The 54,867-nt window shown below is 60.6% G+C and carries 57 protein-coding genes, 1 tRNA gene and 2 pseudogenes (2 of these 60 only partly in view); 22 read left to right on the top strand and 38 right to left on the bottom strand.

Translation table 11 applies throughout. From position 1 onward, the window contains the following. The 10 genes from ffh to leuC form a co-directional block, all read left to right on the top strand. Positions 1–1,208 carry the 3' portion of a signal recognition particle protein gene (ffh, locus tag AB8B29_RS15335; RefSeq protein ID WP_113118717.1) on the top strand. 361 nt of this gene lie to the left of the window's left edge, so the window shows 1,208 of its 1,569 coding nt (coding positions 362–1,569); its start codon lies off the left edge, out of view; it ends in the stop codon at positions 1,206–1,208. Between the two features lie 18 nt (positions 1,209–1,226). Next, the gene (locus AB8B29_RS15340; RefSeq protein ID WP_034509068.1) at positions 1,227–1,529 is read left to right on the top strand and encodes a chorismate mutase; all 303 of its coding nucleotides are present in this window, start codon (positions 1,227–1,229) and stop codon (positions 1,527–1,529) included. A gap of 116 nt (positions 1,530–1,645) precedes the next feature. Continuing rightward, positions 1,646–2,002 (top strand): 30S ribosomal protein S16, encoded by a 357-nt coding sequence (gene rpsP / locus AB8B29_RS15345; protein ID WP_037196883.1) that lies wholly within the window; start codon positions 1,646–1,648, stop codon positions 2,000–2,002. A gap of 222 nt (positions 2,003–2,224) precedes the next feature. After that, on the top strand, positions 2,225–2,806 hold the full coding sequence (gene rimM / locus AB8B29_RS15350) for a ribosome maturation factor RimM (RefSeq protein ID WP_092573172.1): 582 nt from the start codon (positions 2,225–2,227) through the stop codon (positions 2,804–2,806). A 24-nt stretch (positions 2,807–2,830) separates the two neighbouring features. Further along, a complete protein-coding gene (trmD, locus tag AB8B29_RS15355; protein ID WP_113118718.1) occupies positions 2,831–3,523 on the top strand; it encodes a tRNA (guanosine(37)-N1)-methyltransferase TrmD in 693 nt (230 codons plus the stop codon). A 285-nt stretch (positions 3,524–3,808) separates the two neighbouring features. Then, positions 3,809–4,228, top strand: coding sequence for a DUF1801 domain-containing protein (locus AB8B29_RS15360; protein ID WP_037196886.1), 420 nt, complete (start codon positions 3,809–3,811; stop codon positions 4,226–4,228). 265 nt (positions 4,229–4,493) lie between these two features. After that, the gene (gene rplS / locus AB8B29_RS15365) at positions 4,494–5,051 is read left to right on the top strand and encodes a 50S ribosomal protein L19 (RefSeq protein WP_047637772.1); all 558 of its coding nucleotides are present in this window, start codon (positions 4,494–4,496) and stop codon (positions 5,049–5,051) included. Positions 5,052–5,262: 211 nt separating this feature from the next. Continuing rightward, positions 5,263–6,060, top strand: a complete 798-nt coding sequence (locus AB8B29_RS15370; protein WP_047637951.1) for a basic amino acid ABC transporter substrate-binding protein — start codon at positions 5,263–5,265, stop codon at positions 6,058–6,060. Positions 6,061–6,094: 34 nt separating this feature from the next. Then, positions 6,095–6,973, top strand: coding sequence for an amino acid ABC transporter permease (locus AB8B29_RS15375; protein ID WP_047637770.1), 879 nt, complete (start codon positions 6,095–6,097; stop codon positions 6,971–6,973). 272 nt (positions 6,974–7,245) lie between these two features. Beyond that, complete coding sequence (gene leuC / locus AB8B29_RS15380; RefSeq protein ID WP_037196890.1) at positions 7,246–8,655, top strand: 3-isopropylmalate dehydratase large subunit; 1,410 nt, start codon at positions 7,246–7,248, stop codon at positions 8,653–8,655. Positions 8,656–8,847: 192 nt separating this feature from the next. On the opposite strand, the gene AB8B29_RS15385 is transcribed toward leuC, so the two are convergent. Further along, the gene (locus tag AB8B29_RS15385; RefSeq protein WP_037196891.1) at positions 8,848–9,750 is read right to left on the bottom strand and encodes an EamA family transporter; all 903 of its coding nucleotides are present in this window, start codon (positions 9,748–9,750) and stop codon (positions 8,848–8,850) included. An 83-nt stretch (positions 9,751–9,833) separates the two neighbouring features. On the opposite strand from AB8B29_RS15385, the gene AB8B29_RS15390 reads away from it, so the two are divergent. Then, entirely contained in the window at positions 9,834–10,322 is a 489-nt protein-coding gene (locus AB8B29_RS15390; protein WP_092573168.1) for a MarR family winged helix-turn-helix transcriptional regulator, read from the top strand. Here AB8B29_RS15390 and AB8B29_RS15395 read toward each other — a convergent pair. Then, entirely contained in the window at positions 10,299–11,225 is a 927-nt protein-coding gene (locus AB8B29_RS15395) for a LysR family transcriptional regulator (protein WP_047637763.1), read from the bottom strand. The genes AB8B29_RS15390 and AB8B29_RS15395 overlap by 24 nt on opposite strands. Before the next feature lie 137 nt (positions 11,226–11,362). On the opposite strand from AB8B29_RS15395, the gene AB8B29_RS15400 reads away from it, so the two are divergent. Then, positions 11,363–12,823, top strand: a complete 1,461-nt coding sequence (locus AB8B29_RS15400) for an MFS transporter (RefSeq protein WP_439006603.1) — start codon at positions 11,363–11,365, stop codon at positions 12,821–12,823. Positions 12,824–12,910: 87 nt separating this feature from the next. On the opposite strand, the gene AB8B29_RS15405 is transcribed toward AB8B29_RS15400, so the two are convergent. Together AB8B29_RS15405 and AB8B29_RS15410 are read right to left on the bottom strand one after the other, a co-directional pair. Then, on the bottom strand, positions 12,911–13,741 hold the full coding sequence (locus tag AB8B29_RS15405; protein ID WP_037196894.1) for an aldo/keto reductase: 831 nt from the start codon (positions 13,739–13,741) through the stop codon (positions 12,911–12,913). Between the two features lie 140 nt (positions 13,742–13,881). Then, complete coding sequence (locus tag AB8B29_RS15410) at positions 13,882–14,430, bottom strand: L,D-transpeptidase family protein (RefSeq protein ID WP_037196895.1); 549 nt, start codon at positions 14,428–14,430, stop codon at positions 13,882–13,884. A 148-nt stretch (positions 14,431–14,578) separates the two neighbouring features. On the opposite strand from AB8B29_RS15410, the gene AB8B29_RS15415 reads away from it, so the two are divergent. Beyond that, positions 14,579–15,262: a response regulator transcription factor gene (locus AB8B29_RS15415; RefSeq protein ID WP_034509100.1), complete on the top strand. Its 684-nt coding sequence runs from the start codon at positions 14,579–14,581 to the stop codon at positions 15,260–15,262. A 9-nt stretch (positions 15,263–15,271) separates the two neighbouring features. Then, a complete protein-coding gene (locus AB8B29_RS15420; protein WP_037196896.1) occupies positions 15,272–15,727 on the top strand; it encodes a cyclic nucleotide-binding domain-containing protein in 456 nt (151 codons plus the stop codon). A 240-nt stretch (positions 15,728–15,967) separates the two neighbouring features. On the opposite strand, the gene AB8B29_RS15425 is transcribed toward AB8B29_RS15420, so the two are convergent. From AB8B29_RS15425 to AB8B29_RS15435, 3 genes are all read right to left on the bottom strand, one after another. Then, on the bottom strand, positions 15,968–16,771 hold the full coding sequence (locus tag AB8B29_RS15425; RefSeq protein ID WP_037196897.1) for an exodeoxyribonuclease III: 804 nt from the start codon (positions 16,769–16,771) through the stop codon (positions 15,968–15,970). Positions 16,772–16,967: 196 nt separating this feature from the next. Then, positions 16,968–17,618 (bottom strand): outer-membrane lipoprotein carrier protein LolA, encoded by a 651-nt coding sequence (locus AB8B29_RS15430; RefSeq protein WP_037196898.1) that lies wholly within the window; start codon positions 17,616–17,618, stop codon positions 16,968–16,970. A 136-nt stretch (positions 17,619–17,754) separates the two neighbouring features. Then, positions 17,755–20,427 (bottom strand): FtsK/SpoIIIE family DNA translocase, encoded by a 2,673-nt coding sequence (locus tag AB8B29_RS15435; protein ID WP_037196899.1) that lies wholly within the window; start codon positions 20,425–20,427, stop codon positions 17,755–17,757. A 97-nt stretch (positions 20,428–20,524) separates the two neighbouring features. Between AB8B29_RS15435 and AB8B29_RS15440 the strand changes: the two genes are divergently transcribed. Continuing rightward, positions 20,525–20,701, top strand: coding sequence for a hypothetical protein (locus AB8B29_RS15440; protein WP_439006604.1), 177 nt, complete (start codon positions 20,525–20,527; stop codon positions 20,699–20,701). On the opposite strand, the gene AB8B29_RS15445 is transcribed toward AB8B29_RS15440, so the two are convergent. The 3 genes from AB8B29_RS15445 to tesB form a co-directional block, all read right to left on the bottom strand. Next, entirely contained in the window at positions 20,702–22,060 is a 1,359-nt protein-coding gene (locus tag AB8B29_RS15445; protein WP_037196900.1) for an ammonium transporter, read from the bottom strand. It abuts the gene before it with no gap. Positions 22,061–22,088: 28 nt separating this feature from the next. Then, positions 22,089–22,439, bottom strand: coding sequence for a P-II family nitrogen regulator (locus AB8B29_RS15450; RefSeq protein ID WP_034509110.1), 351 nt, complete (start codon positions 22,437–22,439; stop codon positions 22,089–22,091). A gap of 214 nt (positions 22,440–22,653) precedes the next feature. Further along, on the bottom strand, positions 22,654–23,538 hold the full coding sequence (gene tesB, locus AB8B29_RS15455; RefSeq protein WP_092573162.1) for an acyl-CoA thioesterase II: 885 nt from the start codon (positions 23,536–23,538) through the stop codon (positions 22,654–22,656). An 83-nt stretch (positions 23,539–23,621) separates the two neighbouring features. Here tesB and AB8B29_RS15460 point away from each other — a divergent pair, with 83 nt between their 5' ends. Beyond that, complete coding sequence (locus AB8B29_RS15460; protein ID WP_439006605.1) at positions 23,622–24,836, top strand: ubiquinone biosynthesis hydroxylase; 1,215 nt, start codon at positions 23,622–23,624, stop codon at positions 24,834–24,836. 161 nt (positions 24,837–24,997) lie between these two features. After that, positions 24,998–25,471, top strand: a complete 474-nt coding sequence (locus AB8B29_RS15465; RefSeq protein ID WP_037196903.1) for a VOC family protein — start codon at positions 24,998–25,000, stop codon at positions 25,469–25,471. Positions 25,472–25,489: 18 nt separating this feature from the next. Here AB8B29_RS15465 and AB8B29_RS15470 read toward each other — a convergent pair whose 3' ends face one another. The 4 genes from AB8B29_RS15470 to AB8B29_RS15485 form a co-directional block, all read right to left on the bottom strand. Continuing rightward, a complete protein-coding gene (locus AB8B29_RS15470; protein ID WP_037196904.1) occupies positions 25,490–25,678 on the bottom strand; it encodes a Trm112 family protein in 189 nt (62 codons plus the stop codon). Positions 25,679–25,688: 10 nt separating this feature from the next. After that, positions 25,689–26,348 (bottom strand): LON peptidase substrate-binding domain-containing protein, encoded by a 660-nt coding sequence (locus tag AB8B29_RS15475; protein ID WP_037196905.1) that lies wholly within the window; start codon positions 26,346–26,348, stop codon positions 25,689–25,691. Between the two features lie 231 nt (positions 26,349–26,579). Next, a complete protein-coding gene (gene trxA / locus AB8B29_RS15480; protein WP_037196907.1) occupies positions 26,580–27,554 on the bottom strand; it encodes a thioredoxin in 975 nt (324 codons plus the stop codon). A gap of 157 nt (positions 27,555–27,711) precedes the next feature. After that, positions 27,712–28,221 (bottom strand): prolyl-tRNA synthetase associated domain-containing protein, encoded by a 510-nt coding sequence (locus tag AB8B29_RS15485; RefSeq protein ID WP_113118719.1) that lies wholly within the window; start codon positions 28,219–28,221, stop codon positions 27,712–27,714. A 244-nt stretch (positions 28,222–28,465) separates the two neighbouring features. Between AB8B29_RS15485 and AB8B29_RS15490 the strand changes: the two genes are divergently transcribed. Continuing rightward, positions 28,466–28,540: transfer RNA gene (locus tag AB8B29_RS15490), tRNA-Gly, on the top strand. Positions 28,541–28,848: 308 nt separating this feature from the next. Here AB8B29_RS15490 and AB8B29_RS15495 read toward each other — a convergent pair. From AB8B29_RS15495 to AB8B29_RS15520, 6 genes are all read right to left on the bottom strand, one after another. Beyond that, positions 28,849–29,913 carry an ABC transporter ATP-binding protein gene (locus AB8B29_RS15495; RefSeq protein ID WP_037196126.1) on the bottom strand — a complete coding sequence of 355 codons (1,065 nt, stop codon included), beginning with the start codon at positions 29,911–29,913 and terminating at the stop codon, positions 28,849–28,851. Positions 29,914–29,942: 29 nt separating this feature from the next. After that, a complete protein-coding gene (locus AB8B29_RS15500; RefSeq protein WP_112441071.1) occupies positions 29,943–30,797 on the bottom strand; it encodes a sugar phosphate isomerase/epimerase family protein in 855 nt (284 codons plus the stop codon). Between the two features lie 30 nt (positions 30,798–30,827). Next, positions 30,828–32,066, bottom strand: coding sequence for an ROK family transcriptional regulator (locus AB8B29_RS15505; RefSeq protein ID WP_037196124.1), 1,239 nt, complete (start codon positions 32,064–32,066; stop codon positions 30,828–30,830). Between the two features lie 148 nt (positions 32,067–32,214). Beyond that, entirely contained in the window at positions 32,215–33,057 is an 843-nt protein-coding gene (locus AB8B29_RS15510; RefSeq protein WP_047637752.1) for a carbohydrate ABC transporter permease, read from the bottom strand. Then, complete coding sequence (locus AB8B29_RS15515) at positions 33,054–33,983, bottom strand: carbohydrate ABC transporter permease (protein ID WP_037196122.1); 930 nt, start codon at positions 33,981–33,983, stop codon at positions 33,054–33,056. The genes AB8B29_RS15510 and AB8B29_RS15515 overlap by 4 nt, the downstream gene beginning before the upstream one ends. A gap of 158 nt (positions 33,984–34,141) precedes the next feature. After that, the gene (locus AB8B29_RS15520; protein WP_037196119.1) at positions 34,142–35,440 is read right to left on the bottom strand and encodes an extracellular solute-binding protein; all 1,299 of its coding nucleotides are present in this window, start codon (positions 35,438–35,440) and stop codon (positions 34,142–34,144) included. Positions 35,441–35,724: 284 nt separating this feature from the next. Here AB8B29_RS15520 and AB8B29_RS15525 point away from each other — a divergent pair, with 284 nt between their 5' ends. Further along, positions 35,725–36,771 (top strand): Gfo/Idh/MocA family protein, encoded by a 1,047-nt coding sequence (locus AB8B29_RS15525; RefSeq protein WP_037196117.1) that lies wholly within the window; start codon positions 35,725–35,727, stop codon positions 36,769–36,771. Positions 36,772–36,858: 87 nt separating this feature from the next. Here the strand turns inward: AB8B29_RS15525 and AB8B29_RS15530 are convergent, their stop codons facing one another. Together AB8B29_RS15530 and AB8B29_RS15535 are read right to left on the bottom strand one after the other, a co-directional pair. Further along, the gene (locus tag AB8B29_RS15530) at positions 36,859–38,001 is read right to left on the bottom strand and encodes an ROK family transcriptional regulator (protein WP_047637750.1); all 1,143 of its coding nucleotides are present in this window, start codon (positions 37,999–38,001) and stop codon (positions 36,859–36,861) included. A gap of 198 nt (positions 38,002–38,199) precedes the next feature. After that, positions 38,200–38,352, bottom strand: a pseudogene (locus AB8B29_RS15535) ((R)-mandelonitrile lyase); the annotation flags it as partial. A gap of 165 nt (positions 38,353–38,517) precedes the next feature. Between AB8B29_RS15535 and AB8B29_RS15540 the strand changes: the two are divergent. Continuing rightward, a complete protein-coding gene (locus tag AB8B29_RS15540) occupies positions 38,518–39,411 on the top strand; it encodes a LysR family transcriptional regulator (RefSeq protein ID WP_112441073.1) in 894 nt (297 codons plus the stop codon). A 72-nt stretch (positions 39,412–39,483) separates the two neighbouring features. On the opposite strand, the gene AB8B29_RS15545 is transcribed toward AB8B29_RS15540, so the two are convergent. The 4 genes and pseudogenes from AB8B29_RS15545 to AB8B29_RS15560 all read right to left on the bottom strand — a co-directional run. Continuing rightward, positions 39,484–40,269: a carboxymuconolactone decarboxylase family protein gene (locus AB8B29_RS15545; protein WP_112441091.1), complete on the bottom strand. Its 786-nt coding sequence runs from the start codon at positions 40,267–40,269 to the stop codon at positions 39,484–39,486. Positions 40,270–40,460: 191 nt separating this feature from the next. After that, positions 40,461–41,444, bottom strand: a complete 984-nt coding sequence (locus tag AB8B29_RS15550) for an aldo/keto reductase (RefSeq protein WP_112441075.1) — start codon at positions 41,442–41,444, stop codon at positions 40,461–40,463. A 14-nt stretch (positions 41,445–41,458) separates the two neighbouring features. Next, the gene (locus tag AB8B29_RS15555; protein WP_112441077.1) at positions 41,459–41,830 is read right to left on the bottom strand and encodes a DUF2255 family protein; all 372 of its coding nucleotides are present in this window, start codon (positions 41,828–41,830) and stop codon (positions 41,459–41,461) included. Between the two features lie 216 nt (positions 41,831–42,046). Further along, positions 42,047–42,127: pseudogene (locus AB8B29_RS15560) on the bottom strand (DedA family protein); the annotation flags it as partial. A gap of 168 nt (positions 42,128–42,295) precedes the next feature. Here AB8B29_RS15560 and AB8B29_RS15565 point away from each other — a divergent pair. Further along, entirely contained in the window at positions 42,296–42,937 is a 642-nt protein-coding gene (locus AB8B29_RS15565) for a DUF1007 family protein (protein ID WP_047553771.1), read from the top strand. 39 nt (positions 42,938–42,976) lie between these two features. Here the strand turns inward: AB8B29_RS15565 and AB8B29_RS15570 are convergent, their stop codons facing one another. Beyond that, positions 42,977–43,723, bottom strand: a complete 747-nt coding sequence (locus AB8B29_RS15570) for a phosphatase PAP2 family protein (RefSeq protein WP_112441079.1) — start codon at positions 43,721–43,723, stop codon at positions 42,977–42,979. 648 nt (positions 43,724–44,371) lie between these two features. On the opposite strand from AB8B29_RS15570, the gene AB8B29_RS15575 reads away from it, so the two are divergent. After that, positions 44,372–45,157: a MipA/OmpV family protein gene (locus AB8B29_RS15575; protein WP_376774242.1), complete on the top strand. Its 786-nt coding sequence runs from the start codon at positions 44,372–44,374 to the stop codon at positions 45,155–45,157. Here AB8B29_RS15575 and AB8B29_RS15580 read toward each other — a convergent pair. The 11 genes from AB8B29_RS15580 to AB8B29_RS15630 all read right to left on the bottom strand — a co-directional run. Continuing rightward, positions 45,098–46,438 carry an SAM-dependent methyltransferase gene (locus AB8B29_RS15580; RefSeq protein ID WP_051963419.1) on the bottom strand — a complete coding sequence of 447 codons (1,341 nt, stop codon included), beginning with the start codon at positions 46,436–46,438 and terminating at the stop codon, positions 45,098–45,100. The genes AB8B29_RS15575 and AB8B29_RS15580 overlap by 60 nt on opposite strands. Beyond that, positions 46,438–46,863: an EamA family transporter gene (locus AB8B29_RS15585; protein WP_063835582.1), complete on the bottom strand. Its 426-nt coding sequence runs from the start codon at positions 46,861–46,863 to the stop codon at positions 46,438–46,440. The genes AB8B29_RS15580 and AB8B29_RS15585 overlap by 1 nt, the downstream gene beginning before the upstream one ends. Next, positions 46,863–48,011 (bottom strand): GNAT family N-acetyltransferase, encoded by a 1,149-nt coding sequence (locus tag AB8B29_RS15590; protein WP_047553776.1) that lies wholly within the window; start codon positions 48,009–48,011, stop codon positions 46,863–46,865. The genes AB8B29_RS15585 and AB8B29_RS15590 overlap by 1 nt, the downstream gene beginning before the upstream one ends. Continuing rightward, entirely contained in the window at positions 47,992–48,807 is an 816-nt protein-coding gene (locus AB8B29_RS15595; protein ID WP_037196105.1) for an alpha/beta hydrolase, read from the bottom strand. The genes AB8B29_RS15590 and AB8B29_RS15595 overlap by 20 nt, the downstream gene beginning before the upstream one ends. Then, positions 48,797–49,669, bottom strand: a complete 873-nt coding sequence (locus AB8B29_RS15600) for a fatty acid desaturase family protein (protein WP_037196103.1) — start codon at positions 49,667–49,669, stop codon at positions 48,797–48,799. The genes AB8B29_RS15595 and AB8B29_RS15600 overlap by 11 nt, the downstream gene beginning before the upstream one ends. Then, on the bottom strand, positions 49,666–50,019 hold the full coding sequence (locus tag AB8B29_RS15605) for an EamA family transporter (protein ID WP_037196102.1): 354 nt from the start codon (positions 50,017–50,019) through the stop codon (positions 49,666–49,668). Before AB8B29_RS15605 ends, AB8B29_RS15600 begins: the two co-directional genes overlap by 4 nt. Then, on the bottom strand, positions 50,016–50,969 hold the full coding sequence (locus AB8B29_RS15610; RefSeq protein WP_047553783.1) for an arginase family protein: 954 nt from the start codon (positions 50,967–50,969) through the stop codon (positions 50,016–50,018). Before AB8B29_RS15610 ends, AB8B29_RS15605 begins: the two co-directional genes overlap by 4 nt. 4 nt (positions 50,970–50,973) lie before the next feature. After that, a complete protein-coding gene (locus tag AB8B29_RS15615; RefSeq protein ID WP_037196099.1) occupies positions 50,974–52,395 on the bottom strand; it encodes an aspartate aminotransferase family protein in 1,422 nt (473 codons plus the stop codon). 20 nt (positions 52,396–52,415) lie between these two features. Beyond that, entirely contained in the window at positions 52,416–53,099 is a 684-nt protein-coding gene (locus AB8B29_RS15620) for an MtnX-like HAD-IB family phosphatase (protein ID WP_439006606.1), read from the bottom strand. Positions 53,100–53,202: 103 nt separating this feature from the next. Then, positions 53,203–54,579, bottom strand: a complete 1,377-nt coding sequence (locus AB8B29_RS15625) for a sensor histidine kinase (protein WP_037196093.1) — start codon at positions 54,577–54,579, stop codon at positions 53,203–53,205. Then, a protein-coding gene (locus tag AB8B29_RS15630; protein ID WP_037196206.1) for a response regulator transcription factor crosses the window boundary here: on the bottom strand, positions 54,576–54,867 show its 3' portion. Its footprint extends 365 nt past the window's final position; only the last 292 of its 657 coding nucleotides appear in the window; its start codon lies off the right edge, out of view; it ends in the stop codon at positions 54,576–54,578. The genes AB8B29_RS15625 and AB8B29_RS15630 overlap by 4 nt, the downstream gene beginning before the upstream one ends.

Here is a 54,867-nt window from a genome sequence, read left to right on the forward strand (position 1 = left end):
CCCACCGCCTGACGAGCCGCGACCGCAAGAAGGTCCTGATGGCCTCGCTCGACACGCGGCGTCCTGCAGCGCAGGAACAGCTGCGCCAGCTCGGCGTCCAGGCCAACATCGATACGCTTCCCATTATCGCCGGCCAGTCGCCGACCGATATCGCCGCCCGCGCCGTGCAGGCCGCCAAGCTCGGCGGCCATGACGTCGTCATCCTCGACACCGCCGGCCGCACGCATATCGACGAGCCGCTCATGGTCGAGATGGCGGATATCAAGAAGCGGTCGAACCCGCACGAAATCCTGCTGGTCGCCGACAGCTTGACCGGTCAGGACGCCGTCAACCTCGCCCGCAATTTCGACGAGCGCGTTGGGATCACCGGCCTCGTGCTGACCCGCATGGACGGCGACGGCCGTGGCGGTGCCGCCCTTTCGATGCGCGCCGTGACAGGCAAGCCGATCAAGCTGATCGGCGTCGGCGAAAAGATGGGCGAGCTGGAAGAATTCCATCCCCGCCGCATCGCCGACCGCATCCTCGGCATGGGCGACATCGTCTCGCTGGTCGAGAAGGCCGCTGAGAATATCGACGCCGAAAAGGCCGCCGCCATGGCCGCCAAGATGGCCAAGGGCAAGTTCGACCTGAACGACCTTGCCGATCAGCTCAGCCAGATGCAGAAGATGGGCGGCATGGGCGGCATCATGGGCATGATGCCCGGCATGGCCGGCATGAAGGACAAGATGGCCGCCGCCGGCCTCAACGACAAGCTTTTCGGCCGCCAGCTCGCCATCATCTCCTCGATGACCAAGGCCGAGCGCGCCAATCCGGACCTCCTGAAACATTCCCGCAAGAAGCGCATCGCTAGCGGCTCCGGCACCGACGCCTCCGACATCAACAAGCTTCTGAAGATGCACCGCCAGATGGCGGACATGATGAAGATGATGGGCGGCAAGGGCAAGGGCGGCATGATGAAGCAGCTGATGGGTGGCCTCGCCGGCAAGATGGGTCTCGGCGGTGGCGGCATGGGCGGCATGCCCGACCTGTCGAACATGGACCCCAAGCAGCTCGAAGCCTTGCAGAAGCAGGCGGAAGCCGCAGGCCTCGGCCGTCCCGGCGGCATGCCCGGCCTTGGCGGTGGTGGATTGCCTGGTCTGGGCGGCGCCAAGCTGCCGGGCCTCGGCGGTGGATTCCCGGGCCTGCCCGGTTTGCCGAAGAAGAAGTGAAAAGGATCGTTGACCCCCATGATTGATCCAGACGTCAAGGCCCAATTGGGCAACTACCGCCAGTCGATCGACAATATCGATGCCGCACTGGTGCACATGCTGGCCGAACGCTTTCGCTGCACCAAAGAGGTCGGCGTGCTGAAGGCCAAGTACAATCTGCCGCCGGCCGACCCGGCGCGCGAGGAATTCCAGATCGAACGCCTGCGCCGCCTGGCAAAGGACGCCAATCTGGACCCGGATTTCGCCGAGAAGTTCCTGAACTTCGTCATCAAGGAAGTCATCCGGCATCATGAACAGATCGCCGCCGATCTCAAAGCATGATCCCGAAATGTGTGAAGCGGGTTTCGGAAGAGATCATGCGACACACAAAAACAGCAACAGCAAATAAACACGCCGCCAAAATCAAGCGGTCACAAAAAGCCTAAGGAGTAAGAAACATGGCATTGAAAATTCGTCTCGCCCGCGGTGGTTCCAAGAAGCGCCCGTACTACCACGTTGTTGTCGCCGACGCCCGTTCGCCGCGCGATGGCCGCTTCCTGGAGAAGGTCGGTTCCTGGAACCCGATGCTCGCCAAGGACGACGCCAAGCGCGTTGAACTCGACGCCGACCGCATCAAGCATTGGCTCGACAACGGCGCCCAGCCGACCGACCGCGTTCTGCGCTTCCTCGCCGAAGCCGGCGTTGCCACGCGCGACGTCAAGAGCAACCCGGTAAAGGCAAAGCCGGGCAAGAAGGCTCAGGAGCGCGCTGCCGAAAAGGCACAGAAGGCTGCTGACGCCGCCGCTGCCGAATAATCGGCCCTCATAATCATCGAAAAACGGGCGGCATGGCGACATGCCGCCCGTTTTTTATTTCCCATCGGGGGATGTTCATCCTATGAGAGAACGCAACTACAGCGCCGCGCGTCACATGTGACGCGCAAAGGTCGCTGAAGCACTTTAGATCTGCTGCATAATTCCTTAAATCGATTCCGATTTAAGGAATTATGCGGTGATCCGGCAATCGGCGAAGAGACCATGACGAAACTGCAAAACCCGGTATTGATGGCGACAATCGGCGCGGCACAGGGCCTCAAGGGCGAGGTGCGCGCGCGCGCCTATACGTCTGACCCCGCGGCGCTTGGCGACTACGGCCACCTGTACAGCATGGACGGCCGCAGCTTCGAGGTGCTGGAAATCCGTGAGGCCAAGAACGTGGTGGTGGTGCGCTTCCGCGGCGTCAATGACCGTGACGCCGCCGAGGCGCTGAACGGGTTGGAGCTCTATATCGAGCGCGACAACCTGCCGGACGACGAGCTCGACGATGACGAATTCTTCTACACCGACCTCGAAGGGCTCGAAGCCGTCGACGACAAGGGCACCGGCTACGGCACGGTCAGCGGTGTCTATGATTTCGGCGCCGGCGACCTTCTGGAGCTGAAAGGCCCGGGCAAGCGTCCGGTCCTGATCCCCTTCTCCGAAACGGCCGTGCTCGAAATCGATCTCGAAGGCGGCAAGATCCTGATCGATCCAATGGCCGCTGGCCTGATCGACAATCCGGAAGACCTTGTCGGCAAGCCGCCGAAACCGCCGAAGCCGGAAGGCAAGACGAAGAAATAATCCTCATTTGGAAGTGACTGCGCCATGAGTTTTCGGGCGACCATTCTGACGCTTTATCCGGAGATGTTTCCCGGCCATCTCGGCACGTCCCTTGCCGGCAAGGCGATGGAGCGCGGCCAATGGGCGCTGGACACCGTGCAGATCCGCGATTTTGCCACCGACAGGCACCGCACCGTCGATGATACACCCGCCGGCGGCGGCGCCGGCATGGTGCTGAAGCCGGACGTGCTTGCCCGCGCCATCGACCATGCCAGCGAAAACGACAGCCGCCCGCGCCTGCTGATGAGCCCGCGCGGCGCACCGCTGACGCAGAAGCGCGTGCGCGAGCTTGCAAGCGGCGACGGCGTCATCATCGTCTGCGGCCGCTTCGAAGGCGTCGACCAGCGGGTGATCGACGGGCGCAACCTGGAAGAAGTGTCGATCGGCGACTACATCCTGTCCGGCGGCGAGCCGGCGGCACTCATCCTGTTAGACGCCATCGTTCGCATCCTGCCCGGCGTCATGGGCAACGATCTTTCCGGCCTGCACGAAAGCTTTGAGGGGGGCCTGTTGGAACACCCTCACTATACCCGCCCGCAGATCTGGGAAGACCGCGAGATCCCCGCCGTGCTCACGTCGGGCAACCACGCCGCCATCACCAAATGGCAGAGAGAACAGGCCGAAGACCTGACGCGGCAACGCCGGCCGGATCTGTTGGAAGAGAAGGCAAAGAAATAGCATCGGGAAACCGGGCGGCAAGTTGACGAGTTAGATCAACCGCCGTTCGCCACTAAGGGGGAATCGGCCGAATGCCATTCAAGAATTCCGATGGCCTCACGAGGATCGCTTCGGGACTTGAGCAAGCAGGGATATGCCGCGCCGACGTTCGGGGCTGGGCCCGGTCCTCACAGTCTTGCGGACGACAGGACGCCGCCGTTGAGGTCGATTTCGATGGTGTCAAATGATATCCAGCGATAAAACGCAACGGGCGATGGAACGACAGCGGCGGGGAGGACGCACAGGATGGCAAAAAGCGGCGCGACGGAGGACGAGCAGGGAGCCTCTGCCTCTAATCTCATAGACGGGAGAATTAAGGAACTGGACGATTGGCGGGGCCAGACGCTCGCTCGAGTCCGAACCCTTATCAAACAGGCCGATCCCGATGTGGTCGAGGAATGGAAATGGCGGGGCGTTCCCGTCTGGTCGGACGGCGGGATCATCTGCACCGGCGAGACTTACAAGAGTGTCGTGAAATTGACCTTCGCCAAGGGCGCTTCGCTGGAGGACCCGTCAGGCCTCTTCAACTCCAGCCTCGATGGCAATACGAGACGGGCCATCGATATCCGGGAGAACGAAGATATCGATGAGGAGGCGCTGAAGGCGCTCGTTCGTGCGGCAGCGGCACTGAATATATCGACGCGGAAAAAACCGAAGAAAGCCTGAACAGAATTCGGGGTGGCGGCGGACCACAAACCGTCATTGAAAGCCGCTTGCGCTGCAACAAATTCGCCGCCAAGGGGTGACAAAGCTGTGACAATAGGATATGTGCGCGCCGGGCATGGGAAATTTCCCATCAACCACCAAAGAAAAGCAGACGTATTCGCCCCTGCCTTCACAGGCATATATCCGAGGCGAGACCTTCAGGGTCCGACCAAGGATAGATCGCTCAGGGCGCTCTGGCTGTTGAAGCAACAACGAGGTTGATACTATGAACATCATTCAGCAGTTGGAAGCCGAACAGGCCGCCAAGATCGAAGCCAAGCGCACGCTTCCCGAATTTTCCGCCGGCGACACCGTCCGCGTCAACGTGAAGGTCACGGAAGGCAACCGTACCCGCGTTCAGGCCTATGAAGGCGTCTGCATCGCTCGCTCCGGCGGCGGCCTGCACGAAAACTTCACGGTCCGCAAGATCTCCTACGGCGAAGGCGTCGAGCGCGTATTCCCGGTTTACTCGCCGATGATCGAAAGCGTCGAAATCGTTCGCCGCGGTAAGGTCCGTCGCGCCAAGCTCTACTACCTGCGCGACCTGCGCGGCAAGGCTGCCCGTATCGTCGAGAACACCGGCACTCGCGCCCGCAAGCTCAACGACGCTGAGCGTCAGGCTTTCGCCGATGAGAAGGCTCGCATCGAAGCCGAGAAGGTTGCAGCAGCCCAGGCTCTCGCAGCCGAGAAGGCAGCAGCCGAAGCCGCTGAAGCAAAAGCAGCCGCCGAAGCAAAGGCAGCCGCCGATGCAGCTGCTGCCGCCGCAGAGCCGGCAGCCGAGTAAATTTCGATCCATCCGGATCGCTACGCTTAAAGGCGGCCTTCGGGTCGCCTTTTTGCTGCCTGCCGAAGACAGCTTGGCAGAAAGAAAATTCCGCCGCGAACCGCTTATTTTAGAGTTACTTTTCCGCTTTTGCGCTCGCGGCCATGGCAACGGCCTTGCCATCTGCTTTCCAAATATGACACTTTTCCGCGCGCTAATCGGGGAGATTTCCATGGCATTCCGTCGCTCGTTCCTTCTGGGCCTCAGCGCCCTCGTGCTTGCACCTTTCGCGTCCTTCGCCGCCGACCTGCCTGATCTCAAAGGCAAGACTGTCGTCGTCGTTACTGAGAACGCCTACCCACCGCTGCAATTCGTCGATGCCAAATCCGGCAAGGCGATCGGCTGGGAATATGACGCGATGAACGAAATCGCCAAGCGTTTGAACTTCAAGGTCGAGTACCAGAACACCAGCTGGGACGCGATGATCCAGGCCGTCTCGGAAGGCCAGTACAACATCGGCATGACCGGCATTACCATCAAGGAAGACCGCAAGCAGAAGGTCGACTTCTCCGATCCCTACATGCGCTCCGAGCAGTTCATGCTGGTGCGTGGCGACGAGAAGCGCTTCACCGACGCCAAGAGCTTCGCCGCCCTCAAGGAAGGCCTGATCGGCGCGCAGCCGGGCACGACCCCCTTCTACACCGCAGTCTACGAAGTTCTCGACGGCAACGAGCAGAACCCGCGCATCAAGACCTTCGAAACCTTCGGCGCGACCGTACAGGCACTGAAGACCGGCGACGTCGATCTGGTGCTGACCGACGGCACCGCCGGCAAGGGCTATGTCGATGCCTCCAACGGCGGCCTGAAGCTGATCGGCGGCCCGCTCGGCTCCGAGGATTTCGGCTTCATCTTCCAGAAGGGCTCCGATCTCGTCGCTCCGGTCAATGCCGCCATTGCCAGCCTGAAGGCTGACGGCACGCTCGAGGCGCTGAACAAGAAGTGGTTCCTCGATTACAAGATGGGCCAATGAACTCCCTAGATCGACATATGGGAAGCCCGCTCTGATGGCCCTGCTCGCAGGCCCGGGCGGGCACCAAGGCAAGGATGACTTTCCCTGGTGGCTGGTCGCACTCGCCGTTCTCGGCATCGTCGTCTCCATCGCAATCGCGGCGAACGGCCTCTACGCCCAGATCTTCTCCCTTCTGCTCAATGGCGTCGGCGTCACGATCTTCGTGACGCTGGTGGCCTTCACGCTCGCCATGCTCTTCGGCCTCGGGCTCGCTTTGCTCGGCCTGTCGGACTTCATCGTGCTCAGGCAGATCGCCCGCTTCTACATCGAGATTGTGCGCGGCATTCCGATGCTGGTGCTGCTCGCCTATATCGCCTTCGTCGGCACGCCGGCCTTCGTGGCCATCTACAATGTCGTGACGTCCCCGCTGATCTCCACCGGCTTGACGAGCCCGCTTGTCGTACGTGATGTGCCGTTCGTCTGGCGCACCATCATCGCGCTGATGATCGGTTATTCCTCCTTCATCGCCGAGATTTTCCGCGCCGGCATCCAGGCGGTCGACCAGGGCCAGATAGAGGCGGCGAAGGCGCTGGGGCTCACGCGCTTCCAGCGCTTCCGGCTCGTCATATTCCCGCAGGCGATCCGCGTCATCCTGCCGCCGTTGTCGAACGACTTCATCGCCATGGTCAAGGACAGTTCGCTGGTTTCCGTGCTCGGGGTCGCCGACATCAGCCAGCTCGCCAAGCTCTACTACTCGGCCAACTTCCGCTATTTCGAAACGCTGTCGATCCTCGCCTTCATCTATCTTCTGCTGACGATCGGCCTCTCGCTGCTCCTGCGGCAGCTGGAATCCTGGATGCGCCGGCGGACCGGTGCGGACCGGTCGGCGTTCCGCCCTCTCAGCGTGGGCCAGCCGCCCGACGTGCAGGTGTAGCGGCTGCGGCCAAACGTCAGCCCCCTGCCACCCCATCGTCACCATTGCCGAGACTTGCGAAAATTGATATGAGCAACGCCATGACTAGGATCATGAGCAAAGACGGACGCTACGTCACGGCTTTCGTGCTGCAGGACCATAAGCGCCTGCCGGCACGCTTCTTTGCGATGATTTCGGGCGCGCTCAACAGCCGACTTCGCTGATCACACCCGAGGCCGGCGGTCCTGATCCGTCACCCCCTTTTTCGACACTGCCAATATGGATCTGTAGCCATGAGCGCTCCACGCACACTTTACGACAAAATCTGGGATGATCATCTCGTCGACGCCCAAGACGACGGCACCTGTCTTCTCTATATCGACCGTCATCTCGTTCACGAGGTGACGTCGCCGCAGGCTTTCGAAGGCCTGCGCATGACCGGCCGCAAGGTCCACGCGCCGCAAAAGACGCTTGCTGTCGTCGACCACAACGTTCCGACCTCGCCCGATCGCCACCTCGGCATCAAGAACGAGGAAAGCCGCATCCAGGTCGAGGCGCTTGCCAAGAACGCCGCCGAATTCGGCGTGGAATACTACTCCGAAAACGACAAGCGCCAGGGCATCGTCCACATCATCGGCCCCGAGCAGGGCTTCACCTTGCCGGGAATGACCATCGTCTGCGGCGATAGCCACACGTCGACGCATGGTGCCTTCGGCTCGCTCGCGCACGGCATCGGCACCTCCGAGGTCGAGCATGTGCTCGCCACGCAGACGCTGATCCAGAAGAAGGCCAAGAATATGCTGGTGCAGGTCGATGGCCAGCTGCCACCAGGCGTCACCGCCAAGGACATCATTCTCGCCATCATCGGCGAGATCGGCACCGCCGGCGGTACCGGCTACGTCATCGAATATGCCGGCGAAGCCATTCGCGCGCTGTCGATGGAAGGCCGCATGACCATCTGCAACATGTCGATCGAAGGCGGCGCCCGCGCCGGCCTGATCGCGCCGGACGAGATCACCTTCGAATACATCAAGGGCAAGCCGCGCGCGCCGAAGGGCGAAGCGCTGGAACAGGCGATCGCCTACTGGAAGACGCTGACATCGGATGAAGGTGCGCATTACGACCGCATCGTCACGCTTAATGCCGCTGCCCTGCCGCCGATCGTCTCCTGGGGCTCCTCGCCGGAAGACGTCGTCTCCGTCCAGGGCATCGTCCCGAACCCGGACGAGATCCAGGACGAGAACAAGCGCACCTCCAAGTGGCGCGCCCTCGACTATATGGGCCTGAAGCCGGGCACGAAGATGACCGATATCAACGTCGATCGCGTCTTCATCGGCTCCTGCACCAACGGCCGCATCGAAGACCTGCGCGCCGTCGCCAAGGTCGTCGAAGGCAAGACGGTGGCTTCCACCGTCGATGCCATGATCGTTCCGGGCTCCGGCCTCGTGAAGGAGCAGGCGGAAGCCGAAGGCCTCGACAAGATCTTCAAGGCCGCCGGCTTCGACTGGCGCGAGCCCGGCTGTTCCATGTGCCTTGCCATGAACGACGACCGCCTGAAGCCGGGCGAGCGCTGCGCATCGACGTCGAACCGCAACTTCGAAGGCCGTCAGGGCTTCAAGGGCCGCACGCACCTGGTCTCCCCGGCCATGGCCGCAGCTGCCGCGATCGCCGGCCACTTCGTCGATATCCGCGAGTGGAACTGATCCGCTTAAAGCATGAATAGCAAAGGGCGGCCCGAACGGCCGCCCTTTTTGTTTGTGGGTAAGGCAATTGCATGGGAAATGAAGTCACTGCACGAACACCCCTTCTCCCCCTCGGGGAGAAGGTGGCCCGAAGAGTCGGATGAGGGGGCCAATCGTCTCGAATCCATAGGCTTTCGTGCGTCTGGCCCCCCCTCATCCGCCTGTCCGCACCTTCTCCTCTCGGGGAGAAGGGGTTTGAACCGCCGGCTGACCTTGCTGCGCCCGCTGGCTGAGCCAGACACTGCCGAGCACCACGACGATGCCGAAGATCTGCATCGGGCTCAGTTGCTGGCCGAGCACCCACCACCCCAAGATCACAGCAGTCGTCGGGCTCAAGAATCCGAGTGGCGAGACCACCGATGGCTCAAGCCGCGAGAGGCCGCGAAACCAGAGAATATAGGTGAGTGCTGCGCCGATCAGCCCGAGATAGGCAAAGCCGATAATATTGGCCCCGGTCAGATGCGGAAGCGGCGGCTCGAGCAAGAGGGCGAACGGCAGCAGCAACGCACCGCCCGCGGTCAGCTGCCACGCCGTGAAGGTGAGCGGCGAGACATCCGGCCGCCAGCGGCGGCTGAGCACGGTTCCACCAGCCATGGAGAAGGCGCCGGCGACGCCGGCGGCAATCCCGATGGGATCGAGCGTTGCCTTCGGCGTGAGGATCAGCAGGGCGACACCGCCGATGCCGGCGATCGCGGCGATGATCGAAAGGCTGCGGATCGGCGAGCCGAGCAACAACCGCGCCAGCACGATGACGATCAGCGGCTGGACGGCACCGACCGTGGCCGCCACGCCGCCGGGCAGCCGATAGGCCGAAATGAACAGCAGCCACCAGAAGATCGAGAAATTGAGTGCCCCGAGAACAAGGGACTTGATCCACCAGATCCCGTGCGGCAGCCGCCGCACGATGAGGAGCAGCAGCAGCCCGGCAGGCAAGGCACGCAGCGTTGCGACCGTCAGCGGATAGCCGGCGGGCAAGAGCTGCGTCGTCACCAGATAGGTGCTGCCCCAGATCGCCGGCGCGATGGCTGTCAGCAGAAGGTCGACATTGCGGTTCATGGCCCTAGCCTCAAAATTTATCTTGACCTCAAGATAAACTGAAATATCTTGACGTCAAGATAAATTGGTGGCGATATCCCGACATGGATCGCATCGATAAAATTCTTGACCAGTGGCGCCGCGAACGGCCCGATCTCGACACGACGGCGATGGGCCTGTTCGGGCGCATGCGCAACCTCACGCTCCATCTCTCGCGCGAAATGGAAAAGACCTTTGCGCGCTTCGATCTGAACGCGGCAAATTTCGATATGCTGGCAACCCTGCGCCGCTCGGGCGAGCCCTACACCCTCTCCCCCAGCGACCTGATGGATACGATGATGGTGACATCGGGCACGATGACCAACCGCATCGATCAACTCGAAAAGGCCGGTCTCGTCGCCCGCAGCCAGAACCCGAATGATGGCCGAAGCTTCCTGATTTCCCTGACCCCGGAAGGTTTCAGGCTCATCGACGCGGCCGTGACGGCGCATGTCGAAACGCAGGCTCGGCTTGTTTCCGCCCTCTCGCAAGAGGAAAGAGCTGCCCTCGACGGCTTGCTGCGCAATTATTTAGCCAGCTTCGAATCTCGCTGACAGGTCCGCACGCCGCTCCGCGCAAACATCGCGAATGCAGCCGCGCAGCCAGCGATGCGCCGGATCGGCGTCCAGCCGCGGATGCCAGAGCAGCGAGATCGCCACATCCGACGTCGGCACCGGCAGCGCGAAACTATGCATGTCAACGCGCAGGTTGCCCGTATAGCGTTCCGGCACGCTGACGATCAGGTCGGAGGCCCGGGCCAAAGCCAGCGCCGCCGAAAAGCTGCCGACAATGGTTGCGATCTGCCGCTCCAGTCCCAGCCTTTCCAGCTCCTCATCAATCTCCCCCTTCTTCAAGCCGCGCCGGGAGACGAGGATGTGCTGGCCGGCGGCATAGCGCGCCGGCGTCATCACACCTTCGCTCAGCGGGTGGCCGCGTCGGACCACGCCGATGAAGCGATCCCGGAACAAGGCCTGCGCCCGTAGTTCCGGCCCGGTATCGTCGCCGACGACTCCGGTCTCGAGATCGATCGTACCGTCGCGCAGCGGTGTGCTGTCCTTGTCCAGCTTCTGGGTGAAGTAGAGCCGCACGCCGGGCGCCTGTTCCGCAATGCGAGCGATCAGCTCGGGGCCGAAATTCTCCACAAAGCCCTCGCGGGTGCGCAATGTGAAAATCCGGACGAGCTGTTTCAGGTTGAGTGTCTCGGATGGCCGCAAGGCCGCCTCCGCCTCCTGCACGAGCCGGCCGACGCTCTCGCGCAATTCCAGCGCCCGCGGTGTCGGCACAAGCCCGCGGCCGGCCCTGACCAGCAACGGATCGCCCGTCGTCTCGCGCAGGCGTGCCAGCGCCCGGCTCATGGCGGACGGGCTCAGCCCCAACCGGCGAGCTGCACGCGCAACACTGCCTTCCGCAAGCAGGACATCGAGAGTGACAAGCAGGTTGAGATCGGGCGTCGACATGACGCGACCATAACATGATTTCGCCGAAGCATAGCGTCAAACGCACGAATAAGATGCAAATGGTGCGCGTTCCGCCATATCAGGCAAAGAGCTACCTTTCTGCCAGGACTTCTCAAACGTCGCCAGAAACGGAGCTCATGTTGAAGCCAATTATTGAAAGACCGGACAAGACCGAAGCCGGGCGGATGAAAGCCGCACCTTCGATCCGATGGGCGCTCGCCAGCCTCTCGCTCTCCATGCTGATGCCCTCGCTCGATACCAGCATCGCCAATGTCGGCCTGCCGACGCTGGCAGAGGCTTTCGGCGCTTCCTTCCAGCAGGTGCAGTGGATCGTGCTTGCTTATCTGCTCGCGATTACCGCGCTGATCGTCAGCGTCGGGCGGCTGGGCGATATCGTCGGTCGCCGTCGACTGCTGCTCGCCGGAATAGCCCTCTTCACCCTCGCCTCGCTCTTCTGCGGGATAGCACCGACGCTGTGGCTGCTGATCGCTGCCAGAGCCTTGCAGGGCCTCGGCGCCGCCATGATGATGGCGCTGACGGTGGCGATGGTCGGCGAGACAGTCCCGAAGGAAAGGACCGGCAGCGCCATGGGCCTGCTCGGCACCATGTCCGCCATCGGAACCACGCTCGGCCCGTCGCTCGGCGGCGTCCTGATTGCCGGCTTCGGCTGGGAAACCCTCTTCCTGGTCAATGTGCCGCTCGGGATCGCGAATTTCCTTCTCGCCGCACGCTTCCTGCCAGTGGATCGTCCCAACCGAAAAGCCGGCCAGGGACGCCCGGATGCGATCGGCACGCTGTTGCTGGCCTTGACGCTTGCCGCCTATGCGCTTGCCATGACGATGGGGCATGGCAGCTTCGGTGTGCTGAACATCGGCCTGTTGCTGGCCGCAGCCTTCGGCACCGCGCTCTTCGCCTTTACCGAGGCGAAAGTGAAATCGCCCCTGGTGCGCCTCACGATGTTCCGCGATTCGGCGCTGAGCGTCGGCCTTGCCATGAGCACCCTTGTCTCGACCGTCATGATGGCGACGCTGGTGGTCGGGCCCTTCTATCTCTCCCGCGCGCTCGGCCTCGATGCCGCCCATGTCGGCGCCGTGATGTCCGCCGGTCCGCTGGTGGCGGCGCTGACGGGCGTGCCGGCCGGCCGCATCGTCGATCGCTTCGGCGCTCACCGTATGACCATCACCGGCCTCGTGGCCATGATCATCGGCCTGTTCCTGGTAGCAGCGATGCAGGGCAGGTTCGGTGTCGTCGGGTATATCGGGCCGCTTGCCCTTGTGACGGCGAACTACGCCCTGTTTCAGGCAGCCAACAACACCACCATCATGACCAATATCCGTCCGGACCAACGCGGCGTCATCTCCGGCATGCTAAGCCTGTCGCGAAACCTCGGGCTGATCACCGGCGCATCCGTGATGGGCGCGGTCTTCACGCTGGCATCGGGAACCACAGGCATCACCACGGCCCGCCCCGAGGCCATTGCAACGGGCATGCAGGTCACCTTCGCGATCGCCGCCCTGCTGATCGTCGCAGCACTCGTCGTCGCGCTTACCGGTTTCGCCATTGCGAAGCGCACTGCACTTTCCGAGCAGGCGTCGTGACGCCGGGGCAATGCAGCCTGCTCGATACTAGGGAGGCTCGGAGCTTTCACTCCGAGCCTCCTGTACAATGCAATCCGGCGAGTTGAATCAGAACGTTGCCGTCACTGGATCCGGGCCGATACGGCCGCCGGCAGAATCGAGCTTGGCGATGTCAGCCAGATCGTCGCTGTCGAGCTTGAAGTCGAAAACCTTGAGATTTTCCTCGATGCGGCTCGGCGTGACCGATTTCGGAATGACGATCAGGCCGTTTTCGATATGCCAGCGGATGATGACCTGCGCCGGCGTGCGGCCATGCTTGGCGGCGACCTTGCCGATTGCGGCGTTGGTGAGGAGCTTGCCCTGGCCGAGCGGGCTCCAGGACTCGGTCTTGATGCCGAGCTTGTCGTGCACTTCGCGCAGCGCCTTCTGCTGGAAGGTCGGGTGCAGTTCGATCTGGTTGAGGACGGGCGTGACGCCGGTCTCGCCGATGATGCGGTCGAGGTGTTCCTTAGCGAAGTTGGAAACGCCGATCGAGCGGGCGCGGCCTTCTTCCTTGAGGCGCACGAAGGCCTTCCAGGTGTCGAGGTAGCGGTCGCGGTGCGGCGACGGCCAATGAATGAGATAGAGGTCGAGATAGTCGGTACCGAGCCGCTTCAGGCTTTCATCGAAGGCCTTGAGGGTGGAATCGAAACCCTGGGCCTCGTTCCAGAGCTTTGTGGTCAGGAAGATATCCTTGCGGGCGACGCCGGACTGGCGCATGCCTTCGCCGACACCATCTTCGTTTGCATAGATGGCTGCGGTATCGACATGGCGATAGCCGGCCTTCAAGGCTGTGCTGACCGCCATCGGGGCAACGTTTTCGGGCGTCTGCCAGACACCGAGGCCGACCTGCGGAATGGAATTGCCGTCGTTGAACGTAATTGTCGGTTGCGTGGTCACGATAAGTCTCCAGATGATGGATGGTGGGGTGAAGGCGTGATTCAAATCCGGAAAGAAAAGGTTCCGGCCTGGCTCGCGGGAAGCGCCGGTCGAAAATCTATATAGTGGAGAATATTGGGACTTTAACCCCAAGCGACATCTCAGACAACCCGAAGCACCGTACCTTTTCGGAGCACTGGAAGTATGCGCCGCATGTCGCGAAGGCTGACCGCGACACAGCCGGCCGTCGGCTCGTAGCCGGGCTTGATCAGATGGAAGAAGATCGCCGAGCCACGGTGACGCCGTCGCGGGCGGATGTTCCAATCAAGCACCAGGCATATGTCATAGAGGCCGTCGCCTCGCCGCATTTCCTCGTGGCTCGGCGTGAAGGGAGCCTTCACCAGCCTGTTGTAATTGGCATTGTCAGGCTGATCGCACCAGAGCATATCCCTGCCGATGCGCCGCATCGGCAGGGCGGTGCGAAGGAAGCGAACATGGTCGCCGCGAGTGAAGCCATAGAGCAGCTTCATATCGGCAATCGGTGTCGCGCCGTCGCCCTCGCGCTTCAAAATGCTGCGCCCGGATCGGCCGATCGCCGCCGGCACGGTTAGCGGTCCGACCCGCACCAGCGCACGCGTCTTCTTACCCGGCGCAGGACGTACGACGACCGTGGAAGCGGCCCGCTTGGCCCCTGCCCTTGTCTTTTCCATTTTCCTCACATGTTTTTGCTTTGCACGTGATTTCATTTGAAATCATAGCAGGTTCAACCAAACCACCAAGCCTGAGCCGCGTCGCGACTTGCTAAAAATGCAATTTGGCGTAGGACTTAGAAGGGATTAGAACGAGGATCCGAACGGCATGACCGCACGCACCATTCTCCTGGTGGACGATGACAACGACCTGCGCGAAATGTTGGTCGAGCAATTATCGCTTTACGAGGAATTCAACGTTCTGCAGGAGGTGAATGCCGGAAAAGGCGTGCAGACCGCGCGTACCGTGCCTGTCGATCTCCTGATCATGGATGTCGGCCTGCCCGACATGGACGGCCGCGAAGCCGTGAAGCTGCTGCGCAAGAACGGCTTCAAGGCGCCGATCATCATGCTGACGGGCCATGACACGGACTCCGACACCATCCTCGGCCTCGAAGCCGGCGCGAACGACTACGTGACCAAGCCCTTCCGCTTCGCCGTGCTGCTTGCCCGCATTCGGGCGCAACTGCGCCAGCACGAGCAGAGCGAGGATGCGACCTTCACCGTCGGCCGCTATCTGTTCAAGCCGAGCCAGAAACTTTTGACCACCGAAGACGGGCAGAAGATCCGCCTCACGGAGAAGGAAGCCGCCATCATCCGCTACCTCTATCGCGCCGACCAGAAGGTCGTAACCCGCGATATCCTTCTCGAAGAGGTATGGGGCTATAATTCCGGCGTCACCACCCACACGCTCGAAACCCACGTCTATCGCCTTCGACAGAAGATCGAACGCGATCCCTCCAACGCCGAAATCCTGGTCACGGAAAACGGCGGCTACAAGATCATCCCCTAGGGAACAGACATGGCGCTGAACGACGATATCCGCCTGCTGTCGCAACTGCCGCTGTTTCACGGCATGGGCGATGAGCCGCTGCGGCTGATTGCCTTCGGCGCCGACCGCCGCCACGTGACCGAAGGCCAGACCCTGTTCAGGGAGAAGTCACCGGCCGAATGCGCCTATGTCGTCGCGCGCGGCAGCTTCGAACTCAGCACCATAGACAATGCCGGGGAGAAGCAGGTGGAAGCGGTGATACAGGCCGGCACCATGCTCTCGGAGCTGGCTCTGGTGACGCTGGTGGAGCGGAAATATACGGCCGTCGCGGCCGAAGAGTCCGACGTGATCCGCATCACGCGCGCCCTCTTCCACCGGCTGATCGAAGAATATCCCGATGCCGGCCTGCTGATCCAGAATAGGATCCGCGAGAACTTCGCGACACTGGCCAGGCAGGCAGCGGCGCTTCTCGGCCGGTTTTCCTGACCCCGCACGGCGATCCGGTTTTAGCCAGATCATTCTAAAGCGCGTCGCGATCTTTCAGATTCGCTCCTTGCGCTTTAGGCCCTTGGTTTTTCGCATGCCGTTATCGCAAAACCGCCGCACACTTTTGCGCGACATGCTCTTGAGCATATCCAGGAAAGTGCGAAGCGGTTTTCCGCCTGGAATGCGTAAAGAAGCAAAAAGACAGAACGTTTTCGCGATTCGAAGAAAAGCGAAAACGTTCTAGAGATTGAAATGCGCTGTTACCGGCACATGGTCGGATGGGCGATCCCAGCCGCGCGCCGCCTTCAGGATCTCGATGCGCTGCAGGTGCGGGCCAAGATCGGATGACGACCAGATATGGTCGAGGCGGCGGCCGCGATCGGCAGCCTCCCAATCCTTGGCGCGGTAGCTCCACCATGTATAGAGCTTCTCATTGGCGGGCACCTGCTGGCGCATCAGGTCGAGCCAGGCGCCCCGCTTCATCACCTCGATCAGCCCATCGGTCTCGACCGGCGTGTGGCTGACGATCTTGAGCAGCTGCTTGTGCGACCAGACGTCATGCTCCAACGGCGCGATGTTGAGGTCGCCAACCAGGATCGCCGAGGTGTTGGGCTCGGCGTTTGCATGCAGCCGCTTCATTTCCTCGATGAAATCGAGCTTGTGGCCGAACTTCGGATTGATGGCGCGATCGGGCTCGTCGCCGCCGGCCGGAACATAGAAATTATGTAGCCGGATGCGCCGGCCGCCACGCTCGAAGATCGCCGAGATATGTCTGCTATCGCCGACGTTGCAATAATCTTGCCGATGATCCTCGGTCAGCGGAAAACGCGAGGCGATCGCCACCCCATGATAACCCTTCTGGCCATGGATAATGATGTGTTCGTAGCCGAGCGCCCTCAGCGGCGCATGCGGGAAAAGCTCGTTCGGAACCTTGGTCTCCTGAAGGCAGAGAATATCAGGCCGGGCCTGCATCACGAACTGCTCGACGATGGGCATGCGCAGCCGCACCGAATTGATATTCCAGGTCGCAATCGAAAATCCCATGCCCAAGCCTTTCCCTGAGAGCAATTCCAGGAAAAGTGCGCAGCGGTTTTCCGTCCGGAATTGTGTCAAAACAGACAGCTAGAGCGGTTCAGCGATTCCGTGAAACGCTCTAGTCAGGGTAAGGCTTTAGACCGGCTGCGACGGAAAGGAAAGCGCCATTCGGCGCTTCTCCCGTTGCCAGAAATGGAGACGACGATCAGCGCGTATAATCGATGCGGAAAACGCTGTCATCGAAGGCGACATTGGTCTTCACGTTGTTGATGATGACATCGGTCGTCTTGCCTTGCGGGTCGATGACGGTCCACTGGCGCAGGTCGTAGCTCTTCGAATCGAAGATCATCGCGATTGTGGAATCGCCGAAGACGGTGCGGTTGCCGAGCGTGATCTTGGTCAGGTCCGGCTGGGAATCGACATTGCGCACCATGTCGGCGGAAAGGTCGATCTTATTGGCGAGCAACAGGCTCAGCGGCGTTTTCGACAGCTGGTACATGTTCTTCGTATTCGTCTGGTCGTTGATGACCTGGACGTTGTTGCCATCGCAGATGACGCGCATGCGTGACGGCGGATCGTAGTTGAAGCGCATCTTGCCGGGCCGCTGGATGAAAAAGGAGCCGCTCATCTGGTCGCCGCGCGGCCCGATCTGCAGGAAGCCGCCCTTCATCGTCTTGATGGACGAAAAGTGATCGGCGATGGCCTGGGCAATGTTGGGATTGAGGGCGGCAGCCTGCGCCTGCGCAAGAGCCGAAACCGGTAGAGCGCCTGCCGCACCGACCGCGACCACGGCGCCGAGGAAATGCCGGCGGGTCGGTGAAAATCGGTTCATGGGCTGCGCATCAATCTTTTTCATCGAATTCTCCTTCATGCTTTGTCCATGGCGCGCAAAATCGGCGTCTTCATGGCGCGGCGGCCCGGGTTCGGCTGCGGGCCGCGATCAAATTTCCCTGAACATAGGCGGGATATGTGACACGGAAAGGCGGATCGCCTCAGCGATCCAGAATGTCCGCCTTGGTGGGAACGAGGATTTCGCGCTTGCCGGCATGGTTGGCCGGGCCGATCACGCCTTCTTCCTCCATACGTTCGATCAGCGAGGCGGCGCGGTTGTAGCCGATGCCGAGGCGGCGCTGGATATAGGAAGTCGAGGCCTTGCCGTCGCTAAGAACGATAGCGACCGCCTGATCGTAGGGATCGTCCGAATCGGCGAGATTGGAGGTCCCCGCAGGGCCATGGCCCTCATCGTCCTCATCATCATCGGCGGTGATGGCATCGAGATATTGCGGCGAACCCTGCGTCTTCAGATAGGCGACGATGTCCTCGACCTCGCCGTCGGCGACAAACGGGCCATGGACACGCTGGATGCGCCCGCCACCGGCCATATAGAGCATGTCGCCCATGCCGAGCAGCTGTTCGGCACCCTGTTCGCCGAGAATGGTGCGGCTGTCGATCTTCGACGTCACCTGGAAAGAGATACGCGTCGGGAAGTTCGCCTTGATCGTGCCGGTGATGACGTCGACGGACGGACGCTGCGTCGCCATGATGACATGGATGCCGGCCGCGCGCGCCATCTGCGCCAGGCGCTGCACCGCGCCTTCGATATCCTTGCCGGCGACCATCATCAGGTCGGCCATCTCGTCGATGATGACTACGATGTAAGGCATCGGCTTCAGATCGAACTCTTCCGTCTCGTAGATCGCCTCGCCGGTCTGGCGGTCAAAACCGGTCTGGACAGTGCGGCTGATGGCCTCGCCCTTGGCGACGGCCTGCTCGACACGCATGTTGAACCCGTCGATGTTGCGCACGCCGATCTTCGACATCTTCTTGTAGCGCTCCTCCATCTCGCGGACGGTCCATTTGAGCGCGACGACGGCCTTCTTCGGGTCGGTGACCACAGGCGAGAGCAGATGCGGAATGCCGTCATAGACAGACAGTTCCAGCATCTTCGGGTCGATCATGATCAGACGGCACTGCTCCGGCGTCATGCGATAGAGCAGCGACAGGATCATGGTGTTGATGGCGACGGATTTACCCGAGCCGGTGGTGCCGGCGACGAGCAGATGCGGCATCTTGGCGAGATCGGCGATGACGGGTTCGCCACCGATCGTCTTGCCGAGCGCCATGGCAAGCTTGGCCTTGGAGGTCTCGAAATCGCGGCTGGCGACAAGTTCACGCAGATAGACGGTCTCGCGCGTGGAATTCGGCAGTTCGATGCCGATGGCGTTGCGGCCGGGAACCACGGCGACGCGGGCGGCGATCGCGCTCATCGAGCGGGCAATATCGTCGGCGAGACCGATGACCCGCGAGGACTTGATGCCGGGTGCAGGCTCCAGTTCATAGAGCGTCACCACCGGGCCGGGTCGGACATGGATGATCTCGCCCTTGACGCCGAAATCCTCCAGCACGCCTTCGAGCATGCGGGCATTCTGCTCCAGCGCATCGGCGGAAAGCGTCGTATCCCGGGTGACGGTCTTCGGCTCGGCGAGCAAATGCACAGCTGGCAGCTGGAAGCCATAGGGCCGTATGAACGAGGTCTGTGCCTCACGCTCCGCACGCACGCCGGGCTTCGGACGCGCGGCCGGCGGGATGATGCGCTGGCCGGCTGCCGCCTTCGGCGAAGCGGGACGCAACGGCCACTCATCCTCGTCCTCATCATCGGGCAGGATATCGGCCGGGCGCCGCGGATCGCGCTCATAGGACGAATCCTCGTCCTCATCGTCGTCATCGCTGAGGCTGATGGAGGGCGCGGAAACGACACGGCGTGCAGCCGAGCCTCCAAGCGAAGGCTCGACGCGATCGCCCCGGGCCATCGGCGTCTTGGCGCGCACGGGCTCGTTCAGCGTGCCGAATTCGTCATCATTGAAATCATAGGGCGCATCGAAGGCGTGGTCGCGGCGCTTGCGCGGACCCATGCCGAACAGGCGGCGGAGACGAGCATGCGCATTATACCATGCATGCATGACCGCCCCGAAAGCCATAAAGTTGCCCAAAAAGCCGGTGCGATCGTCGTCCTCGTCTTCATCGCCTACCCGACGAGCGCGGCTGTGTGTGTTCTCATAATCGTCTTCGTCCTCGTCGTCCTCCACCAGGCTTTCACCGATCACGCCCGCGCCAAAAAGCATGAGCCAGATCGCGGGAACAGCCAGAACCGAACCGATCACGATGGCGACGACGCCGCTCGGATAGGTGCCGATGAAAAGGGCGGGAAAGCGCAGGAGGATATCGCCGACGACCCCGCCGATGCCGTTCGGGATCGGCCAGGTCGGCGGCGCGGGAAAGCAGGCGATGGAGCCGGCCGCGACGACGCAGCCGCCGAGCCACGCGCCAAGGCGCGACGGCACGCGATTGAGCTTGCGGTTGGAAATGAAAGCAAAGGCCCAGGCGGCGACAGGCAGCAGCGCGACGAGGGAGGCAAGCCCGAGCGCCTGCATCATGATATCGGCAAAGGCGGCACCGGGAAAACCGAGCAGGTTGGTCGGCGCATTGCCGGTGGCGTAGGAATAGCTCGGATCCATGACGTTCCAGGTCGCCAGCGCCGCGACGGCCAGCGCCAGCAGGAACAGCAGCCCAAAGCCCGCCAGACCCTTGATCTGACGCCACACCACAGCCGAAAGCGAAAAACGGTCGGGGCGACCGCTCAACGCCGCCGAATTGCTTCTGCCCATGATATCCAGCCCCGTTCCTTGTCGAAAGCGCAAGCGAATCGGTCTATGCCCACTCGCCGGCAGGTTAGCCCTACCTAATCAGAGGAGGGTTAATGGCATGTTAACCATGCGCCCAGGCCTGGCGAATCAACAGCTTTTGCAGCCGGATATTACCGCACAAACAAAAAGTGCCCGAACCAAGGTTCGGGCCAAGAGCGGCCTATTTGCGATGAAATACGCCGCGACGGGATGTTTAGCGATGCCGGAGGCCTTGCTCCGGCATCGCAAGCTCTGATCAGGAATTGTGGTAGGCAGCTTCGCCGTGGGAAGCGAGGTCGAGACCTTCGCGCTCGGCTTCCGGGGTGACACGCAGACCGATGATGATGTCGACGACCTTGTAGAGGATCGCCGAACCGACGCCGCACCAAACGATCGTGGTGACGACTGCGGTCAGCTGAACCATGACCTGGCTGCCCATGGTGACGCCATCGGCATAGCCGACGCCGCCGAGCGATGCGCTGGCGAAGATGCCGGTTGCAATGGCGCCGAAGATGCCGCCGACGCAATGGACGCCAAAGACGTCAGCCGTATCGTCGTAGCCGAACTTGTTCTTCACGACGGACACGAAGAAGTAGCACAGCGGGGAGACGATCAGGCCCATGACGATCGCGCCCATCGGGCCGGCGATACCGGCTGCAGGCGTGATGGCGACGAGGCCGGCAACCATGCCCGAAGCGCCGCCGAGCATGGAGGCCTTGCCGCGGGTGAAGGTTTCAACCAGCGACCAGGAGATGATGGCGGCTGCAGTTGCGATGAAGGTGTTGACGGTTGCGAGCATCGCGCCGCCGGAAGCCTCGAGGTTGGAGCCGGCATTGAAGCCGAACCAGCCGACCCAGAGCATGGAGGCACCGACCATGGTCAGCGTCATGGAATGCGGAGCCATCATGTCCTTGCCGAAGCCGACGCGCTTGCCGACGAGGAGAGCACCGACGAAGCCAGCGATACCGGCATTGATGTGAACGACGGTGCCGCCTGCGAAGTCGAGAGCGCCCATCTTGAAGAGCATGCCGTTCGAATCCCAGACCATGTGAGCGATCGGGAAGTAGACGAAGGTCGCCCACAGTGCGCAGAAGAGAACCGATGCGCCGAACTTGATGCGCTCCGCATAGGCGCCGATGATCAGGGCCGGCGTAATGGCGGCGAAGGTCATCTGGAACAGCATGAAGATGAATTCAGGAATGACAACGCCCTTGGAGAAGGTCGCAGCCGTGGTCGAGGTCGAGACGCCCGAGAGGAACATCTTGGCCGTGCCGCCCCAATAAGGGCTGGTGCCGCCGCCGAAGGCGAAAGAGTAGCCGTAGAGGACCCAGATGATCATCACGACCGCGCCGATCATCGTGCACTGCATGAGAACGGAGAGCATGTTCTTCGCGCGGACGAGACCGCCGTAGAACAGCGCCAGACCCGGCACGAGCATGAACAGCACGAGAATGGTGGAGATGAACATGAAGGCGGTGTCGCCCTTGTCCGGAACCGGCGCAGCGGCTGCCGCAGCCGGAGCGGCGGTCTGCGCAAAAGCGATCGCCGGCGCGAGCAAGGCCGCAGAAAGCGCACCCACCCGCGCGAAGGTGGAGGAAAGCTTGGTAGATGTCATTGCAAATAACTCCCTGATCAGCCGTGTCTTACAGCGCTTCTGAATCGGTTTCGCCCGTACGGATGCGCACGGCATGGTCAATCGAATAGACAAAGATCTTGCCGTCGCCGATCTGGCCGGTCTTGGCGGCCGACGCGATGGCCTCGACAGCCTTGTCGACGATTTCGGATGCGACCGCGACCTCGATCTTCAGCTTCGGCAGGAAGCTGACGGCATATTCGGTGCCGCGATAGATCTCGGTATGCCCCTTCTGGCGCCCGTAGCCTTTCACTTCGGTCACAGTCAGGCCCTGGATGCCGACAGCCGTGAGGGCCTCACGGACCTCATCGAGCTTGAACGGCTTGATAATGGCCATCACAATTTTCATCTGGTTTCCCATCCTTTGTTTACCCTCGGCATGGAGCCGACTCTCCTTGCCGCCGACGAATGTTTCAGCAGCGACTGTGGGTACACATTCAAGGGGCGTGCCAGATTCGTGACACAATTATAACATATTGAAATCTAACAGATTTATCGAATAAACCCAATAAAGCGGCAGTTCGTGGCGTGGCCTCTGCACAAATAAAGTGCATTTTTATAAATTTGCACCTTATTTAATCATTTGCCTTTTTACGAATCAGCCCCTCTTGCGCGACAGACGCAATCAAGACACCGGATCGCGTAAACAGGCTGCCGCGGGTGAACCCGCGCGCGCCGGAGGCGCTGGGGCTTTCCTGGCTGTAGAGCAGCCAGTCGTCGAGCTTGAACGGGCGGTGAAACCACATGGCATGGTCGAGGCTCGCAACCTGGATGCCCTGATCCAGAACCGATGTGCCATGCGCGTTGAGCGCGACGTCGAGCAACGTCATATCCGAAAGATAGGCGAGCACGGCGTTCCGATAGAGCCGGTCGTCCGGCACGGGGCCGGTCAGGCGCACCCAGATATTCTGCCGCTGGCTCGGCTGCGAGCGGGAGAAATAGCCCTCGATCGATACCGGCCGGATCTCGACCGCCCGCTTGCGCTCCCAATAGCGGCGCACGTTCTCGGGCGCATGGGCGAGATAGCGCTCCTTGACCTGCTCCTCATCCATCAGCTCTTCCGGCATAGGGACTTGCGGCATCTCGCCCTGATGCTCGAAGCCGGGCTCGTCGAACTGGAAGGAGGCCGTCAACGCAAAGATCGCCTTGCCATGCTGCACGGCCAGCACGCGCCTTGTGTTAAAACTGGAACCGTCGCGCAGCCGATCGACCTGGTAGAGGATCGGAACCGCGGGATCGCCCGGAAGCATGAAATAGGCATGCAGGGAATGCACGAAGCGATCGTCCGCCACCGTCCTCTGCGCCGCCATCAGCGCCTGGCCTATGACCTGCCCTCCGAACACGCGCTGCCAGCCCACCTGCGGGCTGTTGCCGCGAAACAGGTTCATCTCGATCGTTTCCAGATCGAGCGTCGCAAGCACGGCTTCCATGGGGGTCGGCTTCTCGCTCTCTCGCGACATTTTGGTTGAACTCCGATGGTAGGAACCATGAACAGGATGCTCTATATAGAACAGGAAATGACAGTGGGACACAGGGAAGCGCTATGTTGGACATGCTGGTAGTGGGTGGCGGATATGTGGGTCTTGCCGCTGCGGTGGCCGTCAAGCAGGCAGCCCCCCATCTCGACGTCATGATCGTGGAAGCCGCTCCGGAAACCGCGTGGAAGAAGGACATGCGCGCCTCGGCGGTCATCGCTGCCGCCTCGAAGATGCTTGAAGTCCTGGGCGTCTGGGACGAGATCGCGCCGGAAGCAGAACCGATCACCCGCATGATCGTCACCGATTCGCGCACCAGCGATCCCGTGCGTCCCGTCTTCCTCATCTTTGACGGCGAAGTGGCCGAAGGCCAGCCTTTTGCCCACATGGTGCCGAACCTTGCCATGGTCGCCGCGCTGCGCCGCGCGTGCGAACGCCTCGATATCACCATCAGCCACGGCCTCAGCGCCACCGGATTCGTGACCGACGATGCCAAGGTCGCGCTGACCCTTTCGGACGGCAGCGTGCTGGAAACACGCCTGCTGGTCGCCTGCGACGGGGTACGCTCCAAGCTGCGCGACATGGCAGGCATCAAGACCGTCAACTGGGACTACGGCCAGTCCGGCATCGTCGTGACCGTCGAGCATGAGCGCCCGCATGGCGGCTGCGCCGAGGAGCATTTCCTGCCGTCGGGCCCCTTTGCCATCCTGCCGCTGAAGAACAACCGCTCCTCCCTCGTCTGGACCGAGCGCACCGCCGATGCCAACCGGCTGGTCGCCTCGGACGATCTCGTCTTCGAAGAGGAGCTGGAGCGCCGCTTCGGCCACAAGCTCGGTGCGCTGCACGCCGTCGGCGAGCGTCGTGCCTTTCCGCTCGGCCTGACGCTCGCCCGTGCCTTCGTCGCGCCGCGTTTCGCGCTCGCCGGCGACGCCGCCCATGGCATCCACCCGATCTCCGGCCAGGGCCTCAATCTTGGCTTCAAGGATGTGGCAGCCCTTGCCGAAACCGTCGTCGAAGCCGACCGCCTCGGCCTCGACATCGGCTCGATCAACATCCTCGAGCGCTACCAGACCTGGCGGCGCTTCGACACCTTCCGCATGGGGGTGACCACCGACGCCCTGAACCGGCTGTTTTCCAACGACATCACGCCATTGCGCGTCGCCCGCGATTTCGGGCTTGGGATCGTCGACCGGCTGCCGAGCCTGAAGTCCTTCTTCATGGGCCAGGCCGCCGGCACGGCCGCCAAGGACAATCCACGGCTGCTCGCCGGAGAGGCCATCTGAACGGCCGAAGCCGAAATCCCCATCGGCATGCCTTCCGTCGGCCCGAAGCGGGCCCCTCAAGCACTTTAAGGGTGTAAAATCGCTTCCATGGACTGGAGAAAGACAGTTTGCCTCTTATTTAAGCAGGGAATTGGGAAACCTAAGAGCGAAAGGACCATGCAATGGCAAAGAACACGATCTGCGTATGGTATGACAAAGACGCCGAGGCCGCTGCCCGCTTCTACGCCGAGACCTTTCCCGACAGCGCAGTCGGTGCCATCATCCGCGCACCCGGAAACTATCCGGACGGTAAGCAGGGAGACGTATTGGTCGTTGAATTCACGGTTGCCGGTATTCCTTGCATCGGCCTCAATGGCGGCACCGCGTTTACACACAGTGAAGCCTTCTCATTTCAGATCGCAACGGACGATCAGGAAGAAACCGACCGCTACTGGAACGCCATTGTCGGCAATGGTGGCCGCGAGAGCAACTGCGGCTGGTGCAAGGACAAATGGGGTGTATCCTGGCAGATCACGCCGCGCGTCCTGACTGAAGCGCTCGCGGCAGGCGGCGATCAGGCAAAGCGTGCCTTCGATGCGATGATGACCATGAATAAGATCGACGTCGGGGTGATCGAAGCAGCGCGGCGCGGCTGAGGCGCCATGGTGCGGACGTCAATCCTCGATGCGTCGCGCTTCCGAAATCAGCATGATCGGAATGCCGTCGCGGATCGGGTAGGCGAGACGCGCCTTTTCGGAGATCAGCTCGTTCTTTTCCCGATCGTAGCTGAGCCGCCCCTTGGTGAGCGGGCAGACGAGCAGTTCGAGCAGTTTCGGATCCACCTTGCTGACCGTGATATCCATCACACCACTCCTATTGCAGCATGGAATCGGTCTCGCCCGAGCCAGCAAGTACGATCTTGACGATCGCGATGAAGGTCTCGGCCCGGGTCTTCAGGTCGGGCGCCTCCAGAAGCGCCTGTTTCTCGGCGGGATCGAAGGGCGCCATCATCGCCAGCGAATTGACCAGCATCATGTTGCTCGCCCGCTCCACGCTTTCCCAATCCGCTTCCAGCTTGTTAGCGTCCAGATAGGCCCGGAAAACCGACAGCAGCTCGGCCCGATCGACGGTATCCTCCTCGTCGCGCGACTTGAGGTCGGAAATGAAGGGCGTGATGTGGAAGCTGCGATAGGGCTGGTGGCCGATGACTTCATCCATCAGCCGGAAGCGGCAGATCCCGGTCAACGACGCGATATAGCGGCCATCGCCGGTTTCCGCGATCGAGGTGATGCGCCCAAGGCAGCCGACATGCGATAGATTGGAAGAGTCCGCCGGCTCGCCCAGCGCCGGCTGCACCATTCCAATCAACCGGTTTCCGGCGATGGCCGAGTCGAACATGGCGAGATAGCGCGGCTCGAAAATATTAAGCGGCAGCTGCGCGCCCGGCAGCAGCAAGGCACCAGACAAAGGAAAGACGACCACAGTTTCAGGCAGATCGCTCGGCTTCAGATATCTGGCATTTCCGACTTGCATGTTTTCCATCCCGCTAGATCACTGCGCCACGCGCCGCAGTGGGCCGCGCAGGAACGACACACAGTCGCGGCCGCGCCCCATCTCACGCCGCGCCAGTGAACAATGTGGCCCTATCTGCCGAAAACACAAGAGTATTTCGAGTCAAAACGGCGATACCTCCCGCTTCCCCTCCACCTACGACCACCGCCTGGCGAACTGTCGTAAGGGAGGTTTGGCGCAAGCATTGCACGCTCAGGAAAACAGGATCGATGAAAGTTTGCGGCGGGCAGCGATCGTTGCCGGATCCTTCGGGCCCCAGACGTCGAAGAACTCCAGCAACTGGCGGCGGGCGCCATCGTCGTCGAAGCTGCGGTCTCGGCGCATGATAAGAAGCAGATGTTCGGCCGCCTCCTCCCGCTTGCCTTCGACGTTACGGATCTTGGCAAGCTTGATGCGCTGCTCGTGATTGTCGGGATTGGTCGCCAGCTCATGCTCGATCGCGACGGGGTCGCCGAGCTTGCGGGCTTCGTCGATCTGGTCGAGCTTCTTCACCACGGCCTGTATGCCGGCATCGTTGGCAAGCGTCTCGGGCAGGTCCGCCAATGCTTCGCGCGCCCGCTGGCTCTGGCCGGCGGCGATCATGCATTCCGCCATGCCGGCGAGCGCCTTGGGGTTTTCCGGATCGGCCTGCAGCACCGCGCCGAACAGTTCGGCCGCCCCATTGACGTCGCCGGCTGCGAGCAGGCCGCCGGCTTCCTCAAGAACGGCCGCGATCTCGGCTGCCTGATCGTCGGCACCGCCCGCGGGACCGCCGAGACGATCGATGAACTGGCGGACCTGGCTTTCGGGAACCGCACCCATGAAGCCATCGGCCGGACGGCCATCGACGAAGGCGATGACTGCCGGGATCGACTGGATGCCGAGCTGACCGGCGACGGACGGATGGTCGTCAATGTTCATCTTGACCAGCTTGACGCGGCCATTGGCCTCGTTGACGACCTTTTCGAGAACCGGCGTCAGCTGCTTGCACGGACCGCACCAGGGCGCCCAGAAATCGACGAGCACGGGCTGATTGCGCGACTCCTCGATGACATCCTTGGCGAAGGTCGCTGTCGTGGTGTCCTTGATCGGCGAAGTCCCGGATGCCGCAGGCGCAGCCCCGTAGGAAGCCGAGGCCGACATCTGTCCGCCGAAGGAAGCGTTGTAGGGATTGTTCGGACCGCTCATGAGTATCTCCCGCCTGCCGGCATCCTGAACTTTGGAAGCATGATCCTCATGCAAGCCGACCGGCTTTGCATGGCATCGCGCTCGATGAAATAGCCTAAGCGATCGGACAATTCGAAGAGAAGTCGGATCGCTCTGATCTTAGCGCTAAAATCGTACGTTAGCCCGTCACTTTCAAGACTAGCGGCACATGACCCGTTGCTTCCATGAAACGCAAGAGATCGGCGCTGGCAATCGACGTCGTCGCATCGTTCGACAAGGGATGGCAATTGACGATGTCATGCGCCATCAGATTGGCATCGAGGACGAAGGTGACATTCTTTTCGGTATCGTTGATCGCGCCGAACGCCGTCACCGAGCCGGGAACAACGCCCAAATATTCCATCAGCTTTTCCGGTTTGCCGAAGGAGACCTTGCTGGCGGCGCCGATCAGCGTATGCACCGTCTTCAGATCGACCGTCGCGTTTTCCTCGACGGTCAACAGGAAGAAATTGTCCTTCTTGTCCTTCACGAACAGGTTCTTCGTATGGCCGCCGGGAATCTCGTCGCGCAGCGACACCGATTCGGCGACGGTGAAGACCGGGGCATGATCCTTGGTGCTGTGGACAATGCCGAGACTATCCAGGAAGAGGAAAAGATCGTCGCGGTCTTTCGGGCTGGTCTCGGTCATGGCGTCTCGCAGTGGAAATGGTTCCGCCCCTGATACGTCGCCCACAATTCCATTGCAATCTTCCAGACGACGAAGAGCGGCGTTTCCGGGCTTTCCGCCAGCTACCGAAAAGAACCCGCAATTTTTCTTCGCCAACTCGTCATTTCCTTGTTGCATTTGAAAAACGGTTAGGCCATATAGCGCCCGTCGCCGCAAGACGACGCCCAGCGGTCCAACACACTACCCCGGACCACTGCGGAGATGAGCGGGTGTAGCTCAGGGGTAGAGCACAACCTTGCCAAGGTTGGGGTCGAGGGTTCGAATCCCTTCGCCCGCTCCAGTTTCTCTTTTGTCTACACAAAGACATAGATAACGGTTGTCCCCCCGAGACAGGGGTGACGACCTCGTGCCGAGCCGGTTGTCGATGGTTTGCAAAGTCCTCCGTTCCAAATCGATATAGCCCAGATCATTAATGCCTGATCGCAGCCACGGCTCCCAAACCCTGGCGTTCGCGCGTCGAATCGACAATATCCGTAACCGCCGGCCTTCGAGCGAACGGGCCGGTTCGGCTGGTAACGGAACGATGAACTGCGCGTATAAGCCGGCAGCCGGCTGCGCGCCGTGCCTCGCGCAGCGACATCGAGACGTTCAATATGACGTCACGGCCTCGCCCGCCCCGAGACGGCTCCCTTCCCTGTCGAAGAGATGGATCGTCGGCCGGTTCGGCGAAACGTGCAGCAGGTCCCCGGGCTTCGCCTTGATCCTTTCCCGGAACACGCAACTGATGGTCTGTTCACCCAGCTTGGCCACGACGAGCGTTTCCGATCCCGTAGGTTCGACCACCACGATCGAGACAGGCACACCCGCCGGATCGAGCCGGATATCCTCGGGGCGAATCCCATACGTCACCGCCTCCGCCATCGTTCGGTCGCTTGGCAAGACCATGCCGTCTGCGGTCCGGAATCCCTCGGGCGTCATGGTTCCGTTGATGAAGTTCATCGCCGGCGAGCCGATGAAACCCGCAACGAAGAGGTTGCCCGGCCGGTCGTAGAGGTCGAGCGGGGATCCGGATTGCTCGACGCGGCCATCCTTCATGACAACGATCTTGTCGGCCATCGTCATCGCCTCGATCTGGTCATGGGTGACATAGATGGTGGTGGTTCTCAGGCGCTGATGAAGCTCCTTGATTTCCGAGCGCATTTGAACCCTCAGCTTGGCATCGAGATTGGACAAGGGCTCGTCGAACAGAAACACGGCGGGATCGCGAACAATGGCGCGGCCCATCGCGACGCGCTGGCGCTGTCCGCCCGAAAGCTGCTTCGGATATCGTTCCAGGAGGCTTTCCAGCCCCAGGATCCGTGCGGCATTGCCCACACGAGCGGCAATATCGGCTCTCGGCATCCGCTTCAGCCGCAGCGAAAATCCCATGTTCTGAGCCACGGTCATATGCGGATAGAGCGCATAGTTCTGGAAGACCATGGCGATGTCCCGGTCCTTCGGCGCCAGTTCGTTGACGACGTGCTTGCCGATATGGATCTCGCCCGACGTGATACCTTCCAGGCCGGCGATCATGCGCAGGAGCGTCGACTTCCCGCAGCCGGACGGTCCGACGAGGACGACGAACTCGCCGTCCTTTATGTCGACGGACACCCCTTTGATCGCCTTGAACGCTCCATAGTCCTTACGCGCATTGTTGACCAAGACATGTGCCATTGCCATTCATCCTCCCGGGTTGCAGGCGATTAGAGAGCGCCGATCACGCCTCGCAGATAAGCGAGGCCCTGCCGCTCCCCCTCCCTGCGGGCTTCGAGATCCTTGCCCGGCCAGCCATAGGCGGCATCCTCATGTTCGATGGAGAGCGTTCCATCGAAGTTCGCGGCGCGCGCCTGACGCAGGAACCGCCGCCAGTCGAGCACGCCCTTGCCGGGCAGCTTGTATTGCCACCATCCCTTGCAATGGTAACCGACGGCCTGCTGCGCGGCCGCATCGATCGCCGTGTCCTTGGCATGCAGGATGACAACCCGATCCAGGACCTCCTCCAGGGCCTTGTAGGGGTCGATCCCGATGCGGATCAGATGCGACGGATCGAATTCGAGGCCGAAGCGGCGATCGGGAATTCTGTCGAAAAGCTCCCTCCAGCCACTTGGCGTCGTGCCGACGAAATTGTCGTGCGGACCCGGCCAGTTCTCAATCGCGAATATGAGCCCGCTCGATCGCGTCGCCGCGATCAGCCCGTTGGCGTGTTCCGCAAAGGCATCATAGTTTTCGGCGTCGCTTGCCGTATCGTCGCGCCCCGGAAAGATCACGAATATCGGAACGCCCGCCTCGCCGATCGCCTGTGCAAACTCCGCAGTCATGGCATGCAGCTCAGCCCGTTTCGATGGGTCGGGATCGAGCTGGTTGCCGAAATAGGCCACGGATGAGACGAAGAGATTGCGGCCGCGCGCCAGCGCGACGGCCGCGGCCACTTTCTCCGGCGATTGTATATGGCCTCTGACATCGATCTCGATCGCATCGAAGCCCGCGGCCGCCGCAAAGTCGACAACCTCCTCCAAAGGCCGATCATTGAATGTTGATGTGTAAAAGCCGATCTTCATCGAAATCCTCCCTAATGATCTTGAATGGTCCTAGGCGGTCAGACGGTCCATGAACTTGAGCGGCGAACGGGTGCGCTGCGCGGGATTTGCCGAAGCAAGCATCAGCGCTGTGGCCATTGGCATTGCCGCGGCTCCCAATGCCGACGCATCCTCCCCCAGCGAGGCGCGGTGGATCGAGGGCAGATTGGCGTCCGATCGATGCAGATGTTCGTGTACGTAACGCAGCAATTCATCGACCATGCGGATTGGCAGCCTGCCTCCGACCAGGACAGCATCCGGATCGACGATCGCGCCGATATGCTTGACGGCGACGGCAAGATGAACGCTCATCTCCATCAGCCACTGCGAGACCAGCCGCCGCCCGTCGGAATCGAGGGCAACGAGATCCTGTGGCGTGCGGGCCCGCACACCGTGCTTTTCCAGAAAATCGTAGAGAAAAAACAGCGAGAAAATCTGACCCAGAAGCTGCACCCGGGTGGCGCTGCTATGGGTGGAATCGACGATCGGCAACCAGCCGATCTCTCCGCTCAGACCCATCGCGCCCCGATGGCCGTTGCCGTCCAGAACGAGGCCGCCGCCGGGGCAGGCGTTGATGGCGATGTAGAAGAAACTGCTGCTCTCCGCACCAAGTCCGTATTCCAACTCGGCGAGCGCTGCGGCATTGGCCTCGTTTTCGATGAAAACCGGATGCGGCGTCAATCCTTCCAGCGCGGCGCGTACGTCGAACGCCGTCCATTCCTCGTATTCCGGCGGCTTTCCAAGCAGCGAGATTTCGCCGAGCCAATCGGGCATGGCCAGACCGATCCCGGCCAAGCGAGCCTCGTCGATGAGCCGGCTCCGCTGGAAATGGGAGATGGCATCGGCCGTGAGCTGCATGAATTCGCTAGGGAGGATGAAACGTTTCTCATAATGGACGCGCGCCCGAACGTTGCCCACCGCATCGACGGCAAGGATGGTCAGATGATCACGATCGATGTTGACGCCGATCGCAAAATAGGCGTCGGGATTGATCTCCAGCTCGATGGCCGGCTGGCCCCTGAGGCCGTGCCGCCTGCGCGCCTCGATAATCAGGCCCTCATCCAGCAACCGATCGACGATCCGGGCGATGGCGGGCTTGGTGAAGCCGGTCTGGCGGGCAATTTCGGCGCGCGAAATCGGTGCCTGGCGGTGAATGCAGCGAAGCACGACGGCCCGGTTGTGCTCGCCGGCGTCCCCGACATTTGCGCCGGATAGGTTGAGAAAGATGTTCCCGTCGTCGGTCTGCGTCATGTTTGAATATTCCCTCGTCCGAAATCCTTACTCAATCCGTTAGGGCAGTTCGGCTCGTCACGAAATCTCAAAACCGCTCCTTGTTGTTTCCAATCTCGCACGGAGAACCGCACAAGCGCTTTTCCTGGAATGCCTTCAGTCAGCATCATCAGCCCTTTACCGCCCCGCTGGTCATCGCCCCAAGGATCAGCCGCTGCAGTGACAGGAAGGCGATGATCGCGGGTACAACGGAGATCAGGCAGGCCGCCGCCAGCAACTGGACGGATGAATCGGTCTGCATTCCCTTGAAATTGAAGATTCCGACGCCGATCGGCATCAGATTGTTCTGCGTGAGAAGCAGAAACGGCACGAGGAATTGCGACCACCCCGCGATGACGGTGATGATGAAGACCGATGCGATCCCCGGTGCCGACAACGGCAGTATGATGCGCCAGAAAACCGAGAAACTGTTGCAGCCGTCGATCATCGCCGCTTCGTCGAGGCTGCGCGGTATCCTGTCCACCGCATTCTTCAACAACCATGTCGCCACCGGCACGCCGAGCGCGACATAGACCATGACAACGGCGAAATGCGTGTCGAGCAGGCCGAGCCGGTTCATATAGCGATAGAGAGGAACCATGATCACAAGCGGCGAGATCATCTGGAACATCAAAAGCCCCATCATCGACAGGCCCTTGCCGCGGAACTGGAAGCGGGAAAAGGCATAGGCAGCCGGAAGCGCAACGATCAGAACGCCGAGCCCGCTTAAGGCCGCAAGCTTCAGGCCATTCCAGAGATAAAGTTGGAAATAGCTGTTGTTCAGCACGGTCATGAAATTCTCGAAGGTCGGATTGTTCGGGATGTACCTCGCAACGCCGCGATAGATTTCCCGACGGTCTCGCATCGCCATCGACAGCAGGTAGGAAAGCGGTCCGGCAAAGAAGACGAACATCACGAGCATGAAGAGATAGCTGATGAGATCGCCGAGACGGCTGCCCGTTCTGACACTCATTGCTGTTCCTCCTTGGGCAGAAACGATGCGTAGACAAGGGCGAGACCGAGGCTGATGAACAGCATCAGCACCGAAAGCACGCTGCCCCCGGACAGATCATAATTCCTGAAGACGATGTTGAAGACGTAGAGCGAGATGACTTCCGTTGCCCGTCCAGGCCCGCCGCCTGTCAGCGTGATGATGGCATCGAAGGTGTTGACCGTCATGATGGTGATGAGGATCATGTTGACGAGAATGGCCGAACGCAGCTGCGGCAAGGTCACGAAAATGAACCGTTGCCACCCTGTCGCGCCATCGACTTCCGCAGCCTCGTAGAGCGAGGGATCGATGGCCTTCAACGCCGCATACATGACCACCATGGAGAATGCCGTGCCGCGCCAGATGTTGGACAAGAGCGCCGACCAGGGCGCTATCGCCGGATCGGACAACCAGGCGACGACGGGCAGATGCATGAGACGCAGGATGCTGTTGAGGGCGCCATAAGGCGCCTCGGAAAACAACATCTGCCAGATGATGCCGCCGGCAATCCCCGGCACGACCCAGGCGACCAGCGCTGTCGTCCGCAGGATGGCGGTGCCGAACAGGCCGCGGTGTTCGCCGCGAACGACGACCACGGCGACTGCAAGGCCGAGAACCTGCTGCCCTACGACGCTGCCGCCGACAAAGACGAGGGTCGCCCAGAGAATGTCGGGAAGCTGCGGGGAGCTCAGGGTGTTGACGACGGAGTCCAGCGTGTATTGCTGGCTGTCGCCGATAAGGGTGGCATTGGTCAGCGACAGGCGGAAGACGTCGAACACCGGATAGAGATAAAACAGGCCGATGACGATGATTGCCGGCATCATCCACGGCAGCGGCGCACCGGTAAAGCGACGCGCGAACGATCTACTGGGAGACGGACTTGCTGCCTCAATTGCGATGGGACTCATGAGCTTCTCTATCCGCGTTTTGATGGCGATTGACGACGCCCAAGGAGACATCGCCGCGGCTGGATCGGCTCAAACCATCACCGGGTCGCAGAGCCGATCCCTTCATCAAACAATCCCGGTCGGAAAGCCGCATTGCGCTTTCGTCCGAATTGCTTCGGCTAGAGACGCTTGTAAGCCTCCATTGTCGCCTTGAAGGCACCATCGAGCGCTTCTTCCGGCTGCTTGGTGCCGGAGAGGACATCCCCCATCATGATCTGGATCTGGTTGGAGATCTCGGGATAGATCGGCACACCAGGGCGCGCTTGCCCGTCGGCCAATGCCTGCGAGAAGGTCTTGTTCGCATCCGTGGCGAAGACCGGATATTTATCGAATAGCGACTTCCTGGTCGGAAGCTGTTGCTGCAATGCGTTTGCCGGGCCCATATAGACGTCACGAGCAAGATTGGCGCACATCTCCACCTTGTCCTTGTCCTTGCTGAAGGCGGCAATCGTCCAGCCGCCGGTACCGGTAGAGCGGTGATCCGCGGTCGGGCCGGGGATCGGCGAGAACGTCCAGTTGTTGAAATCGGCCTCGTCCAGCGTTGCCTTTAGCTGCGCATATTGCCAGTTGCCGCCGATGAAGAGCGCAGTCGTGCCCGCAGCGGCGGCAGCGTTTAGATCATCATAGTTGGCAATGGTGGTCACCCGTTTCGGCGCAGCACCGGAAGCGACGAGATCCTTGTAGTAATTCAGGGCCTTGAGAAATTTCTGCTTGTTCTCCCCCTCGCCAAACACAGGCTTGCCGCTGTCATCCACCAGCTTGCCGCCAAGGGCCCAGTAGTTCGCAAGCCAATCGAAAGTGGCTCCCTCGTAGCGGCCGCCGTTGAAAAGGACGCCTTCCATTCCCTGCTTGACGGAGGAGAGCGCCGCTGTCTTCAGGCCGTCCCAGGTCTGTGGCGCATCGGGAACGATGGACTTGTTGCGATAGAGCACGCGAAGATCCGTATCCCACCACCAGGCGCGGATCGTTCCGTCCTTGTCGAGGATACCGGTGCGGATGAAGGGGAAGAGGTCGGCGACTTCATCCTTTGAGAAATACGGCGTGAAATCCGCGAGGACGTGATTGACCATGAACTGCGACAGGACGAAGGAATCGACCGCGGCGCAATCCGGCGCATTCCCGGCCTTGGCCTGCTCGAGCATTTTCGCCTGCTCGGTGCCGATGTCTGTCGACATGAACTGCAGTTGCAGCTTCCAGTCCGGATGCTTCTTGATAAAATCGACGAACAGCTTCCGATAGCCGTCGGCAATCGCCGGATCGGCATTGTTCGGGCTATCGTTCGTCAGACGGACGACGAGCGTCTTGGGCGCATCGGCAAGGCCGATCCGGTCTTTCGTCGCCAATTCCTGTGCGAAGACGGCATGCACTGACAACAACACTGAACCCAGCGCAAGCGCGCTGACGGTTGCTCTGATCATGATGGGTCTCCTCCCCATTGTGAATGGATGCAGCCTGGTGGTCGGTTGACCTCTCCTCATTTCCATGCTGCATTAATTAGATTAAGTTACTTTGATTTGATGTCAAGGATTTGATGTCGAGCCGTGGGATGGAGGATCAAAGGATGGCGGCTTTCAACACGAGCTGAAGGGACGAATGCCCTTTCCCAGATAGCGAAACACGCAACCGCGGATGCTGCGGTTGCGACGGAGGTGCTTTTCCTCCGGCTACGACGATAGCCGGCTGTTAGATCCAGGAGGACATTATGCGTTTGCTCATTCTCGGCACCGGCGGCATGGCCAACCAGCATGCCACAAGATTCAAGGAAATTGACGGTGTCAGCGTCGTGGGAGGTGTCGACATAGACCCCGAACGTCTCGCGGCATTTTGCTCGCAGCACGGCATTCCCGATCATTTCGGCTCGCTGGAGGAAGCCTTGGCGTGGGGAGAATTCGATGCCGTCGCCAACGTGACGCCGGACCGCATTCACCATCCGACGACCCTGCAGGCGATCGCCGCCGGCAAGCACGTCTTCTGCGAAAAGCCGCTGGCAACGGATGCCGTCAACGCCATGGAGATGGCCGACGCGATGGAGCGTTCGGGCAAGGTCGGCATGGTCAACTTCACCTACCGCAATTCACCGGCCCTCCAGAAGGGACGCCAGATGGTACTGGCAGGAGAAATCGGCGAAGTCCGGCATGTCGAAGCCTCGCATCTGCAAAGCTGGCTGGTCGGCCGGCACTGGGGCGACTGGAAGACGGAAAGCAAATGGCTGTGGCGATTGAGCAAGAAGCATGGCTCGAACGGTGCGCTCGGCGACATCGGCATCCACATTGTCGATTTCACGTCCTACGGCTCCGGGCTCGACGTGGCGCATGTCTTCGCCCGGCTGAAGACATTCAACAAGGCCCCGGGTCACAAGATCGGTGAATATGATCTCGACGCGAACGACAGCTTCACCATGAACGTCGATTTCAGCAGTGGCGCAATCGGCACGATCCAGGCGACACGGACGGCTGCCGGCCAGATGGACCAGCTACGGCTGCGCGTCTACGGCGAGACCGGCTCGATCGAGATCATATACGATACCGGCAAGTCGACGTTGCGCGCCTGCCTTGGAGACGATGTTCACACGGCGACATGGCGCGATGTCGCGTTCGACCCGGTCGAGACCAACTATCAGCGTTTCGTCCAGGCCGTGCGCGCGGGCAAGACCCAGGAGCCGTCCTTCCGGCGCGCTGCCAATATCCAGAAGGTTCTCGACCAAGCGATCGCCTCCGATCTCAGCCATGCGGACAAGGCGCTTGCCTGACATCGCCGACCAAGCTTGTAACCACCGGAGCGTGATGGTCTTTTGTTCGAATGGTCACCACGCTCCGGTTCTTCAATTTCGCATGCCCTAGCCTGCCGCCGGCGGCGGCAGCAATGTGTCGAGGAAGGGCAAAAGGGCGGCGCCCAGTGCAATACCGCCGCCACTGAAACTTGCGGGTTTCATCGGCGAAATCCAGGGGGTCAGAAATGGGCGGACGGTGGTATCCCGGCGTTCGATCGACAGTTGATGAATGAGGGATTCGATGAGGCCGCGCGGCAAATCCCCTCCGATCATGATCGTGCTGGGCGCAATGAAGCCGGCAATGGCGAGGATCGGGTCGAGGAGATGGCCGGCCGCGCTGCGAACCCATTTGTCGAGCGCCGGCGATCTCGGCAGTTCGCGCCCCTCGCGCATGCGTTCGAAGTCCTCTTGGCTCAACACCGCCCTCAAGGCGCCGAAACCGACAGCGCCATTGAGGGGAACGTTGTCGGCGCCGGTGTGCATTTCGCCGATGCTGCCGGCTCTGCCATGAACGCCTGAAAAGGGTATTCCGCGGATGAGGTAGCCAGCCTGGACATCTTCATCGATGATGATCATCGCCAGCGCGTCCAGCGGCACGGCATTGCCCATCGTGCGCTCCGCAAGCAGGGCGGCCGTGCATTCGTTCTCAACGAATATGTGCGGCAGCGTCACCATGGCGGCAAGCCGGTCGGTCTGCTCGTCGGTCCAGCCATTCGCGGCGATGCCGAGCCCGACGATCCGCAAGGATTTGGCTTCGCCTTGCATGAGATCGTCAACGGCGGTCTTTGCGGTATCGACGGCCGCATCCGTCACGCTGAATGTCCGGCGCTCGTGCACCTGGCCGCTAAGATCGATCAGGACGATTTCGCCGTGCGACGGGCGCAGGCGGATGCCTATCGAAAAAGCCCCTTCCGGCCGCAAGGCGAACTCGGAGGACGACGCGCCTCCAACATGATGATTGCGCCTGTTGGAGCTGATCAGGCCATCATCAGCGAGTCTGCGCAATATGTTGGTGATTCCCGGACCGCTCAGTCCGCAATGCTGCCCAAGCTCGAGCCGCGTCAGAGGACCGTGACGCCTTATCGCTTCCAGGATGACGCGGATGTTTCGGTCGGCAATTTCGCCGGAACGCAGACCGACCGTCTTACCGCGTTTGATGTCCGTGAGGGGAACCTGTGCCCGCCGCGGCCCTGTCCTCAGATACCGCATAACCGCCTTCCAATAATCCTTTAACGCTTGTGGACCAAGCGGAAATCACTGGCAACTCATTTGTGTCGGAACGGCCTGTCCTATCCAGAGTTTGCATGGGCCAGACCTCAGTAAGACACGGCCCGCAACGCCCGTCACGGGCCGTATCTCACCTATTCGTTCGTCCTATTTGGCGATACGAGTCTAGCCGCGCCGTCAGGCTGTTCTGGCTCCGGGTTCGAATGTCACGGTGCCCGCCGAACCGCGCCGTGCCTCGTTGGCGGCAAACAAGAGATCGACGCGCACGGTGCCGGTGAACCAGCTCGCGGGACACTTGCCGGAGGGGCTGCTACCGTTTCTGGTGATTTCCACGGTTCATTCCTTTCGGCTTCCTATCCTGCGAGAACATAGGTGTGCCCATTCAGCAGGATTATAGCAAAATCCCGCAAAGACTTATGGGCTGCAGACATGAATTGCATGCCTCCGCAGCCATAATCTGTGCTAGAATACCCTCGCACTTATGCGAGAGGTCCATGAATGCTTCGCGAAAACGTTAACGATCTGCTCGCCTTCCTCGTCGTCGCGCGTGAGCGAAGCTTTACGAAAGCGGCAGCAAAGCTCGGCATATCGCAGTCTGGCCTAAGCCACACCATTCGCGGCCTCGAAGAGCGCCTCGGACTTCGGCTGCTGACACGCACGACACGCAGCGTTGCGCCGACGCCCGAAGGCGAGCGTCTGCTGACGACGATCGGTCCGCGTTTCGAAGAGATCGAAGGTGAACTGATCGCGCTGACCGATCTCAGGGAGAAGCCGGCCGGCACCATTCGCATCACTGCCGAAGATTTCGCGATCGACCATGTTCTGTGGCCGAAGCTTCGCAAGGTCCTGCACAATTATCCGGATATCAAGGTCGAGTTCGTCATCGACTATGGCCTGACCGACATCGTCGCGGAACGTTTCGACGCAGGTGTACGCCTTGGCGAGATCGTGTCGCAGGCCATGATCGCCGTCCGTATCAGCCGGGAACAGCGCATGATCGTCATCGGCTCCCCGGACTACCTCGAGCGAAATCCGGCCCCAGTGACGCCACAGGAGTTGCCTAGGCATAATTGCATCAATCTCAGGCTGCCGACTCGTGGCGGTCTCTACGCCTGGGAGTTCGAGAAGGACGGCGAGGAGCTGCGGGTGCGGGTCGACGGCCAGCTGACCTGCAACGGCATCACGCAGATCCTGACGATGGCGGTTGACGGCTATGGGCTGGGATTCGTTCCGGAGGGTCTGGCAAAGCCGGAAATCGACGCCGGACGCGTGGTTCAGGTTCTGGGCGATTGGTGCCCGTACTATCCGGGATATCACCTCTATTACCCCAGCCGACGGCAGTCGTCAGCGGCATTTAATGTCGTCGTGGATGCGCTGCGGGACCGGGGGTAGCAACCCGGCTTCCTGTCTCGATCGCGCCCGCCCCAACTTGATGGAAACAGGCGCCGCGAGCCTATTGTGCCCTCAACTTTCCCGCTTTTCGAACACGTCCCTGGCGATAGGAACGGCCGAAAAGACGTTCGGCCAACCGGCGTAGAAGGCCAGATGCGTCAGCAGCTCGGACGCCTGATCCCTTGTCAGCCCGGCATCCATGGCCCGGTTGAGATGGTAGGTAATCTGCGCCACCTGGCCGCAGGAGATCAGCGACGTGACGGTGATGAGGCTGCGGTCGCGGGGAGCGAGGCCAGGCCGCAGCCAGACATCCTTGAACAACAGAGTGTTTGTATATTGAACGACGCCTTGCGAGACCGGCCCGACGTTCTGCTCCACGCTCGCAGCGCGTTGAGCATCCGCCACCTCGTTCAGCGGCAGAGGGGTTGGCGACACTTCGGGTAGCTGCTCCGCGCCGATGCCGCGGGCGGCAAAGACGTCCTTGGCGACGGCGACAGCCGTGATGGCATTGGCCCAGCCGGAATAGAAGGCGAGGTGCGTGATGATCTCCGAGAGTTCCGCGGGCGTCACGCCATTGTCGAGCGCCAGATTGAAGTGGTAGGGCATCTCGATCGGCTGATTTCGGGCAATCAGCGCCGCCACCGTCACGACGCTGCGATCACGAGGCGAGAGACCCGGACGCTTCCAGAGGTCGCCGAGCAGTGCGTCTTGCGTGTATTTTGCAAGCGCAGGCGAGACGGCCTGGACATCACCCATCGTGATGGGTGCGGAGGCGAGCCCTTTCCTGTCGTCCTCGGCCAAGGCTGGCGTTGATGCGGCCAGCGTCATTGACAGGGCAGTCGCGGTAAGCTTGTTCATATCCTTATCCTTTTCGACAGCGAGACTGGGCCGAAACGTTTCGGCACCCATGCTGACAGATGGGTGCCGACATCTCAGGGATTAGATGTCCGTTGCTGATAGGGCTTATGGGCCTGGCACATGAGCGGCCCCGGCATCACAGAGGACACGATGCTCTCGCAACCGACGACGTTGATCATGAGGGCAGCGCGTCAAATCCCGACACGCTTCATATGTTCCTCCGGATACCGCGCACCTTGGATCTCGATGTTCGCGGCTTCGATCTCGTTCAAGTCTTCCATCGTCAGATGCACGTCGATTGCGCCGACGTTTTCCTCGAATCTCTCGAGCTTTCTCGTCCCGAAGAGCGGCACGATCCAGGGCTTCCGCGCAAGCAGCCAGGCAAGCGCCACCTGGGCCGGCGTGGCGCCATGGCGACCACCGATGCGCCCGATAAGATCGATAAGCTTCCGATTCGCCTCCCTTGCTTCGGGGGCGAAGCGAGGAATGCTGTTACGCATGTCCGACTTGTCGAAGGAGGTATCGACATCGATCTTGCCGGTGAGGAATCCCTTACCCAACGGGCTGAAGGGGACGAGGCCGATGCCCAACTCTTCAAGCGCTGGAAGTATCTCGGCCTCCGGCTCGCGGGTCCAAAGCGAATATTCGCTCTGCAGGGCCGCGACGGGCTGGACGGCGTGGGCACGGCGTATGGAATTCGCCCCAGCCTCGGATAGACCGAACCAACGGACCTTACCCTGCGCGATGAGATCCTTCACGACACCAGCCACATCCTCCATCGGTACGTCGGGGTCGACCCGATGCTGATAGAGGAGGTCGATATGGTCCGTTCGCAGCCGCCGGAGGCTGCCTTCGATCGCCCTTCGTATGTGATCCGGCCTGCTGTTGACATTGCCGCTATTGACGCCCGTATCCGGATCGACGTCCCAACCGAACTTCGTGGCGATCTTGACCTGATCGCGAAGAGGCTCGAGAGCCTCGCCGACCATCTCCTCATTCGTAAACGGACCGTAGACTTCGGCGGTGTCGAAGAAGTCCATGCCCCTTTCGACGGCCGTCCGCAGGAGCTTGATCATGTCGTCTCGGTCAAGCAGTTCTCGAGCCGCTCCATATCCCATGGCGCCCAGGGAAAGTGCCGAGACTTCGAGGCCCTGGCCCAGCGTGCGTTTTTGCATGTCGGTATTCTCCTTTAATCGCGCGGCGTGATCTTGACGGTCGCTGCACGCGCACGCTCCCCGATCATGGGAGCCAGATAAGTGCTCTTCAAATATTTGGTGCGATAGGCATCGTCGATCTTGTCGTTGATCTCGCCCTTTGCGGCCTCGAACAGAACCTCGATCACCATGCCGGCCGCAGTGATCCGGCCTGCCTTCTGGTGGATTGCTGCCTGATACCACCGAGATCTCGCGCCGCTATATCCGCGAACATAGAGGCCGCCCTCAACAGCGACCGACCAGATCCATGTTGGCGTGCCATAGGTCGCGCCGTCATCTCTGAACGGCGATATATGCAGATCGTCCGTTTCGGCGATTTGCTTGAGCCTTTCCTTCTCCCATGCCATACGGCATTTCTCCTGGCCTGCCGGCCTGCAATTTTGTCCGGTGACAGACATCATCTAGAGAATTGCCGTCTGCCGACTATTGGCCTATTTCTGCTAGGACTTATGTGCCCGATTCATCAATGTGCTGAAGGTGAGAGAGGCATCATGCATTTCTTCACGTGCCGTCGCCGTACAGGGATTGGAATCCCTGGCTCACTTCGATTTCGGAAGATCCCAAGCCCAGCCCGACCATCGTCCACAGCGGCGGTACCATGTCTGCGCCCGCTCCATCGCCTGTTCGCCAACGGGGAACCATCGGCCGGGGATAGGAGCCAACGGCTATCTCGCCTGGTGCTGTAACCGCAGACATGCTTCGCCCCTTGCCGATCGTCCCTTGAGCCACTAGGGGATGCGGGTCTCAAATCAGTCTCAATTGACGTTCAGGTCTGCACCTCGAATTGACGGACAGAACGCGGTATTGCTCGCATGAAAAGAAAGACGCCCCTGCTGATCGCGATGCTGTCGCTTCTGCCTGTGCCCGCCCTTGCCCATCCGCATATCTTTATCGATGCCAAGTTCGAGGTCGTGGCGGCGCCCGACGGCTCCATCAGCGAGCTGCGCAACGTCTGGAGCTTCGACGAGGTGTTTTCCTCCTCGGTCCTCATGGATTACGACAAGGCTGGCAACCAGACGCTCAGCGCGAGCGAACTCAAGGCCGTCGGCAAGACGGTCCGAGATTCGCTTGCGCAGTACGGCTATTATACGAACGTCACCAGCAACGGCAAAGCGGTGCCGATGGCCAAGCCCGACGCGATCCAGGCAGACTACAAGGACGGCTCGCTGAGCCTTACCTTTTCATTGAAGCCCGAGCAGAAGACCTTTCTCAAGGGTACCACGATCTTCGGGATTTATGACAAGACGCTCTACACGGCGGTCGATTTCGCCACCGACAACGATATAGCGACGTCCGGAGCAGCCTTCGGCCGCTGCAAAAGCAAGGTTGTGAGGCCCAACCCCAAGGAAGTCATGGCGGAGAACCAGGCAGCCCTCACCAGCATGTTCTTCAGTGATCCGAAGGGCACGGACTACTCGCTGCTCGTGGCAACGAGGCTGGAAGTTCAGTGCTGATGCTGCGCGAGGGACTGCCCCCGGCCTGACGCCATCACCTTAATCAGGCGAGCCGGCATCGATTCGCGCCGAACCTTCGGTGCCTCGGCATAGCGAGATATAGCGGCGGGCGATGATCCAGCAGCCGAGCGCCCAGGTCGCCCCGGCACACCAGCCGCCGAGAACATCGGTCGGATAGTGCACGCCGAGATAGACCCGGCTCGCGCCGATCATCAATGTCAGCAGGATGCCGACCGCGATGGTGAAGATGCGCGTCGAGCGATAGCGTCGCGTACCGGAAATGAGCACTGCAAGCGTCAGATAGGTAACAGCCGATACCATCGCATGGCCGCTCGGGAAGCTTAGATCATGAACCTCGACCAGATGCGGCACGATATCCGGCCGCGACCGCGCAACGCCGAGCTTCAACGTCGTGCTCAGCGCCCATCCGCCAAGCACCGAGGCTAATACGAGGATGGCAACGGCGCGCTGCCGGTCGAGCAACAGATAGACCGCCACCAGGACCGTCATCATCATGAGGACAGTGATGCCGCCGAGACTTGTGATGTCCTTGACCGCATGGGTCAGCCAGCTCGGTCCTATGGGAATAGACAGGTCACCAGGCTGGCGAAGCGCCAGCAAGATCGCCTCGTCAAACCCCCTTGTACTTCCCTCGAGAACCTCGCCCGTCAGAGAGACGAACAGAAGAACTCCGCCCGAAAGGGCGGCGAACATCACGAGCAGCAGGGGCTCAAAGCGGCTCAACCATCCCATTATGCCTGGTTTGCGAAACCGTTGATCGTTCATGCCGTATCGCCTGCCTGTCGCATTTTCACGTTGCCTCTTTCATATCTGGAAAGAAATCTATCTTCGGCCCAAGCTCCGCACCAATCGAAAAGCCTCGGCTTGCACAACCGTGACGCACCGAAAGCCGGTCGTCCTGAAAGCGTCCGGACCGGAGTTCTTTCCGAAACGGGACGATGGCTATCTAGGGATAAAATCGGCAGGTTCCAACCGCGAGGAAAAAACAATCACGCCACGTTTGGCGCCAGGGCGTTTCAGGTTCATGACATGTTGCGCCTCTATTCTCGTCCGCGCGCTCTACAATCGCCGACGGTAACAGGGGATTTATTCGTTCATGACGAGGTGCATCTCGATTGCCCGCAAGAGAACACGACAACAGCGCCAAGACCGGTTCGCGGCCAAGGATCGAGATTCCCGGTGGCAAGCAATGAAACCTCATGAGCGCCGCGACCCATCTTCCACAAACGATGCAAAACGTTTCGGCCGTCATCCTGGCACAATGATTGCAGCAAAAATTTTTGCTATTTTCGGAACGTTGAGCTGTGATAATAGTCCCGCAAGGGCGATCAGGGATCGGGTGTAGTCAGAGTGTTAAGTGTTGGGACATCTTTCTCCGCCCGGTTGCTGGCGATGGCCGGATTGGGGGTGCTGATGACATCAGCCATCGGCGCGTTTCCCGCATCATCCATGGCCGAGGATGCCGCAAAGCCTTCATCAAGCACCTGGGTCGTGACGCTCGGCGCTACCGTGGAGTATGGTCCGAGCTACGAAGGATCGAAGCATTACACCTTCGGCGCCTTGCCCTCTTTCGATTTCCATCGCCTCGGCGAAGCCACGGAATACAGCGCTCCGGACGATAATTTCGACTATACTCTCTTCGACTTGCACGGCCTCGAAATAGGACCTGTGGTCGGCTTGAGGGATGACCGTTTTGATCTCAACAATTTGCAGCTGCGGAGCCAGCGCAGGGTGCGCTGGAATTTCGATGCCGGCGGCTTCGCACAATATTGGCTGATGCAAAATCAGCTTCGGTTTCGGACGGAAGTGCGCCAGTCCCTTTGGGGCGGCGATGGCCTGGTCGGTGATCTCGCGCTCGATTGGTTTCAGCCCGTCGGCGACAAATGGCTCCTGTCCGCCGGGCCTCGCCTATCGCTGGCAAACTCCATCTACATGCGCAGCAACTTTGGCATCTCGGCGGGTCAAGCCGCGAGGAACGGTCATGTCAGCGCCTTCGACGCCGGTGCCGGCGTGAAATCTGTCGGTTTCACGGTGGCTGCGACCTATACGATCTCGCCCGAGTGGAGCGTGCAGGTCTACGAGAAATATAACCGTCTGGTGGGCGATGCTGCCGACAGCCCGATCACCTCGAAGTTCGGCTCACCCGATCAGAATATTATCGGCTTTACCCTCAACAGAACCTTCAACGTCAATTTTTGAGGCGCTGCGCGCTTCATGATCGGCGATGTAGTTTCGCGTAAGCGGAATGACGTCGTTGCGCTTGGCTATCTGGATCTGGAAGACCACAAGATCCTCATAGCGGAAGGCAGCCTCCGCCGTCGAAAGATAATATTCCCACATGCGGCAGAAGCGCTCGTCATAGAGCTGCGCGGCCTCGGGCCAGCGCGCCATGAAACGAGCCCGCCAGCTTTCGAGCGTCTTCGCATAATGCAGCCGCAACACCTCGACATCGGTGATCGCAAGCCCCGCCGCCTCGATTTCCGGCACGATCTCAGAAAGTGCGGGAATATAGCCGCCGGGGAAGATGTATTTGTCGAGCCATGGCGTGGTGAAGCCGGGCGTCGCCGAGCAGCCGATGGTGTGAAGCACCATGATGCCGTCATCCTCGAGCAGTTCGGCGCACTTGCGGAAGAACGTGCGGTAGGAGGCGAGACCGACATGCTCGAACATGCCGACCGAGACGATCCTGTCGAAGCGGCCGGTCAGGCTGCGATAGTCTCTGAGCGCGAATTGAACTTCCGCCGGCGTTCCACCGGCCTTGTCGGCCACGCGCTTGGAGGCGTAGGCGTGCTGCTCTTCGGACAGCGTGACACCAAGAACGTAACCTCCAGGCGCATGTTCGGCCAGGTGCAGCGCGAGGCCGCCCCAGCCGCAGCCGATATCGAGAATGCTGTTATCGGGCTCGATCACGAGCTTGGCGGCCAGATGCCTTTTCTTGGCGATCTGCGCCTCTTCGAGAGACTGGTCGGCATGTTCGAAATAGGCGCAGGAATATTGCCGGTCGGGGTCGAGGAAGAGCTCATAAAGCCGGCCATCGAGATCGTAATGATGCGCGACATTGGCCCTTGAACGACCCGGAAGATTGCGATGACGGAAAATCCGCAGCTTGGTTCGGGCATGATCGATGACGCGCGCGATCAGCGGGTGGGTGCTGTTCTGCGCCTCCCGCAGCATCATGGCGACGAAGTCGTAGAGGGAGCCCTGCTCGACGATGAAACGGCCGTCCATGTAGAGTTCGCCAAGCCTCTTATCGGCATCGATCAGGAGAGCCCATTGCGCCCGGTCATCGGTGAAACGGACACGCACCGGCTCGCCGGTGCCATCGCCGAATGTGAAGACACGACCGCTTGCGGTCGTCACGGTCAGCGCGCCGCGCGTGACGATGGACGAAAGAGCGCGTTTCAGGCACCAGTCCACAAGGCTGGAGAAAACGGCATAACCCTTGCCCCTCGGGCGATTTTCAGCTTGCGGGTTGGACATCATCTATCCTTGCCGGCAACGGTGCGCGGTGCGTCGTGCTTCGCGTTCCAGTCGCCGTGATCCTCGGCTTCCACGTTGGCGCTTGCGATCAGCCAGACGCCCGTCAGGATCAAGCCGCTGCCGATCACCTGCAGGGCAACGATCCGTTCGCCGAAGACGAACCAGCCGGTCGCGATGATCAGCACGTAGCTGATACCAGAAAGCGGAAAGGCCCGGCTGAGATCGAGCTCGGAAAGAACATTCATCCAGATGAAGAAGCAGGCTATCTCGACGGCGATCGCCGCCAATATCCAGTAGGAGGAAAGCGCCTGCCACAACCATGCCTCCGCGCCGCCATCGCCCAATTGTTCCGCCCCATGCTTGATGAAGAACTGGAACAGCGTGTTGAGCACCGGCACGGCAAGCCAGGAAAAACGCATCGGCATCACGCACCCGCCTCATCTGTCGAGAACAGCGGCGACACCAGCCGCAGCAGTCTCTGAAGGACGGGATTGCGATGGCGAAAGAACATGGCGTTGGACGTCAGCTTGCTGCCAAGCCTGATCTTGTTTTCATAATAGGCCTGACCGCTTTGATAGCGGCTTATGCCATGATCCAGGCAATAGCGCAGGTTGGTGAACCAGCTCAGGAAATAGAGATTGTACGGCCGCCCCTTTTCGCCATCCATGCAGAAGAACTTGTCGATGGCGACATGCTCGTCATGCACGATCAGATTGGCGGCGAGCAGCCGGTCCTCGACGAAGTAGAAGGCGCAGTAGGAACGGCCGCCCATGCGGGTGAGAATTCCCTCGAAATATTCGGGGGTGAGCTCTTCGAACTGCCAGTCGCTGCGGTTTCGCGTGTCGTGATAGAGCGTCATCACCTCGGGCAGGAACGCACCGAAATCCGTCCTGATCTCGACTCTGACCTGTTCGAAGGACTTCAGCTTGCGCCGCATGTCCTTGCGGGTGCCGGAGGAAAGCTTGGCGAGATAGTCGTCGATCGTCTTGAAATCGATGTCGAGCCACGCCGTCGGCAAAGCGCCGATCGAGGCATAGCCATGTGCGGAAAGCGGATCGCCAAGCTCGGCGGAAACCTGTTCCGGAATATCCTTTAGACCGACGAGCGCGCAATCTTCCGTGACGGCAAACTGCTCGAAGAAAGACAGCATCTCCGCAAACAGCACGGCACGGCGCTCGTCCGGCACGTCGGGGTGAAAGCCGATCGCGCCCGTCTCGGTGCAGGGTGACCCCAGGCAGGCGAGGCGCAGCTTCAGAAAATTCGGGAAATGGCGCTGCACGCGCCGCACGGACCTACGCAGGAAGCCCTCTTCCAGCGTTGTGTCCAACGCATAGAGGCAGAGAAAAGCCGGCATGGCGGCGCTCATCCGTCCATCTTCGACGACGGTGATATAGCGCCATTCGAAGCCCTCGATGCCGGCTTCCTCGATGGCAAGCAGGCAATCGTAATCCTCGACCTGACCCTGAAAACAGGCGTTCCAGGCATCGCGGCCGATCGCACGGATGCTGAAGTGAACCTGGGCCACCGGATTGCCCGTCGGTTTGGGCACGGTTTTAAGCAGCGGCTGCGACATGGCGCGCCTCGAAGAAATCCGCAGTGAAATCGGCCACCTGGCGATGCTGTCGGTCCACATGGATCATGTGATAGCTGTCCTTGATCCATTTCAGCTCATGCGGGCCGCCGATGTGATCGGAGATGTAGCGTGCGTGTTTCGGACTGCTGAGGTCGTCGTCCTCGGCGTGCAGGATCAGCGTCGGCGTCTGGATATTCGGCAGCATGCCGCGGAGGGTCTTGCCCAGCCGATGCATCTCGACCAGCCCCTTGCCGGGGAATTTCTCGAGAATGCCCTCGCCTGCCATGCCCTCGATCAGCCGGCGCATCCGCTGGTCCTTGATCCCGAGGGAGGCCGTCTCCTTGAAGCTCAGGCGATCGAGGAAAGGAATACGGGACAGCCAGCCTATCTGCGACGACAATAACGGATAATAGAAGGGAACGTCCCAGCCGTCATAGTGAAAGCAGGGCGAGTAGATAGCCACCGCGTCGATCGCCTTCGGCTGCTGTTCGGCGGCCAGCAGCGCCAGCTTTCCGCCGACGCAGATGCCGGCGGCAAAAACCTCCTGCGTTCGCGTGGCGAGCAACGCCGAGGCTTCGACGACGCTATCGAGCCAATCTTCCCAGCGGGTGCGCCGCAGCGTGCCGGCATCGACGCCGTGGCCGGCCAGCAACGGTGCATAGATGCTGTAACCCTTGCGATTGAGTTGGCGGGCGATCAGCTTCATTTCCGCCGGTGCGCCCGTCAGTCCGTGTACAAGAAGCACGCCTTTTCCATTTGAGCCCTCCATGAAGAAGCTCAACTCATCAGCTTTCATGAGAGAGCTCCGACTGCCGGTTCTCCTTGGCCATGAAGCCGAGGGCGTGGCAGGTGCTGATGACATGCGTACCGGCTTTTTCCTGCTCTTCCTTGATCTGCTCGTGCAGTGTCGGCAGTTTCGTCCAGTGGGTGCGCGGCCGGTAATGATGTTCAGCATGATAGCCGTTGCCGAACCACAGCCAGTTGTAGAACGACTTGTGGCTGGAAACGCCCCAGGCGATCGGCTCGTCCGGATCGCCGTTCAGATGTTCGTAGTAGCCGTTCAGGGACGACAGGCAATTGCCGAGATAATAGAATGGCACGAAGAACAGCACCGCTTTCCAGTCATAGAGGAGCGCGATGGCTGCAAGGCCGAGGAAGAAAAAGAGCTCGAACCGACCCCAGGCCGCATCGAACGGACGGTTGCGGGAGATAGCCTTATGAATATCGCCGAGACTGTCGCGGAAGAAGCTCATAAATGTGTAGGACCACACATTCTCGGGCTGTCCGTTACGACCGTGGCGATAGATCGACAAGAGATCGATGGTATCGCCCTTTTCGTCCGGCCTGTCGCTGTTGCCGGAATGATGGCGCATATGCACCCAGTGATAATAGGTCTGCGAAAAGCCGATCGCGACCGACTCCAGCAGGCTGAAGGCGTAGTTCATCCAGCGCGGCTTGAAATAGGGCGTGTGGATGAAATTGTGGGATATGCTGTTGATGTTCCAGGAGATCGATACGGCATACAGGCAGCCGAGAACCGCCGAGAGCCACAGGGGACGGTTTTCGAAGCCGACGATCAGATAGACATCGAAAGCAAGATGCGCGACGGCGGCCAGAACCGGCGCCACATCCCATCTGGTGTGCGCGAAAATTTTCATAGTCCGGTAACTCCCACACAGGCCACGCCGGCGGTCACGAAGAACACGCCCGTTGCATGGCGTAGGTTGATGTTTTCTTTGAAGATCACGGCACCGGCGAACACGATGACGACATAGCTCAACGCCATAAGGGGAAAGGCGATGGTGAGCGGAACGTGCTCCAGAACGGCCGTCCATGCAAAAAGCTCCACGGCCCAGAACACGATACCGAGCCAGGTAACCGGCTTCGCCATTGCTGAAAGCAGCGTATGCTCGCTGGCCGATTGCTTGAAGCAAACCTCGCGGGCCGTCTCTGCCAGCACGCAGAAGAGTATGAGCCCAAGCATGGGAAGGGTCAGGATGCCACTCATTGCATGTACTCCGCCAGCACTTCCAGCAGCGCGTGATTGGCCGCGCTGTTGATGTTTCTGGTCGTTTCAGCTCCCTGCCGGACGCGCGGCTGATCGATGAAGATCTCGGCTCGCTTCATCAGCTGGGTCCTGAGGCTGCCGGCATAGCTCGGAGCGGAATAGTCACCGATGACATCCGCGCCGATGATGCGATGACGGCTGCCGATTTCGCTGATCAGTGCCAGCAGATAGGGCAGCCGCATGCGGCCCTGATCCCAGTTCGTGACGGCATCGTCGGCGGCAAGGACATCCTTGTCGATGGTAACATAGACAGCCTCGGTGCGAATACGGCTGAGCATGCGGTCGATGAAATTTTCCTCGCCGATCTCCGAGATCGATTTCCAGTGCAGCGCACCCTTTTCCTGCCGATAGCTGGCGCCGCTGCCATAATCGGCCAGCACGCGGCTCGGCGGATGTTCGTAGGGATAGAGCTCGAGCTTGCCTTCACCGAGCCAGTGCAGGTTCGCCCCTTTGCGTTCCGGGCTGCGAAGATCGTGGCTGCAGACGCCTATCGTGATGACCTTCTGGATACCGGGATTGGCAAGGGCGGTATTGACCCAGGAGCCGCAATGCATGCCGCCGTCGAAGGTAACCCAATCCGGATGATTGTCGAAATGGATCAACGTCGCCGCGCCGGATTTCCGCTCCAACGCGCCGGCTAGCAGCATCGCCGTGATGTGATGGAAATCGCCGGATCCCATGAAGCAGAGCTGCGGATCCTTGGCCGGCGCCGGCGTATTCTTGACGATTTTGCGGCCGAGCTCCGCAAGAGCTTTCTGCTTGCCCCATAGCCGAATCTCTCGGCCCGTATCCTTGTCGAAATATTGGTACGCGCCCGCAAATTTGCAGGCGCGCACGAAATCCGGCTGCAACTCCAACGCATCATCGAGATGAAGAAGCAGGAGTTGCACCGTCTTATCTCCGGGCGGCGCGCGTTAGAAGCTGATCGAGCAGGGCAAGAGCCAGATCGATCTCTTCGCGGGTGATCAGCAGATTGGGCGCGAAGGTGATGACGTTCTTGTGGTAGCCGCCGACGTCAAGCACCAGGCCGTACATCTTCGCGCCGACCTGCAGGTCGCCCTTCATGCCTTCATCGCAGAGCCAGTCCATCGTGGCCTTGTCGGGCGTGTAGCTGTCGTCCTTGCAGATTTCCATCCGCAGGGCCAGGCCCAGCCCGTCGACTTCGCCGACGATGGCATGGCGCTTCTGCAATTGTTTCAGCCCGTCGAGGAAATAGGCGCCCTTCGCCATGATGGCCGCGCCGAAATCCTCTTCCTCCAACATCTTCATCGTTTCGAGTGCCACGGCGGTCCCCATCGGGTTGCTGGCGAATGTCGAATGCGTCGAGCCGGGCGGGAAGATGGTCGGATTGATCATTTCCTCCCTTGCCCACACGCCGGAAAGCGGATTGAGCCCGTTGGTGATGGCCTTGCCGAAAACCAGGATATCGGGCGAGACACCGAAATGCTCGATCGACCAGAGCTTGCCGGTGCGGTAGACGCCCATCTGGATTTCGTCGACGACGAGCAGGATGCCGTGTTCGTCCAGCACCTTCTTCAGCTCGACGAAGAAGTTCATCGGCGGAATGACGTAGCCGCCCGTACCCTGGATCGGCTCGATATAGAACGCGGCATATTCCGATTTGCCCGCCTTCGGATCCCAGACACCGTTATATTCGCTCTCGAACAGACGGGCGAACTTCTGGACGCAGTAGTGCCCGTATTCTTCCTTCGACATGCCCTTCGGGCCGCGGAAGTGATAGGGAAACTCGACGAACTGCGCCCGATCTCCGAAATGACCGTAGCGGCGGCGATAGCGATAGCTCGAGGTGATCGCCGAAGCGCCGAGAGTGCGGCCGTGATAGCCGCCCTCGAAGGCGAACATCAGGCTCTTGCCGCCGGTGTAATTGCGCACCAGCTTCAGCGAATCCTCGACGGCCTGCGAACCGCCGACGTTGAAGTGAACGCGCCCCTTGTGCCCGAACTTGAGTTCGGCATCCTGGGCGATCATCGCCGCAAGCTCCACCTTTTCACGATGCAGATATTGCGATGCGACCTGCGGCAGCCGATCGAGCTGACGATGCGCAGCGTTGTTCAGGCGCTCGTTGCGATAGCCGAAATTGACAGCGGAATACCACATCTGCAGATCCAGAAACGGTGTTCCTGTGCGGTCGTAGACAAAGGAGCCTTCGCATTCTTCAAAGAATTTGGGCTTGTCCGTGTAGTGGACCGTGTCGCCGTGCGAGCAGTAGGTCTCTTCGAGGACACGCAACTCCTCCTCGGAACGGACGGGCGCTTGCGTGTCGCCACTGAAGGCTTCGGCTACATTCGTTTTCATTCAATGCCTCTCAGTCAGATTCATGCTGTCTTGGAATGCGGCAGCACACGGGGGCGCCGTACGACGCTTGGAAGAACGGCTTCCATTTTTGGAAGCAGATCGGAAAAGTCCTCGAAAGCGACATAGGGAATGCCGTTTTCGTCACAGTAGTCGGCAAGCTTGGCCTTCGCGAAAACGAGGTCCACCTTGTCGGAAACGCAAAAATCGCTTCGCCCATCGCCGATGTAGACCTGCAGATCGGCGCTATCGACAACGCGGCATTTGCAGACGCCCGACCCGGACACGCAGCCCGTTGCCGTAAACGGCGGGAACAGCGAATAGGACTCAGCGCCTTGGCCGAAGCTGCAGGTGAGCACGTTGGCAACGATCGGCAGACCTTCGATGCCATGACGCGCCAGAATGCGGCGGATGAAATAGTCGACGCCATCGCTGACGACGGTCACGGGCAATTCATTGCGGCGGCAATAGGACAGGAAGCTTTCGAAACCCGGATCGATCGACACCGTGTCGAGAAACTGATCGAGCTCCGCCCTGCTTGCCTTAATGAGAGCGATCTGCCGGCGCATGCACTCGCCGGAACCGATCTGCCCCTGCTTCCAGAGCCGCTCTATGTCTTCCCACTCGGAACCGGCGAAACGGGACAACACCATATCCGTCGCGTCTTCGATGGATATGGTTCCATCAAAATCGCAAAACACCTGCATGAAATACCCTTTCACCATATCCCTAGTTGCGTCTAACAACCGCGGATGAGCCAGGCATGAGCTGAAAATGATGCGAAAATGAAAACAGACAGGAAGTTGATTTTTAACTTGCGAGCAATCTCAGGTCGACTTGGAGACCCTTGCTCCAACGCGGCGTTGAAAGCTCGACCGTCGCCGAGAGCCGGTCTGCCGTATCCGCGACGATGGCGAGACCGAGGCCTGCGCCTTCCGTGTGAAGCGTATTGAGCCGATAGAAGCGCTGGAACACCGCCTCCCTTTCCTGGGGCGGAATACCCGGCCCGCTGTCGCTGATCGAAATCCGGCCGAAACCGTCTTCCGACGTGATCGAAACCTTGATCTCCCCTCCGACGGGCGTGTATTTGATGGCATTGTCCAGGAGGTTGCTGACCATCATGCGGATCAACGATTCGTCGGTCTGAACCTGCAGTGCTTCGTCTCCCTGCAGCACCACGTCGAGCTCGCGGCTGGTGATGATATTGCCGAATTCGGCAAGCACCGACGCCACCAGATGATAGAGCGTCACCGACGTCGGATTGAGGGGATGGTGACTGACCCTTGCCAGCCGCAGCAGCTGCTCAATCAGATGAATGGCGCGGTTGTTGCTGGCAACGAGGTCGGCGACGATCGCCTGCCGTTCATGCTCGCTGTCGCTGTTTCCAAGCATCTGCAGCAACAGTTTCACGCTGGCCTGGGGCGTGCGCAGCTGATGCGCGGCAAGATCTGAAAAGCGCCGCTCGAGCGTCAGCGACTGGCCGAGCTTCTCCAGCAGCTGGTTGATCGAGCGGCCGAGCGGCAGGAGATCTCGCGGCAAGCTTTCGACAGGAATGGCTGAGAGATCCTCGGGCGATCGGGTGCGGATTTGCCGCACCAGCCCATGAATCGTTCGCAGGCCGCTGTTGATGCCGAGCCAGATAAGGAAGCCGATGACCGGCACGAGCATCAGCAGCGGGAAGAAGAGATTAAGGAGTATGTTGGAGACGAGCGTTTCGCGAAGCGCGATCTTCTCGCCAAGCTCGATCACGATGCTCGTGTTCGGGATTGGCAGCGAATACACGCGCCAGTCCTCACCGCCATATGTCAGGGTCGTAAACCCAACTTTCTGTTGCGGTACGTCGGAAGGGAAGGCCGTGCTGCTGTAGAAGCGAATATTGCCGTCGACCCAGGCGCGAAACATATGCGCCTCGGCATAATCGTCGGCGTCCTCGTTGAAGGCCAGCTGATTGTCCATGTTGAAATCAATGTCGTCGATCTGCTTGGCCGCGCGGTCCGGCGCCTTTTCCAGGGGTCGGCGCAGCAGGCTCCAGATCACGTTCGCGTCATCGATAAGCTGGGCATCATAGATATTGTTGATCTCCCGAGTCGCGCTGTTGAACGCAAAAGCGGCAATCACCACGATCGTCACCACGACGACCGGGGCGATCCGGAGAAACAGCTTGCGGGTAAGCGTTGAGTTGTTCATCGCTCGATCATGTAGCCGACACCGCGGATCGACTTGATGAAGTCGGTGCCGAGCTTCTTGCGCAGATTGTAGATGGTGACTTCGATCGTATTGCTCTCGACGGTGTTTTCGGCGTCATAAAGCGCGTACTCGATATCGTTCTTCGTCACATAGCGGCCGCTACGCTCCATGAGCAGCTTCAGCAGATGGAACTCCTTGGCCGTGGTATGCACCTGCGCGCTTCCCTTTCGAGCGACCATGGCGGAAGGATCGACCTCCACATCGCCGCATCGAATGACGCTCTCGGTG

Origin of the sequence: Rhizobium sp. 11_C7_N12_5, assembly GCF_051811145.1 — a bacterium.
Taxonomy (GTDB): Bacteria; Pseudomonadota; Alphaproteobacteria; order Rhizobiales; family Rhizobiaceae; genus Rhizobium; species Rhizobium lusitanum.

Excerpts from the sequence above, each read along its gene's own strand:
- AB8B29_RS15510 (WP_047637752.1), bottom strand. The coding sequence starts at position 33,057 with ATGAGTGTCAGAACGGGCAGCCGTCTCGGCGATCTCATCAGCTATCTC.
- AB8B29_RS15575 (WP_376774242.1), top strand. The coding sequence starts at position 44,372 with ATGACATCAGCCATCGGCGCGTTTCCCGCATCATCCATGGCCGAGGAT.
- AB8B29_RS15500 (WP_112441071.1), bottom strand. The coding sequence starts at position 30,797 with ATGAAGATCGGCTTTTACACATCAACATTCAATGATCGGCCTTTGGAG.
- AB8B29_RS15565 (WP_047553771.1), top strand. The coding sequence starts at position 42,296 with ATGAAAAGAAAGACGCCCCTGCTGATCGCGATGCTGTCGCTTCTGCCT.
- AB8B29_RS15440 (WP_439006604.1), top strand. The coding sequence starts at position 20,525 with ATGTTAACCATGCGCCCAGGCCTGGCGAATCAACAGCTTTTGCAGCCG.
- AB8B29_RS15585 (WP_063835582.1), bottom strand. The coding sequence starts at position 46,863 with ATGCCGATGCGTTTTTCCTGGCTTGCCGTGCCGGTGCTCAACACGCTG.
- rimM (WP_092573172.1), top strand. The coding sequence starts at position 2,225 with ATGACGAAACTGCAAAACCCGGTATTGATGGCGACAATCGGCGCGGCA.
- AB8B29_RS15385 (WP_037196891.1), bottom strand. The coding sequence starts at position 9,750 with ATGAACCGCAATGTCGACCTTCTGCTGACAGCCATCGCGCCGGCGATC.
- trxA (WP_037196907.1), bottom strand. The coding sequence starts at position 27,554 with ATGAGCGGTCCGAACAATCCCTACAACGCTTCCTTCGGCGGACAGATG.
- AB8B29_RS15430 (WP_037196898.1), bottom strand. The coding sequence starts at position 17,618 with ATGAAAAAGATTGATGCGCAGCCCATGAACCGATTTTCACCGACCCGC.
- AB8B29_RS15435 (WP_037196899.1), bottom strand. The coding sequence starts at position 20,427 with ATGGGCAGAAGCAATTCGGCGGCGTTGAGCGGTCGCCCCGACCGTTTT.
- AB8B29_RS15425 (WP_037196897.1), bottom strand. The coding sequence starts at position 16,771 with ATGGGATTTTCGATTGCGACCTGGAATATCAATTCGGTGCGGCTGCGC.
- AB8B29_RS15555 (WP_112441077.1), bottom strand. The coding sequence starts at position 41,830 with ATGGCATGGGAGAAGGAAAGGCTCAAGCAAATCGCCGAAACGGACGAT.
- AB8B29_RS15625 (WP_037196093.1), bottom strand. The coding sequence starts at position 54,579 with ATGAACAACTCAACGCTTACCCGCAAGCTGTTTCTCCGGATCGCCCCG.
- AB8B29_RS15400 (WP_439006603.1), top strand. The coding sequence starts at position 11,363 with ATGTTGAAGCCAATTATTGAAAGACCGGACAAGACCGAAGCCGGGCGG.
- AB8B29_RS15420 (WP_037196896.1), top strand. The coding sequence starts at position 15,272 with ATGGCGCTGAACGACGATATCCGCCTGCTGTCGCAACTGCCGCTGTTT.
- AB8B29_RS15445 (WP_037196900.1), bottom strand. The coding sequence starts at position 22,060 with ATGACATCTACCAAGCTTTCCTCCACCTTCGCGCGGGTGGGTGCGCTT.
- AB8B29_RS15515 (WP_037196122.1), bottom strand. The coding sequence starts at position 33,983 with ATGAGTCCCATCGCAATTGAGGCAGCAAGTCCGTCTCCCAGTAGATCG.
- AB8B29_RS15605 (WP_037196102.1), bottom strand. The coding sequence starts at position 50,019 with ATGAGTGGCATCCTGACCCTTCCCATGCTTGGGCTCATACTCTTCTGC.
- AB8B29_RS15340 (WP_034509068.1), top strand. The coding sequence starts at position 1,227 with ATGATTGATCCAGACGTCAAGGCCCAATTGGGCAACTACCGCCAGTCG.
- AB8B29_RS15595 (WP_037196105.1), bottom strand. The coding sequence starts at position 48,807 with ATGAAAGCTGATGAGTTGAGCTTCTTCATGGAGGGCTCAAATGGAAAA.
- AB8B29_RS15600 (WP_037196103.1), bottom strand. The coding sequence starts at position 49,669 with ATGAAAATTTTCGCGCACACCAGATGGGATGTGGCGCCGGTTCTGGCC.
- AB8B29_RS15590 (WP_047553776.1), bottom strand. The coding sequence starts at position 48,011 with ATGTCGCAGCCGCTGCTTAAAACCGTGCCCAAACCGACGGGCAATCCG.
- trmD (WP_113118718.1), top strand. The coding sequence starts at position 2,831 with ATGAGTTTTCGGGCGACCATTCTGACGCTTTATCCGGAGATGTTTCCC.
- AB8B29_RS15460 (WP_439006605.1), top strand. The coding sequence starts at position 23,622 with ATGTTGGACATGCTGGTAGTGGGTGGCGGATATGTGGGTCTTGCCGCT.
- AB8B29_RS15615 (WP_037196099.1), bottom strand. The coding sequence starts at position 52,395 with ATGAAAACGAATGTAGCCGAAGCCTTCAGTGGCGACACGCAAGCGCCC.
- AB8B29_RS15485 (WP_113118719.1), bottom strand. The coding sequence starts at position 28,221 with ATGACCGAGACCAGCCCGAAAGACCGCGACGATCTTTTCCTCTTCCTG.
- AB8B29_RS15415 (WP_034509100.1), top strand. The coding sequence starts at position 14,579 with ATGACCGCACGCACCATTCTCCTGGTGGACGATGACAACGACCTGCGC.
- AB8B29_RS15470 (WP_037196904.1), bottom strand. The coding sequence starts at position 25,678 with ATGGATATCACGGTCAGCAAGGTGGATCCGAAACTGCTCGAACTGCTC.
- AB8B29_RS15530 (WP_047637750.1), bottom strand. The coding sequence starts at position 38,001 with ATGCGGTATCTGAGGACAGGGCCGCGGCGGGCACAGGTTCCCCTCACG.
- leuC (WP_037196890.1), top strand. The coding sequence starts at position 7,246 with ATGAGCGCTCCACGCACACTTTACGACAAAATCTGGGATGATCATCTC.
- AB8B29_RS15390 (WP_092573168.1), top strand. The coding sequence starts at position 9,834 with ATGGATCGCATCGATAAAATTCTTGACCAGTGGCGCCGCGAACGGCCC.
- AB8B29_RS15410 (WP_037196895.1), bottom strand. The coding sequence starts at position 14,430 with ATGGAAAAGACAAGGGCAGGGGCCAAGCGGGCCGCTTCCACGGTCGTC.
- AB8B29_RS15505 (WP_037196124.1), bottom strand. The coding sequence starts at position 32,066 with ATGACGCAGACCGACGACGGGAACATCTTTCTCAACCTATCCGGCGCA.
- AB8B29_RS15370 (WP_047637951.1), top strand. The coding sequence starts at position 5,263 with ATGGCATTCCGTCGCTCGTTCCTTCTGGGCCTCAGCGCCCTCGTGCTT.
- AB8B29_RS15465 (WP_037196903.1), top strand. The coding sequence starts at position 24,998 with ATGGCAAAGAACACGATCTGCGTATGGTATGACAAAGACGCCGAGGCC.
- AB8B29_RS15570 (WP_112441079.1), bottom strand. The coding sequence starts at position 43,723 with ATGAACGATCAACGGTTTCGCAAACCAGGCATAATGGGATGGTTGAGC.
- AB8B29_RS15375 (WP_047637770.1), top strand. The coding sequence starts at position 6,095 with ATGGCCCTGCTCGCAGGCCCGGGCGGGCACCAAGGCAAGGATGACTTT.
- AB8B29_RS15495 (WP_037196126.1), bottom strand. The coding sequence starts at position 29,913 with ATGGCACATGTCTTGGTCAACAATGCGCGTAAGGACTATGGAGCGTTC.
- AB8B29_RS15545 (WP_112441091.1), bottom strand. The coding sequence starts at position 40,269 with ATGAACAAGCTTACCGCGACTGCCCTGTCAATGACGCTGGCCGCATCA.
- AB8B29_RS15520 (WP_037196119.1), bottom strand. The coding sequence starts at position 35,440 with ATGATCAGAGCAACCGTCAGCGCGCTTGCGCTGGGTTCAGTGTTGTTG.
- AB8B29_RS15620 (WP_439006606.1), bottom strand. The coding sequence starts at position 53,099 with ATGCAGGTGTTTTGCGATTTTGATGGAACCATATCCATCGAAGACGCG.
- tesB (WP_092573162.1), bottom strand. The coding sequence starts at position 23,538 with ATGTCGCGAGAGAGCGAGAAGCCGACCCCCATGGAAGCCGTGCTTGCG.
- AB8B29_RS15580 (WP_051963419.1), bottom strand. The coding sequence starts at position 46,438 with ATGTCCAACCCGCAAGCTGAAAATCGCCCGAGGGGCAAGGGTTATGCC.
- AB8B29_RS15540 (WP_112441073.1), top strand. The coding sequence starts at position 38,518 with ATGCTTCGCGAAAACGTTAACGATCTGCTCGCCTTCCTCGTCGTCGCG.
- rpsP (WP_037196883.1), top strand. The coding sequence starts at position 1,646 with ATGGCATTGAAAATTCGTCTCGCCCGCGGTGGTTCCAAGAAGCGCCCG.
- AB8B29_RS15360 (WP_037196886.1), top strand. The coding sequence starts at position 3,809 with ATGGCAAAAAGCGGCGCGACGGAGGACGAGCAGGGAGCCTCTGCCTCT.
- AB8B29_RS15475 (WP_037196905.1), bottom strand. The coding sequence starts at position 26,348 with ATGCAAGTCGGAAATGCCAGATATCTGAAGCCGAGCGATCTGCCTGAA.
- AB8B29_RS15550 (WP_112441075.1), bottom strand. The coding sequence starts at position 41,444 with ATGCAAAAACGCACGCTGGGCCAGGGCCTCGAAGTCTCGGCACTTTCC.
- AB8B29_RS15525 (WP_037196117.1), top strand. The coding sequence starts at position 35,725 with ATGCGTTTGCTCATTCTCGGCACCGGCGGCATGGCCAACCAGCATGCC.
- AB8B29_RS15450 (WP_034509110.1), bottom strand. The coding sequence starts at position 22,439 with ATGGGAAACCAGATGAAAATTGTGATGGCCATTATCAAGCCGTTCAAG.
- AB8B29_RS15395 (WP_047637763.1), bottom strand. The coding sequence starts at position 11,225 with ATGTCGACGCCCGATCTCAACCTGCTTGTCACTCTCGATGTCCTGCTT.
- rplS (WP_047637772.1), top strand. The coding sequence starts at position 4,494 with ATGAACATCATTCAGCAGTTGGAAGCCGAACAGGCCGCCAAGATCGAA.